At 45.4% G+C, this 57,671-nt stretch carries 37 protein-coding genes and 1 CRISPR repeat array (1 of these 38 running past the window's edge); of the genes, 23 read left to right on the top strand and 14 right to left on the bottom strand.

Features of this window, described 5'->3' with window-relative positions:
• Positions 1–507 carry the 3' portion of an ABC transporter ATP-binding protein gene (locus AAFP14_RS00185; protein ID WP_341730330.1) on the top strand. It extends 843 nt beyond the left edge of the window, so 507 of the gene's 1,350 nt are visible here — the last part of the coding sequence; the start codon falls outside the window, past its left edge; it ends in the stop codon at positions 505–507.
• Positions 508–613: 106 nt separating this feature from the next.
• A complete protein-coding gene (locus tag AAFP14_RS00180; RefSeq protein ID WP_340522409.1) occupies positions 614–766 on the top strand; it encodes a chlorophyll A-B binding protein in 153 nt (50 codons plus the stop codon).
• 306 nt (positions 767–1,072) lie between these two features.
• Here AAFP14_RS00180 and rpoD read toward each other — a convergent pair whose 3' ends face one another.
• The 6 genes from rpoD to AAFP14_RS00150 all read right to left on the bottom strand — a co-directional run bounded on the left by rpoD (position 1,073) and on the right by AAFP14_RS00150 (position 11,489).
• Positions 1,073–2,242, bottom strand: coding sequence for an RNA polymerase sigma factor RpoD (gene rpoD, locus AAFP14_RS00175; RefSeq protein ID WP_341730329.1), 1,170 nt, complete (start codon positions 2,240–2,242; stop codon positions 1,073–1,075).
• Positions 2,243–3,970: 1,728 nt separating this feature from the next.
• Positions 3,971–4,576, bottom strand: a complete 606-nt coding sequence (locus AAFP14_RS00170) for a DUF4276 family protein (RefSeq protein WP_341730328.1) — start codon at positions 4,574–4,576, stop codon at positions 3,971–3,973.
• A gap of 33 nt (positions 4,577–4,609) precedes the next feature.
• Complete coding sequence (locus AAFP14_RS00165) at positions 4,610–5,827, bottom strand: AAA family ATPase (protein WP_341730327.1); 1,218 nt, start codon at positions 5,825–5,827, stop codon at positions 4,610–4,612.
• 119 nt (positions 5,828–5,946) lie between these two features.
• A complete protein-coding gene (locus AAFP14_RS00160; RefSeq protein WP_341730326.1) occupies positions 5,947–6,828 on the bottom strand; it encodes an ABC transporter permease in 882 nt (293 codons plus the stop codon).
• Positions 6,829–7,347: 519 nt separating this feature from the next.
• Positions 7,348–8,027: direct repeats of the CRISPR family, unit length 36 nt; unit sequence GTGATTAAACCTTTGATGCCGTAAGGCGTTGAGCAC.
• 319 nt (positions 8,028–8,346) lie between these two features.
• Entirely contained in the window at positions 8,347–9,714 is a 1,368-nt protein-coding gene (gene trxB, locus AAFP14_RS00155; RefSeq protein WP_341730325.1) for a thioredoxin-disulfide reductase, read from the bottom strand.
• Between the two features lie 1,091 nt (positions 9,715–10,805).
• Positions 10,806–11,489 (bottom strand): peptidoglycan-binding domain-containing protein, encoded by a 684-nt coding sequence (locus tag AAFP14_RS00150; protein WP_341730324.1) that lies wholly within the window; start codon positions 11,487–11,489, stop codon positions 10,806–10,808.
• Positions 11,490–11,685: 196 nt separating this feature from the next.
• On the opposite strand from AAFP14_RS00150, the gene AAFP14_RS00145 reads away from it, so the two are divergent.
• The 4 genes from AAFP14_RS00145 to AAFP14_RS00130 all read left to right on the top strand — a co-directional run bounded on the left by AAFP14_RS00145 (position 11,686) and on the right by AAFP14_RS00130 (position 17,907).
• Positions 11,686–13,617: an SdrD B-like domain-containing protein gene (locus AAFP14_RS00145; protein WP_341730323.1), complete on the top strand. Its 1,932-nt coding sequence runs from the start codon at positions 11,686–11,688 to the stop codon at positions 13,615–13,617.
• Positions 13,618–14,295: 678 nt separating this feature from the next.
• The gene (locus tag AAFP14_RS00140; protein ID WP_341730322.1) at positions 14,296–16,827 is read left to right on the top strand and encodes an SdrD B-like domain-containing protein; all 2,532 of its coding nucleotides are present in this window, start codon (positions 14,296–14,298) and stop codon (positions 16,825–16,827) included.
• A 77-nt stretch (positions 16,828–16,904) separates the two neighbouring features.
• On the top strand, positions 16,905–17,069 hold the full coding sequence (locus tag AAFP14_RS00135) for a hypothetical protein (protein ID WP_341730321.1): 165 nt from the start codon (positions 16,905–16,907) through the stop codon (positions 17,067–17,069).
• The gene (locus tag AAFP14_RS00130; RefSeq protein WP_341730320.1) at positions 17,047–17,907 is read left to right on the top strand and encodes an SDR family oxidoreductase; all 861 of its coding nucleotides are present in this window, start codon (positions 17,047–17,049) and stop codon (positions 17,905–17,907) included. The genes AAFP14_RS00135 and AAFP14_RS00130 overlap by 23 nt, the downstream gene beginning before the upstream one ends.
• A gap of 291 nt (positions 17,908–18,198) precedes the next feature.
• Here AAFP14_RS00130 and AAFP14_RS00125 read toward each other — a convergent pair whose 3' ends face one another.
• Entirely contained in the window at positions 18,199–19,230 is a 1,032-nt protein-coding gene (locus tag AAFP14_RS00125) for a hemerythrin domain-containing protein (protein ID WP_341730319.1), read from the bottom strand.
• A gap of 241 nt (positions 19,231–19,471) precedes the next feature.
• On the opposite strand from AAFP14_RS00125, the gene AAFP14_RS00120 reads away from it, so the two are divergent.
• Together AAFP14_RS00120 and AAFP14_RS00115 are read left to right on the top strand one after the other, a co-directional pair.
• Positions 19,472–20,737, top strand: a complete 1,266-nt coding sequence (locus AAFP14_RS00120) for a M16 family metallopeptidase (protein WP_341730318.1) — start codon at positions 19,472–19,474, stop codon at positions 20,735–20,737.
• Positions 20,738–20,801: 64 nt separating this feature from the next.
• The gene (locus tag AAFP14_RS00115) at positions 20,802–22,070 is read left to right on the top strand and encodes a M16 family metallopeptidase (protein WP_341730317.1); all 1,269 of its coding nucleotides are present in this window, start codon (positions 20,802–20,804) and stop codon (positions 22,068–22,070) included.
• A 66-nt stretch (positions 22,071–22,136) separates the two neighbouring features.
• Here AAFP14_RS00115 and AAFP14_RS00110 read toward each other — a convergent pair whose 3' ends face one another.
• Complete coding sequence (locus tag AAFP14_RS00110; protein ID WP_341730316.1) at positions 22,137–23,003, bottom strand: alpha-1,2-fucosyltransferase; 867 nt, start codon at positions 23,001–23,003, stop codon at positions 22,137–22,139.
• A gap of 158 nt (positions 23,004–23,161) precedes the next feature.
• Positions 23,162–32,323: an FG-GAP-like repeat-containing protein gene (locus AAFP14_RS00105; RefSeq protein WP_341730315.1), complete on the bottom strand. Its 9,162-nt coding sequence runs from the start codon at positions 32,321–32,323 to the stop codon at positions 23,162–23,164.
• Positions 32,324–32,796: 473 nt separating this feature from the next.
• Between AAFP14_RS00105 and AAFP14_RS00100 the strand changes: the two genes are divergently transcribed.
• The 9 genes from AAFP14_RS00100 (at position 32,797) to AAFP14_RS00060 (ending at position 40,672) form a co-directional block, all read left to right on the top strand.
• Positions 32,797–34,617, top strand: coding sequence for an efflux RND transporter periplasmic adaptor subunit (locus AAFP14_RS00100; RefSeq protein ID WP_341730314.1), 1,821 nt, complete (start codon positions 32,797–32,799; stop codon positions 34,615–34,617).
• Positions 34,618–35,115: 498 nt separating this feature from the next.
• Positions 35,116–36,381, top strand: coding sequence for an ABC transporter permease (locus AAFP14_RS00095; RefSeq protein ID WP_341730313.1), 1,266 nt, complete (start codon positions 35,116–35,118; stop codon positions 36,379–36,381).
• Positions 36,382–36,570: 189 nt separating this feature from the next.
• Complete coding sequence (locus tag AAFP14_RS00090) at positions 36,571–36,906, top strand: cation:proton antiporter subunit C (protein WP_340521667.1); 336 nt, start codon at positions 36,571–36,573, stop codon at positions 36,904–36,906.
• A 52-nt stretch (positions 36,907–36,958) separates the two neighbouring features.
• Positions 36,959–38,389, top strand: coding sequence for a cation:proton antiporter (locus AAFP14_RS00085; protein ID WP_341730312.1), 1,431 nt, complete (start codon positions 36,959–36,961; stop codon positions 38,387–38,389).
• The gene (locus AAFP14_RS00080) at positions 38,386–38,769 is read left to right on the top strand and encodes a Na+/H+ antiporter subunit E (protein WP_341730311.1); all 384 of its coding nucleotides are present in this window, start codon (positions 38,386–38,388) and stop codon (positions 38,767–38,769) included. The genes AAFP14_RS00085 and AAFP14_RS00080 overlap by 4 nt, the downstream gene beginning before the upstream one ends.
• 140 nt (positions 38,770–38,909) lie before the next feature.
• Positions 38,910–39,140, top strand: coding sequence for a hypothetical protein (locus AAFP14_RS00075; RefSeq protein ID WP_341730740.1), 231 nt, complete (start codon positions 38,910–38,912; stop codon positions 39,138–39,140).
• Entirely contained in the window at positions 39,137–39,424 is a 288-nt protein-coding gene (locus tag AAFP14_RS00070) for a monovalent cation/H(+) antiporter subunit G (protein WP_340521664.1), read from the top strand. Before AAFP14_RS00075 ends, AAFP14_RS00070 begins: the two co-directional genes overlap by 4 nt.
• Positions 39,414–40,001, top strand: a complete 588-nt coding sequence (locus tag AAFP14_RS00065) for a DUF4040 domain-containing protein (protein ID WP_341730310.1) — start codon at positions 39,414–39,416, stop codon at positions 39,999–40,001. Before AAFP14_RS00070 ends, AAFP14_RS00065 begins: the two co-directional genes overlap by 11 nt.
• Positions 40,001–40,672 (top strand): Na(+)/H(+) antiporter subunit B, encoded by a 672-nt coding sequence (locus AAFP14_RS00060; RefSeq protein ID WP_341730309.1) that lies wholly within the window; start codon positions 40,001–40,003, stop codon positions 40,670–40,672. The genes AAFP14_RS00065 and AAFP14_RS00060 overlap by 1 nt, the downstream gene beginning before the upstream one ends.
• A gap of 108 nt (positions 40,673–40,780) precedes the next feature.
• Here AAFP14_RS00060 and AAFP14_RS00055 read toward each other — a convergent pair whose 3' ends face one another.
• Entirely contained in the window at positions 40,781–41,401 is a 621-nt protein-coding gene (locus tag AAFP14_RS00055) for a Uma2 family endonuclease (protein WP_341730308.1), read from the bottom strand.
• A 61-nt stretch (positions 41,402–41,462) separates the two neighbouring features.
• Positions 41,463–43,715 carry a transglycosylase domain-containing protein gene (locus AAFP14_RS00050; protein WP_341730307.1) on the bottom strand — a complete coding sequence of 751 codons (2,253 nt, stop codon included), beginning with the start codon at positions 43,713–43,715 and terminating at the stop codon, positions 41,463–41,465.
• Between the two features lie 258 nt (positions 43,716–43,973).
• Between AAFP14_RS00050 and AAFP14_RS00045 the strand changes: the two genes are divergently transcribed.
• A complete protein-coding gene (locus tag AAFP14_RS00045) occupies positions 43,974–44,825 on the top strand; it encodes an ATP-grasp domain-containing protein (RefSeq protein WP_341730306.1) in 852 nt (283 codons plus the stop codon).
• Positions 44,826–45,155: 330 nt separating this feature from the next.
• Here AAFP14_RS00045 and argS read toward each other — a convergent pair whose 3' ends face one another.
• Positions 45,156–46,913: an arginine--tRNA ligase gene (gene argS, locus AAFP14_RS00040; protein WP_341730305.1), complete on the bottom strand. Its 1,758-nt coding sequence runs from the start codon at positions 46,911–46,913 to the stop codon at positions 45,156–45,158.
• 243 nt (positions 46,914–47,156) lie between these two features.
• Here argS and AAFP14_RS00035 point away from each other — a divergent pair, with 243 nt between their 5' ends.
• The 3 genes from AAFP14_RS00035 to AAFP14_RS00025 all read left to right on the top strand — a co-directional run bounded on the left by AAFP14_RS00035 (position 47,157) and on the right by AAFP14_RS00025 (position 53,627).
• On the top strand, positions 47,157–47,552 hold the full coding sequence (locus AAFP14_RS00035) for a hypothetical protein (protein ID WP_341730304.1): 396 nt from the start codon (positions 47,157–47,159) through the stop codon (positions 47,550–47,552).
• A 482-nt stretch (positions 47,553–48,034) separates the two neighbouring features.
• Positions 48,035–49,429: a malic enzyme-like NAD(P)-binding protein gene (locus tag AAFP14_RS00030; RefSeq protein ID WP_341730303.1), complete on the top strand. Its 1,395-nt coding sequence runs from the start codon at positions 48,035–48,037 to the stop codon at positions 49,427–49,429.
• A 328-nt stretch (positions 49,430–49,757) separates the two neighbouring features.
• Positions 49,758–53,627 (top strand): PAS domain S-box protein, encoded by a 3,870-nt coding sequence (locus AAFP14_RS00025; RefSeq protein WP_341730302.1) that lies wholly within the window; start codon positions 49,758–49,760, stop codon positions 53,625–53,627.
• 87 nt (positions 53,628–53,714) lie between these two features.
• On the opposite strand, the gene AAFP14_RS00020 is transcribed toward AAFP14_RS00025, so the two are convergent.
• Positions 53,715–55,058, bottom strand: coding sequence for a methyl-accepting chemotaxis protein (locus AAFP14_RS00020; protein WP_341730301.1), 1,344 nt, complete (start codon positions 55,056–55,058; stop codon positions 53,715–53,717).
• A 199-nt stretch (positions 55,059–55,257) separates the two neighbouring features.
• Between AAFP14_RS00020 and AAFP14_RS00015 the strand changes: the two genes are divergently transcribed.
• A complete protein-coding gene (locus AAFP14_RS00015; protein WP_341730300.1) occupies positions 55,258–55,482 on the top strand; it encodes a hypothetical protein in 225 nt (74 codons plus the stop codon).
• Positions 55,483–55,840: 358 nt separating this feature from the next.
• On the opposite strand, the gene ilvC is transcribed toward AAFP14_RS00015, so the two are convergent.
• The gene (gene ilvC / locus AAFP14_RS00010; RefSeq protein ID WP_341730299.1) at positions 55,841–56,836 is read right to left on the bottom strand and encodes a ketol-acid reductoisomerase; all 996 of its coding nucleotides are present in this window, start codon (positions 56,834–56,836) and stop codon (positions 55,841–55,843) included.
• A gap of 224 nt (positions 56,837–57,060) precedes the next feature.
• Between ilvC and gloA2 the strand changes: the two genes are divergently transcribed.
• Complete coding sequence (gene gloA2 / locus AAFP14_RS00005) at positions 57,061–57,447, top strand: SMU1112c/YaeR family gloxylase I-like metalloprotein (protein ID WP_341730298.1); 387 nt, start codon at positions 57,061–57,063, stop codon at positions 57,445–57,447.
• Positions 57,448–57,671: the final 224 nt, after the last annotated feature.

The raw sequence follows: 57,671 nt of genomic DNA, 5'->3' as shown, positions 1-57,671 counted from the left end.
GAGGCGATGACTATGGGCGATCGTATTGCGATTATGAATCTCGGTCAACTTCAGCAAGTAGATGTACCTCTACAGCTTTATAATAAACCTGCTAACTTGTTTGTCGCTGAGTTTATTGGTTCTCCGCCGATGAATTTTTTACCGGTGCAATTTACTGCTCCGTTATTAATTTCTCACCCTCATTTTCGCTTTACTTTACCTGATATTTGGGCAAAAAGTTTACAAAAGTATGACGGTAAATCTCTCATTTTGGGAATTCGGCCAGAACATTTGACCATTCACCCTCCTGCTACTAAAAATCTTTCGGTTCAAGTCGATATTGTGGAAGCTTTGGGATACGAAACCTATTTGCGGGTTAGTCTCACCGATGCACCAGCCCTTTGCTTGCAAGTGCGCGTTCCTCCTGAGCGATCGATCCGTGTGGGCGAGGAGTTGTGGCTGGCGATCGCCCATGATAAAATTCACCTTTTTGACCCGGAGACGGAATTGGCGATATTTCCCCGTTAGCGATCGCCAAGTTTTACCTTTTTACTCATAAGCTTGCACTTTATGCAAGCGCCTGTTATATTTATTTACATAAGCATTACAAAACTTAATTAAGGAACTTTGTACCATGCAAGAACCAAAACGTAACGCTTGGAACTGGGGCTTTAGCGAAGGAGCAGAAAATTGGAACGGTCGTCTGGCGATGATTGGTTTCTCTGCTGCTGTAATCATCGAATTGGTTTCTGGTGAAGGATTGCTACACTTCTGGGGTTTAATGTAATTCATGTTAAATACCACGCGCCGAAATCCTGCGTGTTTTGCCATCAAGGTCGCTTCTTTTTTATTCAACTTGAGCGATCGCTTGACGCCAAACATGGAACTGACTCTGGGCAATCAACTGTAGATAAGTTTAGCAAACTATTTGCCACTTAAGTCTTGCTGTCAACATCATTCCGATACAACCGGGAATGATATCATACTCGCAGCAGAAAGTCAACGGCCAACCATCAATGGTCAACCGTCAACTATCGTCGCTGAGTGCAACTGGAATCCAAATCACTCTTTTGGGTGATGCGAGATAAATACTCTAGCGGATATATTCTTTTAAGATGCTGTTCCGGTTGGGATGGCGCAACTTCCGCAAGGCTTTCGCTTCGATTTGCCGAATCCGCTCGCGAGTGACGTTAAAGATTTGACCAATTTCCTCCAAGGTCTTCATCCGTCCGTCATCTAAGCCGTACCGCAGTCGCAACACATCTCGCTCGCGCGGGCTGAGGGTATCTAAAACGCTTTCTAAATCTTCCCGCAACAAATTTTTTGAGACTTGATCTTCGGGGGTTTCTCCGTCTGATTCAATAAAATCTCCCAAACGCGAATCTTCTTCTTTACCGATGGGAGTTTCTAAAGAAATCGGCAATTGTGCTGACTTAGCAATGAAGCGCAATTTCTCGATCGTCATTTCCATCTTAGTCGCAATTTCTTCTTCCGTAGGCTTGCGACCCATTTCTTGAGAAAGAAGTTTCGTAGTTTTTTTGATCCGCGAAATGGTTTCGTAAAGGTGAACCGGTAGGCGGATAGTGCGGGATTGGTCAGCAATAGCCCTAGTAATGGCTTGACGAATCCACCAAGTCGCGTAGGTTGAGAACTTGTAACCTTTTTCGTGGTCAAACTTTTCCGCAGCCCGGATTAAACCGAGAGAGCCTTCCTGAATCAAATCTTGGAAAGACAAACCACGATTCATGTATTTTTTGGCGATCGACACCACCAAACGCAGGTTTGACTGCACCATTTTTTCCTTGGCGCGCCGTCCCACATGGAGTCGATGACGAAATGCCGGTAGCGCCATCTCGACAGCAGTCGCCCATTCATTGTCTTTGGGTTCTCGGTCTAAATCCTCTAAGAGTTGTTCTCTGACTCGCTCCAATTCTAACAAATCGGCAATTTTACGGGCCAGTTCAATCTCTTCGTCGGCTCGTAACAGCCGAATCCGACCTATTTCTTGCAAGTAAAGACGAATAGAGTCTTCAGTATAGTGCTTTTTCTTTGCCTGAGCTCGACGGCGAGCTTTGGCACCTTTGCCAGACTTGGTGTCGTCTTCCTCAGATTGAGTATCTAGAAAATCTTCTCGATCGTCTTCGTCGTCGATAAATAGTTCCAACTCGCTCTCAGGTAGAACGCTTTCGGCGTTCCGAAGCAACTCGATAGTTTCCATTTGGGGTTTGATTTTGGTTTCGAGTACGGTGTTTGCCTGGATCATGCCGCCTTCCTCATGCTCCTGAATTGAAGAATAAATAACAGTCGAATAGTGTCTGTTTGTAGTTTAGACAACTTAGCCAGTATTGACATTCCCACAGCCAGAAAGAGTGGGATTTTTTGTCTGCCAGTTATTGTCTACAAGAAATATTTTGATCTGGTCAAGCCTCCGCATCATCGGAGGATTTTTGTTTGGGTAATGTTAAGAACGTTTCTCAAGCTACCAGCACTTCCTTTACTAAATCAAGATATTTAACTGGTAGTTACTGAGTAAGGATTCCCCCATGTACCCACAGGGTGTTGTTACCTTCTTAACCTAGTCTGTGGTTAGACCTAACCGAGATATCTCTGTACAGATTTGAACTGGTTATCCAGTGTTGTCGAGTATCTCGCCCATAGCAGACATGATTGTCGCGACCTCGAATTGAGTGCTTGGCTGTTTTCTTCGCAATCTGTTACCGCACTTTCTGCGATATTTTGCCTAGAAGCTCTAACCACAGAGCCGAGGGAAGGCACTTCGGGAAATACTAACTGTTCTAATTTGGACTTCTATTTTTTACCCGTACAAGTTTCCTGGGACGGAACCCTTTAACTTTTGTTTTCCAGGTGTCGAACTTTTAGTTCGCCTGGTGCTTTCACTCTGGTAGCCAGACATAGCAGTTGGACGGCTAGTTGCGGCCTCCTTGGATGCCCGTCTGCTGCACAAAACGCAAAAGTTTGGGATCGAAGCACCAAACAGTTCAGTATTGGATCTTGCAAAGACCTTTCCGATTGTAGCCTTTCTCACAAAAATTGGAAGATATTTTCCATTCTTTGTCAGAACTACCCAAGTTTTGTCAGCTTAGTTTAACAATACGCACTAAGCGCTGATTGGGTTAAATCCTCAGAATCGTCCACAAGAACTTTGAAACTTGAGATTGGCGTGTTTTTCTGCGAGTATGTGGGTGAACGACTGCGGCGTAGCCGTCCAGACACCGAGCAGACAGTTTTTGACTGACCGGAATTCCGGCTAATGTAATCCGTATAGATGCACCCATCTTTACCCTGTTTCCCTAAATTGAATCATTCTAAATCCGCGATCGAATAAAGCTTGTAGCTTTAGTTGTGACTCGGCAACTCTGGATTAGAGACCGAAAATTACCCCAAATGAAGCGTTGCGGGTTTAGTAGTGCAACAGGGGCTTTCTTTGTTAAGTTAGCTCAAATCTCAGAAATTGGGTCTAAATTTAACGTTAAATCACATTAAGTTATTAACGTCATATTCTCATTTAAGCAGTTGCACACAAGTTTGTCTCGTCAATAGTCAAAATTATGTCGATACATTTTACTGATACTTAGCTCCCCTTGCCACTCTCCGGTCTCAACTATTCCCTGATTTTTTGACTTTTGCCACATACTTACGCGATCGCCCTCTCTCAGAATCCACACAATTTTAAATTTTCCGTCAGTATAAATTCAGTGTTTATTTAAAAAATGTAAAGATTCGATTAAGAAGCTTCCTAAATTTTAGGTAAAATTGCGCAGTTATCTGGAATCAGAGCGATCGCCTGGTAAAGTAGACAGATCCCTCGCTACTGGATGAGGTTAAGGATGTTGAGAGATCGAGCGGTGGCGCGATCGAGGGAATTTTTGTTACATTTTTTACGACTTGTCCTCCGAAAGCATGACCTCTAAATCATCGATCGCGATCCTAGCTCAGCAACAGCGCGATCGGCAATTATCTGTAAAGTTGATTATACCTGGGAACTATCGATACTTTCTAATAAACCTTGACAAAAGACTTGGAAGCTTTTAGAGCGATTTGATTCAGGATTCATATATTTAGAGATTTCGCTAGAGGCTTTATATTTTTCTAATCCTCCCTGATGATATCCAGCTCTTCGTAAAACTCTTTCTAAAGCCTCCCATGTGCCTCCTTTGATAGCATCAGGATCTCGATAGGGTTGTTGATTAGCTAAATTGGCAGAGACTTTAGGATAAGCTTGGCAAATTGCTTCAACATCGCCGAAAAACCATGCTTCTAATTCTTCAACCACAATTCGATTTAATACTTGAAAAGATTTATTTTTTTGACATGAAGATTTAGTAATTAATCCGGCTAATATTGCTATATTTTCTAGTTGCTTTTTTAATTTTAGACAATCTTCTCGATCTTCATCTATTAAAATAACAATTTTCCAATCAAGTGGAAGCCATGCTTGATAACCTTTCAAACGGTTAGGCAATTTACAAATTAAATCATCTTTTCCTCTAAAAGCATGAATTTTAAATGTAACAGTCGATGGCAATATTTTAGGCAAAAGCTGGGTTAAAGCTGATTCTAGGGATGATTCTTCCACTAAAAACTCAAAATGCAAAATGCTCACCTCCTCTTAATTTTTAGGTTTAAATGATTGAGGAGCACCCGCATTTTTGAGGGGGTTTCCTACCTCAAAAAAATCTTCCATCCACAGCGAACCAAGTAATGCACCATGATCCATAAATTGTTTTACTCCCTGCATATCTGCGGTTCTTTTTGCTTGAGTAAAACCTTTTTCATCTCGATATAATACCCATAATTCTTCTGGCTTTAAACTATCCACAAAAAAAGGAGAATGGGTTGTTACCATTAATTGAGTATTAGCAGAAGCAGAACGACACTCTTCGGCAACTTGAGGTAATAAACGCGGATGTAAATGATTTTCTGGTTCTTCTATTCCAACTAATTGCGGGGGATTGGGGTCAAACAATACTGTTAGATAAGCTAAGAGTTTTAACGTACCGTCGGAGGCATATTTTGCCAAAATGGGATGAGAAAAAGGAGCATCTTTAATTTCCAACAAAAGTCTGCCATCTTGCATGACAAGAGCCTCGACTTTTTCCAGGCGTGGAATACGAGCAGAAAGGGTTTTTAGTATTTCTTCTAACCGTTGGGGATGTTGTTCTTTTAGATATTGAATAACATTTGGTAAATTGTCACCAGTGGGGGACAATCTTTCCTGTGCACCTGCTTCGGGAAGGCTGCGGGTATTATCGGCGGTTAAATAAGATAAATACCAACCTGTAATAAACCGCCTTAAAGCACTGACGCGGGGATGTTTGGCAAATTGTCCTAATGTATTTACTGCTAATAATTCAGAGGATGCTAGTTGTTCGGTTATCCTTTCATCTTCTTCATCAGGAGTTGCGCCACTAATAACTTGTCCTTCGCCTTTTTTGAAATCTAAAAAGCGAAAAGGTTTACCTTGACCTGCTCGTCTCCACTGTAGCCATTCTTCAGCGATAAAAGGACGATTGTTTTCTTCATCTATGGCGAGATGATAGGTGATTAACGGTGATTTTGATGTCTCTCGATAGTTTAATTCAATGATGATACAGCCTGTACTGTCTCTGGTACGTAATTCTCGGAATCTGCCTCGTCTATCCCATGCTTTTCTTAGGCTTTCGGTGAAACATTCAGACAGGAAAGCGAAAACATCAAAAATAGTTGATTTTCCGCTCCCATTTGGTCCTAAGAAGACGGTTAAGGGAGTAATTTTTTTAAGTTCTAGATTATGTAAAGCTCGGTAGTTTTGGACTTTGAGATATTCTATACGAGGAATATTTTTCATTTCACATCCTGAATTATAGTGTCTGTTTATTTAATAAGTAGTCTGTTAAATTCCCGACTTTTTTAAGAAGTCGGGAGTCTGGGTGTTGGTTTGTTTGAGGTTGTGCTAGAGGAAAATGATTATTGATTCCGCAGTTTAGGATTAACAAACTCATTCAATCCTTCTCCGACAAAAGACAATCCTACTACCATTAAAGTCATAGCCAAACCGGGAAACAAAGCTGTCCACCAAATTCCTGTAGGTAGTGCATCCAGGGCTAAACGCAAATCATGTCCCCATTCAGGAGTTTCTTCAGGAAGTCCCAAACCGAGAAATCCTAAACCTCCTAGGGTTAAAATGGCATCGGCTGCATTGAGCGCAAACAACACTGGTACGCTCTGAATCACGTTCAAAAACAGATAGCGGGAAAGGACTGTCCAAGTATCAGCCCCCATAGCTCTAGCGGCTTCAACAAATAATTCCGTTTTGATGCTGGTGGTGTGATTTCTGACAACACGGTAGTATTGAGGAATGTAGGAAATGCTAAGGGCGATCGCAGCATTCAAAACTCCTTTCCCCACTACAAAAGCTAGGGTTAAAGACAGTAGCAATCCCGGCAAAGTATAAATTGTATCCATTAAAAACAACAGGATGCGATCGAGTTTGCCACCTAAATAACCGCTAACCAATCCCAAGGGTACACCGATCGACAAACTCAAACCTGTAGCCAGAAGGACTACTTGCCAAGCAGCCCTAGAAGCAAAAAGCGTTCGAGAAAAAACATCATAGCCACTGCGGGTAGTCCCAAACCAATAGGTTGCTGAAGGCGGTTCGTGGATGGGATTGATTAAGGCATCTGTAGGATTTTGCAGCCATCCCCAACTCTGTAGGGTGGGGGTGAAGGTGGCAATCAATACAAACGCAGCGGTGATTGTCAAACCTACCCACATCATTTTCATGGACAGGTTTGAGGGTGCCGCAAGGTTGAGAAATCTCGGTAGTCGGAGTCTGCCTTGAGCCATAATTAAATAATTGGGAATTGGGAGTTGGGAAACCGTTCGATCTACTCAAATAGAATAGCGTCGATCGGCTTGTTTCCGGTGGCGCGATCGTGATTTAACCGGAGCTAGGACGCAGATAACAAAGAGAGATATCTGAGACAAGTTCATATTCCGATGAAGAAAGGAATTGAGATCGCTGGTGTGTTGAAGCCATTGTGGCTTAAAATAGTTTTGGTATTAGGTCTGTTGATGGAAGCTCTGAGGAGATTCCTGAAAATTTAAGCACCTCTGGTTGTGGAGAACTCAACTAGGCTTTTATGAGGCTCAAAACCTTTACCTGATTGGGTTTGAGGTCTCTCGAACAGGGGAGGAGGTGCTTGCATTTTGACAGAACCTAGGCTGTGTAAGCTTTTGAGGGTTGCTGTATGTCTGTGGTGATGACCTTTTTTGCCATAATTGCTATCTCCGGGTGCCTTGAGTGCTGGGGTGCTTGCAAAACTGGCCAGGAGGCATTGCTATATAAGGCTTTCAGGAACCGCTGTGATTAAACCTTTGATGCCGTAAGGCGTTGAGCACAATTTAGATTGGGCGCAATCAGACAAATCAATTCTTGTGATTAAACCTTTGATGCCGTAAGGCGTTGAGCACCGGAGTTAAAATCCGATAAAATCGGATTAAGATGTGATTAAACCTTTGATGCCGTAAGGCGTTGAGCACTGCCGATACGGCGCGCAAAATAATCCGTGCGTCTGGCATGTGATTAAACCTTTGATGCCGTAAGGCGTTGAGCACTTGTGGGACATCCCGGCGATATGACTAACTTGACAGTGATTAAACCTTTGATGCCGTAAGGCGTTGAGCAGATTCCCAGCTCTGTGACTGTAATTAAAGACTGTGCAAGTGATTAAACCTTTGATGCCGTAAGGCGTTGAGCACTTTTACCCGGCGAGAATACGGGGATAGTCGTAGATGTGATTAAACCTTTGATGCCGTAAGGCGTTGAGCACGACTGACATCACGGCAAATCCTATTCACATAGTGCGCGTGATTAAACCTTTGATGCCGTAAGGCGTTGAGCACAATAGGGCTATTGCTTTTTATCGTGGCTATAAGTGTGATTAAACCTTTGATGCCGTAAGGCGTTGAGCACGGGTAGGAAGCGATCGCCAAGCTCGAAGGCGATCGTGATTAAACCTTTGATGCCGTAAGGCGTTGAGCACCTTCCAAATCTGTTGACAGTAGCGGGTTGGCGGGTGTGATATAAAATCCTCTCTTCATCCTCCTGTATTAAACTCTCTCTTCTCTTCCTTTGCGTCCTTCGCGCCTTCGCGGTTAAATCATTTCGATACAACCGGAATTGATATGATTAAACCTTTGATGCCGTAATATCGTTTCCAGTTAGATCGGAATGATTTAACCGCAGAGAACACAGAGGACACAGAGTCCGAGAGTGCATCTGAATAATTCAGATGCTACCGGATTGGATATGAGGCGTTCAACACAGCCTTGAGAAAAGACCCAAAACAGAAGCAGCAAGACCTACAAATTACTGGCAATTAACTCACGGTACTGGCTTTTTGGCTTCACTCCTTTGAGCTCCGTCACCAGAGCCTTGTCCTTAAAATACTGAATCGTCGGTGTTCCCACCACACCAGCATTTTCCGCAATTTCTGGATCTTCTTCAATATCAATTTCCACGTAGTGAATTTTGCCATCAAACTCATCTACGACTTTGTTCAAAATCGGCTTGAGACTGTGACAAGGCCCACAACTAGGAGAAGCATATTTCACTACAATCAGTCGATCGCTATCATGGAACAACTTCCGCAAAGCATAAGCTCCTTCGTGTCGCGTCAGTTTGATATCAAAATTCTCGCTAGTTTCCCGCACTCTGGGAGTTTCCGCTACAGGTGCAGGAGTCTCCAATGACGACTCAGTTTGATGAAATTCCTGAGTTAAACCATTGGCCGAAAGCCACCTTTCTGCCAACATCGCACCCATACAACCACTACCGGCGGCGGTGATAGCTTGCCGAAACTCATGGTCTTGGACATCCCCAACGGCGTAAACTCCCTCAACGCTGGTTTCTACCGAGCCATGTTTCGGCCTAATGTAGCCGATTTTGTCCAGTTCTAGTTGACCTTGGAATAAACCAGTATTGGGAGTGTGACCGATCGCATAAAACAACCCATTCACGGGCAAATTGCTTTCTGTCCCTGTTTCGGTATTTCGGACTCTAATCCCTTCGAGCTTGCCGTTACCGTAAACATCCACAGGCTCAGTGTTCCAGTGCACGGTAATTCTCGGATTGTTCAAAACCCGGTCTTGCATGGCTTTGCTGGCTCGCATGGAGGACGAACGCACCAACATATGAACGTGAGAACCATACTTGGTGAGATAAACTCCTTCTTCTGCTGCTGTGTCGCCACCACCAACTACTGCTAATTCTACGTTTTTGAATATCGGTGTAGCTCCGTCGCAAATCGCACAGGCAGATATGCCTAAATTCCAGTATTTTTCTTCGCTTGGTAGGTGCAGCCTTTTGGCTGTCGCGCCTGTAGCTATTACTATAGTGTGGGTTTTGATTTCTCGATCTTCCGATCGCACTGTAAACGGCCGCTGGCTCAAATCTACAAAAGTTACATCTTCTGTGTATAATTCTGCACCCCAACGCACTGCTTGAGCTTTCATCCGATCCATTAGTTCCGGCCCGGTGATTCCTTCGGGGAAGCCGGGAAAGTTTTCCACTTCTGTGGTGGTCATCAGTTGCCCGCCGGGGACTCCTCCGCTTTGATACCCTTCAAAGACTACGGGCTTGAGATTGGCTCTCCCAGCGTAGATGGCTGCTGTGTAGCCCGCAGGGCCTGAGCCGATAATGACTAGATTTTCTACGGTTTGTGTGGTCATAGCTGTTTATTCAAACTCATAACGACTTCGTTTAATCTTGATTATAACAAATAGGGGAAAAGTTGGATCGACCGTAGTTAATATTGTTGAGTAGTTGAGGGCGATCGGGCCAACTTAAGTTAATTAGATAAGCAAAAGCAATCTAACAGCGGATTTAGTTTTAAATGTTCGATCTAATTTTTCACCCCAAATCTTAAGAAAATCTAAAGACAGCCAAAATTATTGACATCATTCTCAATTATTTTACCTATTTACTTGTTTTGAGGCTTGTGGTACGATTTTCACAATCCAGGGGCATTATGACTAATTTGGATTTTTAACCCTGAAACTTTCTAAATTCGTAACATTAACCAACTCTTCCAATGTCAACAGTCATTTTTATAGATAAAAAATGCCCGATCAATGTTTAAGAATTGTAAAGCAAAATTGACCTAATTTGACAAATAAGCATTATTGTGATAAGCAAAAGGCGATCGCGTGGCCAGGGAACAATAAACAAAACGCCTTGTTAATCTAAAATCCACTCTTCATCATCCTGTATTAAACACTCTCTTCTCGAACTTCGCGTCCTTAGCGCCTTCGCGGTTAAATCATTCCAATACAACCCGAATTGATAGGAAAACTAAGCATCAACTAACAATTAAAATGTTGAGGGCCTAGCACGTCGGATGCCAGACCCTCAAAGGTTTGTACTTTCAATTGATTCAAGTTATTTTGAGCTTGCTCAAACTAAAGGTGGGCTTTTTTGGCAACTACTCTGCTCTGAGCTAGCTATTAGCGGAGTCTATTCAGACTTCTGTGTTTGACTGTCCGATCGCAACTTGTGCTTAAGAACTTTCGATTCTTAAAATCGCCTTAAGCTGACTAACTAATCCGATCGCCACATCAACCTTTCTTTGCTAATCAGCTACAGGGTTCAGGGGCTGCCTGAGAACTAGAGACGATGAGGACAAATACTCTAATTCCAAATCTTTAATCCAAGTTATTTGTGCTGCTTGGCTTTGTCCTTCATGTTTTTAAACTAACACAGACTTTCGGCAAAACATCAATTTCTTTATTAAAGTTAACAATGAGCTACTGTTGACTGTTGTTTAGGGCGATCGCCCTAAAACGGCCCAAGTCGCAGAGCCAACAATGCCATCGGCGGCTAGTTGATATTGTCGCTGAGCAGCCTTGACCGCAGCTTGGGTTTCGCGGCCGAACACGCCGTCAGCTCTCGATCGCAAAAATCCTTTAGCCCGCAGTCGTTCTTGCAAATCTCTGACTGCCGAGCCCCGCATTCCTCTTTTCAAAACCGGAAAACTAGCTGGTGTCGGCTCAGGGTTAGTCTGAGGATTTTCGGCTACCGGATTGTTGCTGTCGATCGGACCTGCGATCGCCCCGGTGGTGGGAGGAAACAATCGATTCCAAGTATCTTGACCAACTATACCGTCGGGAGCAACCCCCGCGGTTTCCTGAAACTTGGACACGGCGGTGGCGGTGCTTTGGGAGAAAACCCCGTCTACATTGTCATCGTAAAATCCCAATAATTTCAGAGCAGCTTGGATTTCTCGGACTTCCGATCCCCGACTACCTAAGCTGAGTGTGGGGCGAACCATTACACCTGTTTGAGCGATGATGTCGCTGCTGCGATCGCGATGGGAAGTTGCTGGGAGTGCCACAGCGGGAGTAGGGGCGATCGAACTAATTGCCACAAAACCGCACAAGCTCCAGATTCGGAGCCAACTCCCGATCTCGTGGGGGTGAATCCTGTTGGTTGTTAGGTTTGGGGACATTACAAATTCGACCTTTGCAAAACTGGTAGCGATCGTACCTCAAATCTGGAAAAAATGGGAAATTGGGAATTGGGCATCAGGCATCGGGTAAGTCTTGTTGAGATTACTCGCTACTAAATGCGTGACAGCTTGACCCAAAACTGTTAGATTTCCCTACAACAGACATTGAACCGCGTTCATTGGGTCCAACAACACCATGTCCGAATCGACCAATATCACCAGAAACGCCAGCCAAATAGACATCACCAACGTCAATATCGGCAACTTCCAAGTCGGCACCATCAGTGGCAACAAATACAACGACCTTAATGCTAACGGCCGTCCCGATCCTGGGGAATTCCCACTGCCTAACTGGCAAATCTACCTTGACCTGAACAATAACCAGAGGTTGGATGTTAACGAACCTTCCACCTTCACCAACAGCCAAGGCAACTACATCTTTGCCAACTTACCAGCGGGCGTCTACCAAGTTAGAGAAGTTCAGCAACCTAATTTTCGCCAAACTACACCTAACCCACCACCGATCGGCATCACCAGCGGGACAAACGTCACCAGCATCAATTTTGGTAACAACTTCAACGCCGGGACGATCGCGGGTACAAAATTCAACGACATTAACAGAAATGGCAACATCGACCCCGGAGAACAGCCCCTAGCTAACTGGCAAATTTACCTCGACCTCAACCGCAACAACAGGCTCGATGGTGGCGAACCTGTCACACTGACCAACCTGCAAGGTAATTACGCCTTTGTCAATATTCCCGCAGATACATATTTTGTCCGAGAAGTCCAGCAGCCCGGTTTTCGGCAAACCACGCCCAACCCAGGCCCGATTACTGTGACTTCCAACGCCACAATTAACAATGTCAATTTTGGGAATATTTTTTTTGTAGGTAACATCAGTGGCATCAAATACAATGACCTAAATTTCAACGCCATCCGAGATGCGACGGACCCGCCCTTAGCCAACTGGCAAATTTATATTGACCTCAACAGAAACAGTAGGCTGGACGCTGGCGAACCGAATACTTTCACAAAACCTGATGGCAGCTATAATTTTATAAATGTTGACCCCGGCAACTATTTGGTGAGGGAAGTCCAACAACCGGGGTGGGTACAGACTACCCCAAATCCGAGCGCGATCGAGATTACGGGAGGTACTAACGCAGCCGGCATCAATTTCGGCAACAATTTTCCCACTGGTAGCATCAGTGGGTTCAAATTCAACGACCTCAACGCCAACGGTATCTACGAACCAACGGAGCCCAAAGTTGCCAACTGGCCGATTTACATCGACCTCAACGACAATAACAGACTAGAACCCAATGAGCCTTCCACTATCACTAATCCCCAGGGCAATTTTTCTTTCATCAATTTGCCCCCTGGCCGTTATTTAGTGAAGGAAGTTCCGCAGCCCGGTTTTCGGCAAACTACCCCCAATCCTACTCCGATATTTGTCACTAACGGTACTAACGCCACTAACCTCAGTTTTGGGAATGTGTTTGCTACTGGTACAATTAGCGGTTTCAAATTCAATGATTTTAATGCTAACGGTCGTATCGATCCGGGGGAACCGCCGATTCCCAATACCCAAATTTACATCGACCTGAATAACAACAACAGTTTAGAGCCAGGGGAAGCAAGTACCTTTACTGACTCCCAAGGTGGCTACACTTTCCGTAATGTTCCCGTGGGTACTTATGTTCTCAGGGAAGTAACGCCACCTGGTTTTATTCAAACTACTCCCTTGGCTGTGGTGACAGTTTCTACGGATGTCCGGGCTAGCAGCATTGATTTGTTAACCGGAGATGCTGTCGAAAGGTTAGCAATGTCTTTCCCAGGTGACTCGCTCACGGGGACTGACGGCTATGAAGGCGATGTGTCTACAAGTGGGGAAAGGTTGGCAGAAAGTTGGCTTTTGAGTCAGGAAAATGGTACTTATCAAAGCAGTTATTTGGCGATCGATCGCTCTGTTGCCAGTTTAGGCGAGCAAGCTTGGTTTGACCCACAGAATGTCAGTCGGGAACCCTATTCAGAAATTAACCAAATTGTCAATACCAATGACAAAATTAATTGGGCGATGGGTGACTTATCTCTGACAATGGGGGCGATCGGTAAGTCAACTTAATCAGTAAAATCCGATGTTACAGCCCCAAAGTACCGAAAAAATCGGGGTTATGAGTAATTTTTGGGAGGTGCACATACTGAAAAATACCGCAATTTGAGAGAGAAAGGGCTGCACGAGTTAGCAGTCGCAAACCACACCAAAAACTTAGGAACACATTAAACCCCGATCGCGTGATACTCTATTGTTGGCAACTTCCAACACTCAAGCCAGAGTTCCGGGAACCCCGAAGCTTGGTTGTAGATTGGGAGCAAGATTCTGAGAGAGTCTGAGCCATTTTAAAGATAGAAAAATTAGTGACCTAGGGGCAGAGGAACTGGACGCGCAAGTCTTAAAGATCGGCGCTCAAATTACCAGATTTCTTCAAAACCTGATATAATTGCCAGCGACAAAGCTTAAGGCTTTGTTGTGTGAAAAGCCTCGTTGGAAAAAGTAAGGCAAGTTCTGCCTGATTTTAAGCCTGTGGACTGGTAGGAGCCGACTCCCCAGAGTGAAGCAGGAAGTGAATTTCAGCTTACAATCAGTAGGTTTGAGTAAGTTTCACAGAACGGAACATTGCCTCAAGCGCAGACATATGTAAAATCGAATAGCGGTTGTCAGCTATCAGCAAAAGCTGTTGGTCATTGACAAACCCATACAATAGTCTGTAATTTACGTGGATTTAGGTGTGAAGGAGAAATCATGGAATTAGAATTAGAAAATGAGCTACGCAGTGCCCTTCAATTACAACCAGTTGTGGTTGGGAATGCTGGCCCGGCAATTTTAGGGATCAAGTTCAATGACTTGAACGCCGACGGTATCCGGCAGTCCAATGAACCAGGCCTAGCAAACATCCCCATCCTCCTCGAACCAGCCATCGGCAGCAACGGCCAATTCAATGCAGCTAACGGAGATATCTCTGTCCTGACAGACGCTAACGGTGGGTTCTCATTCATAAATCTTGTTCCTGGGAATTATGTAATTACCGAAACAGTACCTGCTGGTTCCCGCCCTACTACTCCCAACCCCCTCGCTGTTAACGTTGGAAACGCCAATGTCAACGTTTTCTTTGGTAACACCACAGTTACAGGTAGCCGGATCGTTGGATGCAAATATCTAGACTTAGATGGCGACGGCTTTCGAGATGGTGATGAACCGGGCATTAAAAATGTCAGAATATATCTCGATGGCAGCAACGGTAGCGTCCCCAACGGGCAATTGGATGCAGGGGAACTTAACACCCTCACCGACAAAAACGGTGCATGGTCCTTCAACGTCACACCCGGAACCTACAAAGTTAGGGAAGAACGGATCAGACCAGCAGTTCCTCCCAATGCCAACGGAGTAGAAGTGAATGCGACCAACGCAGAACCCTTAGAAACAAGGGATTTTCTCCAAAGCACCCCGCCTAATAACATTCCGCTACTAGATGTAACAGTAGCTGCGGGTCAAACTTTTGCCTGCGCTCAAGTTGGTGACACCCCGCTTTATCAAATTGAAATTAACAAGTTTCGAGACATAGACCGCAACGGTTCCCGAAATGTGGTTAATGGAGTTTTCGAACCCCCCATTGCTCGCGTACCCTTCATTTTAGATTTAAATAACAACGGTCGCTGGGATTCAACCACTGAACCCATTGCACTCACCGATGTCAACGGAGTCGCTACCTTCAAGGATTTGCGAGCTGGCAATTACCCAGTATTGGAAATTTTTCCAGCCACATTGCCAGATGGCAGTGCCCCTGGCAACCTGAATGCTCCCGTCTCAACTACTCCTAACCCCGTTGTGATTTCGGCACCAGGCCCCCAAGCACGATTCCAGGGTACGATCAGCAAAGAACAACCGCTGATTGTAGCAGACTCCACCTATACACTGAAGCCAAACGATCCTAAGTTCGTAGATACTAACCGCGACGGCACCCAACAGGCAGGGGAAAGATCCATTGCGACAACTGGTGAGCGGCCGATTTTTGCAGCGCCAACAAACACTTTACCAGCGCGTAACCCTTCACCGTCACTGACGTTTTCTCCTGTGGGGGTTAATCCTGGCAATGACACCAATAGTCCTGTGGGCAACACTCGACCCAACATCAATGTATTCAAATACAATGACCTGAATGCGAACGGTCGCTACGAACCAACTCAGGGTGAAGCACCTATAAGCGGTGTTACAGTCTTCCTCGACACCAACAATGATGGGGTTGCTAACGCCGGAGAAGCACAACTACAGACTAATGCCCAAGGGAGAGCAGCATTTACCAACTTGGCTCCTGGCAATTACACAGTGCGGGAAGTAGTACCTGCAAACTTCTCGGCTTCTACACCTGTTAGCATTCCGGTGACGGTGGCCACTCAGGATGCCAACGTTACTTTTGCCAACACACCCAACAGCAACATCACTGGTTGCAAATTCGAGGACTTCAATCTCAACGGCTATCGAGATGGAAATGAACCGGCTATTGCTGGTGTCACCATTTTTATCGATACCAATGGCGACGGTCAATTGCAGTCAACAGAACCGACTACTACGACCAATCAGTTTGGTACCTTTGCATTCAACAATTTGGCGCCTGGTAATTACAAGATTCGAGAAGTAACTCCTCCTGGTTATTTCCAAACCACTCAACCTGTGGATGTTGTTCTCGGTGCCAATCAAACCTTTACCTGTGCTTTGGTGGGTAACTCTCGTCGCTATGATTTGTTAGTTCCTAAATTCCGGGACGATAACCGTAACGGTGTACGGGATGCCAACGAACTTCCTCTAGAAGGTGTTCCATTTACTTTGGATTTGAACCGGAACGGTCGTTATGATGCAGCCACCGAACCGCTAGTCAGAACTGATGCCCAAGGTATTGCTCGCTTTACCGATTTGTCTCCGGCTAATTACTCGGTTTTGGAAGTCTTCAACGTGGCTTCTGTTCCCAACCCGTTCCCTATCCCAACAGGTCCGAACCCAGTTAACTTTAATGTGCCTGGTCCGAACACAGTGCCTTCGCCAGTTCGTACAGCAAGGAGTGTTTCTGGCCTCGATCCTCTGACTGAAGGTGGACTTGATGCTACGGTTATGGCCAGCAGCATTGATACCGACTCGATGATCGCAGGTGAAAATGCAGGTATCAGCTTTGTTGATGACATGAGCTTGAGCCGCGCAGCGAGTGCACTAACTGTAGTGTTGCCTGAAGATAAGAAGGATTTACTCTTAGGCGCTCCTGCTACTTCTCCGATTGGTTTCTAATGTTAAGTTGAATCTCTAGTTGGAGATTCAACTATTAGCTAGTAGCTGGTTTCAAAAGCACGTCAACATATGTTGACGTGCTTTTTGCTGGGGCGATCGCCGTCAGCGGTTTCTGCCGGCTAAAACAGTCTTTAGTAGTAGGACACGATCTGCAAAAAGAGCGATTCCCACTATATAAAAAACCTTTATTTATAGATGTAGAACTTAAAGGATTTTTTTATGCCAACCAAACAGAAGACTAATCCGGCTCAACATCAACCACAGCAGCCCGGTGTGGAATCCCAAATGACCCCGCCACCTCAATCCTTCGCTACCGAATATCGTGGTAGTGACAAATTGCGGGATAAAGTAGCGCTAATTACAGGCGGAGACAGCGGTATCGGGCGGGCGGTGGCCCTGGCTTTTGCCAAAGAAGGCGCAGACGTAGCCATTGCTTATCTCAGCGAAGATGAAGATGCCAAAAAAACCAAAGAGGCGATCGAAAAACAAGGCCGCCGCTGCATTTCCCTCTCCGGCGACATCGGCGACGAAAACATCTGCCAAAACCTGGTCGAACAAACAGTCAAAACCTTCGGTCGCCTCGATATCCTCGTCAATAATGCCGCGGAACAGCATCCCCAAGAAAGCATCGAAGATATCACCGCCGAACAATTAGAGCGCACCTTCCGCACCAACATTTTTTCAATGTTTTACCTCACCAAAGCCGCTCTCAAATACCTTAAAGAGGGAAGTGCTATCATCAACACTACCTCTGTCACCGCTTACAAAGGCAATCAACAATTGCTAGATTATTCCTCAACAAAAGGAGCAATTGTTGCCTTTACTCGTTCTTTGTCCCAGAGTTTGGCAGAAAAAGGAATTCGGGTCAACGGAGTAGCCCCCGGTCCGATTTGGACTCCTCTAATTCCTTCCACTTTCCCCGAAGAAAAGGTGGAGAAATTTGGTGCTGATACGCCCTTGGGACGCGCTGGTCAACCCGATGAAGTTGCTCCTAGTTACGTGTTTTTAGCTTCTAAAGACTCGTCTTATATGACTGGTCAAATTTTGCATCCCAATGGTGGGTCTGTAATTAATGGCTAGAAAGGACTAGAGTCTTGACTACAAGCTTTTTTTTAAGTAGGACTAAAGTCCTGATTACCAACCTGATTTTTAAGTTGGTAATCAGGACTTTATATCAATTCTGGTTGTATCGGAATGATTTAACCGCGAAGGCACCAAGGACGCGAAGGAAGAGAGAAGAGAGAAATAATAATTCTGATGTTAACGGATTTGATATAAAACATTAATCCCGCCACGTTGGTGACGGGATTGATAGGTGGGAGGTTAGCTATTTTTCAGAGCGGCTGGATTTGAAATTAGCTGACTGCTCAATTAGCTCATGCTAGCCATTTCTTGCTGCAATGTGCTTTTAGCTGCTTTAAATTGAGTGGCCATTTGCTCCATTTGGGCTTCGCTAAAGTGGTCGCGAATTTTAGAGAACATATCGCTTTCTTCTTGTTTTACGTGAGCCTTAACCCCTGCTTTTAGCTGGGCGATTTGAGCTTTGAATTCAGAAGTAGCATGGGGGTTGAGAGCCTTGATTTGTGAGAGCATTTGCTTCATTTCGGCTTGCTCATTATACAGTTCTTGAGTGTCGCTGTAATAGCTGCGAACTGCTGGGTACACAATTTGTTCTTCTGCTTCGGCGTGCACGCTTAAATCTTTGTACAACTGACCAAAGAATTCTTGCAGTTTTTGGGGATCTTCGGTTTTTTCGATTTCCATAAATATGGTATCGACTTTGCGGTGATCCATGGAGATGAGTTCGATGATATTCATTTCATCTTTGGTGCGGGTGACAGCACTACCGATGATGCCACTCATGGCAGCCATTCCATCTTGGACGCGAGCCCAAACGCCTTGATCGGGGTCTTTTCCAGTTAGTTCGCGCACGCCCAAAACTTCTAGCATTCCTTTGAGTTGTTCTTGGTGAGCGCGGTTTTCAAAGTTGACTGTGTTGAGGGGGGTAATCGCAGCTTCGATATCGGCACCAACTACTTGGGCGGCTTTGTGAACTAAGAGGCCGGCCATTGTTTGTTTGTGTTTGAGGAGTTCGTGCTGACTTACTTTTTCAAACATGGTTAGTTCAGAACCTTTCATGAGTTTCTGAACTGCTTCAATCATTTCTGTGGTGGTTTCTTGTGGCTCAGATTGAATTCCATATTGAACGATCGTGGTTTCTAATACGCCCATGTTTTTGCGATCGTCCTCAAGCATATCCCGGAAGCGATCGCACAGTTCGGCATCGTTGCAGGATTTGATAAACATTTCTTCGTTAGCGATGAGCAACTTTTGCAGTGCTTTCATGTCTGCTAATTTCATGCCGATCGCTTGACGTTTGGTGTCTTCAAGAGTAGCTACCATTGCTCTGTTCTCCTCTGAATGTCTGTCGTGTTCTTATCTTTAAAGGTATTGAAATATTTCGAGCAATTCCTCTTTCTCCCGACTGATTGATCTATCTCCCGCTAAATCTATTGACTTTTAAACCTAAAAATGGTAAAAAGGTGATTCTATAGATGAGGCAAGAGAAAATTTGTATCAATGCACCCCGATCGCCCATCTGTAAAGCGCTACTATAGTTAACTAAAGTTTAAGAATAACTAGCTTGTCTCAAATCCTGACTACTTTAGATTTCCCAGCAAACGTCTGGAAGCTGAATAACGGGTTAACGGTCATTCACCAGCACCTGAAGGCTACACCTGTGGTCGCACTAGACGTGTGGGTAAAGGCGGGTGCAACGCAAGAGCCGGATTCGTGGTCGGGAATGGCTCACTTTCTAGAACATATGATATTTAAGGGGACTGACTCGATCGCCCCGGTCGAATTTGACCAAATAATCGAAAATCGTGGCGGTGTGACTAATGCAGCGACAAGTCACGACTACGCCCATTTTTATGTCACGGCGGCGGCAAGTTATTTAGCAGAAACTACTCAGCCACTAGCAGAATTGCTGCTGCGGGCTTCGATTCCCGATGCCGAATTCGATCGCGAGCGAGATGTGGTGTTAGAAGAAATCCGCCAAGCTCAAGACGACCCCGATTGGCTGGGTTTCCAAGCAATGATGGAAACAGTTTATCAGTGCCATCCCTACAGGCGATCGGTATTGGGCACAGAAGAGTTGCTGATGTCGCTAACACCCCACGAAATGCGCTGTTTCCATCGATCGCACTATCAACCAGAAAATATGACTGTGGTGATAGTTGGGGGAGTTGAGGAAGCACAGGCGATGGATTTGACTAGCCAAGCTTTCGGGGAGTTTTCTGACAGGTGGGAGTGTCCCAAGTTGGTAGCAGTAGCTGAACCGCCACTGGTAGAGATGCGTCGTCAGGAACTTTATCTTCCTAGATTGGAACAAGCACGGCTGATGATGGCTTGGACTGGGCCGGGAGTAGCACAATTGGAAAGTGCTTGTGGCTTGGATTTGCTGTCGGTGTTGCTGGCTGACGGGCGATCGTCTCGTTTAGTCAGGGAACTGCGGGAAGAACTACAATTGGTACAGGCGATCGAGAGCTCTTTTTCCTTACAACGGGAATCGAGTTTATTTACGATAAGTGCTGTGTTGGCGGCGGAAGATGTCGAAAGGGTGGAAAGTGTGATTTGCGATCGACTTGGCCAATTGCAGTCTGAGCTGGTTTCTGAGGTAGAATTACTTCGCTGTAAGCGTTTGCTGTGCAATGATTTTGCTTTCTCCATCGAAACCCCAGCCCAACTGGCTGGTCTTTATGGGTATTACAATACGATCGCCAAAGCTGAATTAGCGATGAGCTATCCCACCAAGATTCAGGCATTCGAGCCACTAGACATCCAGCGTTTAGCTAGACAATATCTTTCTCCCAAACACTATGCGGCCGTGGTGCTAAAACCAATTTAGTCATTAGTCAGTAGTCAGTAGTCATTAGCCATTAGTCAGTTTCCCAATTCCCACTAAATTAAAAATGAAAAATGAAATCCACCGCACAGTTTTAGACAATGGTATTGTTGTCTTGGCCGCAGAAAACCCAGCCGCAGATATTATTGCAGCTAGGATATTCCTACGGGCGGGTAGTCGCTGGGTACAGCCGGAACAAGCTGGATTGTGTCACTTACTGTCGGCGGTAATGACTAAAGGAACCGATCGCCTTTCTTCCCTAGAAATTGCCGAACGTGTAGAATCGGTGGGAGCGAGGTTGGGTACGGATTCAACTTCCGACTATTTTTTGGTGAGTTTGAAGACTGTTTCAGCCGACTTTACGGATATTTTGGAGTTGGCGAGTGAATTGATGCGATCGCCCAATTTTCCTGAAGCAGAAGTGGAACTAGAACGTCGCATTGCTATATCAGCAATTCGATCGCAAAAAGAACAACCATTTTCCATCGCGTTTGAGCAACTGCGGCAGACGATGTATCAGGACCATCCCTATGCTTTCTCTACCTTGGGCACGGAAGATACCATGTCCAACCTGACTCGAACCGATCTCCAACAGTTTCACAAAACCTATTTCCGCCCGGATAATGTAGTCATTTCGATCGCCGGCAGAATATCCACAGCAGATGCGATCGCCCTAGTCGATCGCATTTTTGGCGACTGGAAAGCGCCAGCAACACCGCTACCCACTTTAAGCTTACCCACCATCATCCCCCACCCGAAATCGGCGTTGAAGCCCCAAGAAACCCAGCAATCAGTGGTGATGTTGGGCTACCTTGCCCCAGCAGTAAAAGATACTGGCTACGCAGCGCTGAAGTTGCTCAATAGTTATTTGGGAAATGGTTTGTCGAGTCGGTTGTTTGTGGAATTGAGGGAAAAGCGAGGTTTGGCTTACGATGTTTCCTCCATGTATGCGACGCGGTTAGATGCGGCACAGTTTGTGGTGTATATGGGTACGGCCCCGGAAAATACACAGACTGCTTTTGATGGATTGCGTACAGAAGTCGATCGACTAGCAAATAGCCAACTTGATGACGAGGAATTGCAAGCTTGTAAGAACAAAATCCTCGGTCAATATGCTTTAGGAAAACAGACTAATTCCCAAATTGCTCAAGTTGTAGGCTGGTACGAAACCTTGGGATTGGGAATTAAATTTGACGAAGAATTCCAAGCAGAAATTGCCCAGGTGACAGCTTCAGAAGCGCGGGATGCTGCTAGGAAATTTTTCGTAGAACCCTATGTTTCTTTGGTGGGGCCGGAGGCTGCGATTACAGAATTTGGGCTGGCGGCGGTTTGTTGAGGAGGAAAAGTGCGATCGAACTTGTGAAAAGTTCGATCGATTCCATCCTGGGATAGACATTAGTATTTATTGTTGGAAACGAGTCAATAGCCTTTTGACAGTCGCGATGGGGTGTCTGATCCTCCAGACTTGAAAGTTATCTAAGATCGGATCAGTGCCTGGTAGCTTGACCCAATCATCGCAGAGAATACCTTCAACCGGGTTGGGCACCCCTGGGCGGCACCAAGCTGTCGGAACTACTACTATTTTCTGTGGGTGCGGGTTCAACCAAGCACCCCACCACGAAAAAGTAGAATTAGTAATCACATTAGCTCGACACAGGGTCATTAAATAAAGTTGCTGAGGAGCATTCAGGTTATCTACAAAGATCAATTCATGCTCTTTAATGTCACGCAAAAATTCTCTGGCTAAATCTGGACGATCGGAAAACACAAGAATTGAACCTTTGGGTTCGATCGCACTTAAGGAATTCTTGTAAAAAGAAAGCGGGTAAAGCGGGAAATATTCTCTGGTATTGCCGTAATCGGTATCGAGGCGGAGCGAAAAGCTAACACAATCCTTTTGCAAAATGTCGCCATAGAGCTTTTTTACCTCAGTGACAATCTCGTTCTTGAAAGTGTACCACTCACGTACAAGTTGCTTATCTGAGTAATATTTTTCAGATTGAAAGAAACCTTGGATTTCAGTGTGGTCTCCGATGGAAAGCGCTGCCGGTGTAAAGCCAGCTTCAGGATGGGGGTCGAAATAATGAACAATCCCGGCCGGTGCGCTAGCACGCTCACCTTCATCCTTCAGGTTGAAGATATCATCACCATCCCACTTAGGGCAAAAAAATTGAGTTCCCAGACGTCGTGCTGTTGTTCTCAGGAATGCGTATTGAAATAATTGATTGCCCAGCCTTCCGTAGTTTCCTAACTTAGAGAAAGAAATCATGAGAGTTTACCTATGGTTTAAGACAGCTTCCAGCAGGCGTACACTTGAATATTGTATAGCAAATCGCCTGCATAGTCTGAGCGATTACTATACAATATTACCTAAAAATTTAGCGCAGGTTTGTATTAGTAGTAACTAATTTATGGCTAAATTCAATCTCAAATTAACCCGAAATTAACTGCACTGATACTGCTAGCAGAAACTCCACTAAGAGCCGCTAAAGTTTCGCCCGTTTGCGCAATGCGGATGAAAGTTGCACCGCTATTTTGGACAATAGCCAATTGCGAAAAACTCAGCCCGCTACCCAATACTAACAAGTCTTTACTAACTTCAAAATCATCGATGGTATCAGTACCGGAATTGGTCGATAGCAAGAATTTATCTAATCCCAATCCTCCCGTCAAAGTATCATTTCCCAAATCGCCATTCAGCAAATCATCACCCTTACCTCCAAGTAGACTATCATTACCATCGCCGCCAGTCAAAATATCAGCACCGCGGCCGGCAAACAAGGCATCATCACCGCTACCGCCGAGCAAAGTATCGCTACCTTTGCCGCCGAAAAGAGTGTCATTCCCAGTACCACCATCGAGGGAATCATTGCCCCTCATGCCCATCAACACATTATTCGCGCTGTCGCCATTCAGGATATCATCGCCATTTGTACCCAGAATTGCATTCTGGGAATTGCTGCCCAAATCCGCATCGCCAGTGATAATAGGAGTGGCAATTCCCACAGGCAATATCACTGCTTGAAGTCGGCTATCTAAAGCAGCACCAGTATTGTCAGTAACTACCTGGGCGATTGTCTTAGTTCCCGCACCAATCGCTTTGAAATCTTGAGTTGTGGGACCCAAGGCTACTTGTTGGATGCGGGCTACTGATTCAGGAATTGATGTGGCTGTTGGGTTAGAAACAGCGGTATCAATTCGTTGATTAGCCGTCGCCATTACTGTCGCTGCTTGGGAGGTAATTGGGGTGATTTTTTGACTGTTGAAACTGGGGTCAATCTGCTGGATTTTCGCGGCTGCTTGCTGAACGATCGGTTCTAAGGCTGCTGCGTTGCTGAGGTTTAAGACTGTACTGGATTGAATTTGGTTCGTAATTGAACTGACAACAGCTTTGACAATATTAGTATTGGCTGCACTGGAAGCACCGTCAATCAAAGCAGTAGTTTGGGTGATGAAGTTTTGGACTTTCACCATTGCTGCTAAGACTTGGACTCCGCCGGGTAAATTTTGGTTGGTGGCGGAGATAGGGTCTAAGTTAGTGAGGTCATATTCAGCAGGGAGGGAAAGGGCGGCTGTGACTAAAGATTGGGCTGCTTCTGGTGCAATTCCTTTGTCGATTAAGTCGGCGATTAAGCTGGTTAGGAGGGTGACAACTGTGGAATCTGGCGGTGCGGTGACTGGTGTTTCTAGGGGTAAGCCGGTGGCGGTGTCAGTGCCTCCAGTGGCAACTAAATTGCCTTCTGATGGGTCGATTTCTCCGTTTTTGTTGGTATCGAAAATCTCGAAGGGGATGTTGAGATTAAAGCTACCGTTGCTGTTAGTAATTGTGGATGGTTCGTTGGTGTCTTTGATGCCGTTTTTGTTGGCATCGAGGAAGAGGGTTGCACCGTTTATGTAGCCGTCTATGACTACGCCGGTGCTGCTAAATGTCAGTAACATACCCTTAAATCGACCTGTATCGTCGCTGGCGCTAGCCCCAGCCCTGTCCGTTGCTGTTAACTTAATTGTCAACTGTTGCGGTTTAGGACTTGTGCCACTGAGTGTACGGGTATCTGGATTGAAGGTGAGCCAACTTGGTAAGGGACTACCGTCCATCAGAGTTGCTGTGTAGGTGAGCTTGTCGCCCGGATCTGGGTCTGTGAAAGTGTTCGACGGGAAGGTATACTTGAATGTCGATGAACTGCTTGACTTGATGTACTGGTAATGCCACGGGGTTGTATTAGGGCCGTAGTTGAGAACAGGTGGGCGGTTGGGGAGTGTGGTAAAAGTGCCTTCAGTGGCAAAAGGGGAACCTGCCCAAGCAGTGTCGATCGCCTGTACACTCCAGTAATAGGTCCCCGGAGACAAGTCTTTGAGTTGCCACTGGGTGTTTTGGTTGGCATTACCCAGGGCTACAACTTGCCGAGTGCCGTCATTGAGAGACATCGGGGCGAGAATATCACTGCCACCAGGTGTTGTGCCAACTCGTAGGTTGTAACTTAAACCATTAGCAGGAGTTTGAGCATCCGTTGCTTTGTTCCAGTTAAAAGTCACATTTTTACCAAAAGGTAAAGCTGATAGCCCTGTGGGTGCTGTGGGAGGAGTGTTCGCGATCGCAGTATTGCTGCGGTAAACTTGATTTCCCAGCAAAATATCCAATTTGCCGTCACTGTTATAGTCTCCCCAAGCTCCAAAACTCGCACCAGTCAGTCCAGCGTTGGGATCTTCGCTAAAACCACTGCCAGTGTTGCGGTAAATTTGGCTGTAAAACTTGTTGTCCAATTCGCTGTTGAGCAAGATATCGAATTTGCCATCGTTGTCGTAGTCTCCCCAAGCTGCAAAACTGCCACCGGGCAATACGGCATTTGTGTCTTCGCTAAAGCGGTTGTTAGTGTTGCGGTAAACTTTGGCTATTTGCCCTGAAACGCTATCGCCGGCAAGCAAGATATCCAAATCGCCATCATTGTCATAGTCTCCCCAAGCAGCCGAACCATCAGAAACACCGGGCAAGACAGCAGTCGTATCTTCCGTAAACCCAGTGCCAGTATTGCGAAACAGCTTGGTTATTTTGCCTGAGACACTATTGCCCGTTAGCAGGAGATCGAGTTTGCCGTCTTTGTCATAGTCTCCCCATGCAGCCGAACTATTAGAAACGCGGGGGAGTTGGGCTGTAGTATCTGGCGTAAAACTGCTGCTGGTGTTGCGGTAAAGTATGCTGAAGTTTTGCTGGGTAGCATTAAGCAGATCGAGTTTGCCGTCATTGTTGTAGTCTGCCCATGCTTGGGAACTATCAGCGGAACTTGTCTGTTCGGAGTTGAATCCATCGCCGCCGTAGATTTTGAGAGGAGGTGGCTGCTGAATTCTGCCATTTCCTACTGTTTGTAACGCAAAATTTAGCTTGCCGTCATTATCGTAGTCTCCCCAAGATGCGGCAGAAGCTAAATCGAAACCTATACCACTGTCATCAGTAAATGTACTGCCTGTGTTCCGGTACAGGGAAGTGCGCGTGAAGTTATCGGCGCTACCGAAGTTGGTAAGTGACTTAAGACCCCCCGCAGCGATAAAATCCAGTTTCCCATCAGCGTTGTAGTCTCCCCAAGGGCTAATCGCTCCGCCGTTGAAATTACTGGAGATTTCTGTATTGATTTTGCTGAAAGTGTAATTGCGTTCGAGATTGATGGCGCTGATATCTTGAGGAGCGACAAGTGAGTATCTGGGAGTTCCAGGGCTGCCGATGGCAAAATCGTCGTTGCTGATAGCGCGATCGAGGATAATTTTGTAGGGGCGATCGCCATCAAGTACATTATCGTTAACACCCTGGACTGTAACCGTCTGAGCTATATCCCAATTATCAGGAGTGAACTTCAGCGTCGATACAGAAACTGTTCCTTCTGCTGTGTTGTCACTCCTGATGGGGATGAAAACATCAGCAATAGGTTTGCGAGTGAGGACAACGCTGAAATTATCAGTTCCACCAGCTTCTGTGGTAGTCAATTGCTGTGTCGGCCCAACAATAATCCGAGGAAAATTTCGTTCGGGATTTGTCTCTAAATAAACAAACATATTGGTAAGACTGACATCAGAGGCATCAAGGCCTGAGTATTTGCTGTCAGTGCTGATCGCAGGGGCGGTAACGATTGTATAAGATCGGTTCGCGTTAGCAGTGATAACACCACCCTCTCCTCTTACCGTTACCTCCTGGGGTATATTCCAGTTTTCAGGTGTAAAGATAACTTCTGAAATGGACAGACTACCTTCTGCTTGAGTTGGAGGAGAAACCTTCAAACCGATAGTTACAGGAGCGATCGGCGGGGTATCGAGTTTGATGGTAAATTTGGCTTTGCCACCTGTTTTAGTGGTGATTAATCCGCTGGTAGGGGAGACGGTGATGCCAGCAGAGCCAGAGGTAGGTGTCGGTGTCGGTGTTCCCGTCGGTGTCGGTGTCGGCGTTGGTATTCCCGTCGGTGTCGGTGTCGGTGTCGGTGTCGGTGTTCCCGTCGGTGTCGGTGTTCCCGTCGGAGTTGGTGTTCCCGTCGGAGTTGGTGTTCCCGTCGGAGTTGGTGTTCCCGTCGGAGTTGGTGTTCCCGTCGGAGTTGGTGTCGGTATTTCCGTCGGTGTCGGTGTTCCCGTCGGAGTTGGTGTCGGTATTTCCGTCGGTGTCGGTGTTCCCGTCGGAGTTGGTGTCGGTATTTCCGTCGGTGTAGGTGTAGGTGTTCCCGTCGGTATTTCCGTCGGTGTCGGTGTTCCCGTCGGAGTTGGTGTCGGTATTTCCGTCGGTGTAGGTGTAGGTGTTCCCGTCGGTGTCGGTGTTTCCGTTGGTGTTGGAGTTGGAGTCGGCGCTACATCGTTATCAGCGATCGCCACTGTCACCGCAGGAACCACCACCACATTATACTTAGTATCAGTGCTACTTACACTGTGAGTAATAGTGCCACTGTGCGGTCCATCCACGCCCGTATTATCAAAAGCTTTCACCGTAACAGTTTGAGATACATTCCAATTATTCGGAGTGAAAGTGATAGGGGCGATCGCCTGAAGCTGATTATCTGTTGTGAGATTGATGGTAACAGGGGCGATCGGCTGCGACGTTAACTCGATCGCATAACTGCCATTCGCCCCGCCTTCGGTAGCAGTTGTTTCGGTAACACTAACAGAAACACCAGCCCTATCATTGTCCTGATTTGTAATACCAACATCCGCTACATCTTTGTTATTGTAATTCGGGTCTGTACTAACAGTAGCCCCCGTAATAACTTTGTAGTCAATATCCCCGTCAGCGATACTATCATTAACCCCAGTTACTGTCACTGCTTGTGCTGTATCCCAGTTAGCCGGAGTGAAAGTTAAACTATTAGTCGAAACAGTTCCTTCCGCCACATTAGAACTATTCAAACCGATAGTCACATTAGCCGTTGGTTTAGTATTCAAAACCACAGCAAAATTTGCCTTAGTACCATCTTCACCAGTAGTCAACCCCGCCGTCGGATTGACTGTAATTCCCGGAGTTTCATTGTCGCTATTGGTGACGGTGACATCCAAGGGATTCAGATTATTGTAATTAGTGTCGGTGCTGACAGCAGCAGCCGTGACGATTTTGTAAACTACATTGCCATCAACCAGCAAATCGTCAACACCAGTCACCGTGATGGTTTGTAGTTGATTCCAGTTAGCTGGAGTGAAAGTTAAGCTATTAGTCGAAACCGTTCCTTCAGCTACATTGTCACTACTCAAACCGATGGTGACGTTAGCAGTTGGTTGAGAGTTGAGTTTGACTGTGAAATTAGCTTTACCAGCGACTTCACTGGTAGTCAATGCTGTTGGGTTAATCGTAATTCCCGGAGTATCATTGTCAGTATTGGTGACGGTGAGAACCAAAGGATTTAGATTCTTGTAATTAGCGTCGGTGGTGACAGCAGCCGCTGTCACAATTTTGTAAACTATATTGCCATCAGCTACAAAATCGTCCACACCAGTCACCGTTACTGTTTGCTCTTGCTTCCAGTTAGTCGGAGTGAAAGTTAAGCTTGTCGGCGCAACAGTTCCTTCGGCAACATTGGAACTACTCAAACCGATGGTAACGTTAGCAGTTGGTTGAGAATTTAGTTTGACTGTGAAATTAGCTTTACCGCCAATTTCACTGGTAGTTAACCCAGTCGTACTCTGGGTAATACTAATAATTCCCGGATTGTCATTGTCAGTGTTGGTGACTGTAACATCATCAGGATTCAGGCTATTGTAATTAGCATCAGCACTAGCAGCAGCCGCCGTGACAATTTTGTAAACTGCATTTCCATCAGCTACAAAATCATCCACCCCAGTCACCGTTACTGTTTTCTCTAGGTTCCAGTTAGCGGGAGTGAAAGTTAAGCTATTAGTTGCAACAGTTCCTTCAGCTACATTGTCACTACTCAAACCGATGGTAACGTCAGCAGTTGGTTGAGTGTTAAGTTTGACTGTGAAATCTGCCTTGCTGCCGGCTTCCGTAGTTGATAATGTTTTGGGATTGACAGTGATGCCGGCAGTGTCATCATTAGTTACGGTTGTTGTCGCCACAGCCGTAGTAATTGTGGGTGTAGAATCTAATCCAGAGGGATTTGACAGCGTAACATTAACGGTTTCATTGGGTTCGACCGCCACATCGCCCAAAACATCGAGAGTAATGGTTTTCGATGTCTCGCCGGCTGCAAAATTAATCGTACCTGTCGCGCCAGTTGCACCGGATGTGCCGCCGATGTTGTTGTAATCGCTGACGTTTGTAGCAGTACCTGCGATCGCATAATCTATTTTGCTCGCAAACTCAGTGGAACCGCTGCGATTAACAGTAAATGTGACTCCTGTTTTGCCGGAATTCCCTTCAGTAACGATTGCAACACCAGCACTAACTGCGTAGTCGATCGGATTGAGTAGAATTGTTACCTTGCTAGCACCAGATCCGATGCGATCAAAAGGCCCAGAAATCACCCTGTTAAATCCGGCGTAAATCTCCGAATTGACAGGCCCACCAGCATCAGCTTGACCGTTTAGGGCGTAAAGATACGGCGAATTCAAGCTATTTTTTAGTCCGCTTTTGTTATCCCAAGCCAGTTGTTCGTTGCTGACTTCTAACTCGATGCGGGAACCATTACTCACAAAATTAGGCACATTTCCTTGGGGAAGTTCTGCACCAGCGGGTGTATTGTAGTCATTGCCAAAAACTGCCATACTCCCGTTAACAATCTGCACCTCGGCATCACGACTTTGATCGCCTCCATCCCCTCCATAGCCGTCGTTTGACGCAGAGTCGCCGAGATTTACCGTCCATCCTGACGGGGCTTTGTCGTATTCAACGATAAATTTCGCTTTCTTGATGTTGCCGTCAAAATTGATTTTGGCAACCGCTTCTAACCAACTGTCTGCGTTGGAGTCTGCCGGGGTATTTACTAGAGAAATAAACGGGTTGGGCTGACCAGTAATTGCGCCTGTTTTGAGGTCAATTTTGTAAGGACTCAGGGTTGAAGGTTGATCGTTGGCGGCAATAGTTAGTGTGGTTTGTTTGGTTGTACCCCCAACGCCTCCAGTAATTGTGCCAAAGTTGAGAATTGCGGTTTCGGCATTTTCAGGTAGATTGTCGGGCTTGATAGTAACTGCAACATTCTTGGTGAGTGTCGCACCTGTTGCACCTGCGGGGAATGTAACAGTTGTAGGTGAAAAGGTGTAGTCTGAATTTTGGGTGGCACTGCTACTGGGATTGATAACAATTGGTACAACTACATCTGTCAAGGGAGTGCCGCCGCTGAGGGTGACGGGAATATTAACTGCGGTGTCTGTTGTTCCTTCCACGCCGCTGTAAGTAGCCGCACCGAAATTGACTGTGTTGGGTGTATTCAGCACCACCGAAACATTGTTAGTCCAATAGTTCGACGTGGCTAGGTCAAGAACCCCATCCGCATTCAAATCGGCCGCGGTGACAGTCCAAGGATTTGACCCCAAGCTATAGTTGGTGGCAGGGCTAAAAGTACCAGTGCCTGTCCCCAGCAGAACCGAGAGGTTATTAGCAATAGGGGTCGAGTTGCTAACACCGTTGGCCGTAGCTAAGTCAATTTTACCGTCTGCGTTAAAGTCACCCACAGTAACGGAACGAGGCCCTGTCCCCACAAGAAAGTTAGTGGTAGCCCCAAAGCCACCTGTGCCATTCCCCAAGAGTACGGATACATCATTAGAACCTTCGTTGGCCGTGGCTATGTCAGGCTTGGCATCCGCGTTAAAATCTCCCACAGCAACAGAATAGGGGTTTGTCCCCACATTAAAATTAGTGGCAGTGCCAAAGCTACCCGTCCCTGTCCCCAATAGAATCGAGACATTGTTTGAGTTAAAGTTTGCCGTCGTTAGGTCAAGTTTGCCGTCTTTGTTAAAGTCGCCTACAGATACAGACTGGGGTTTTGTCCCGACGATAAAGTTGGTGGCAGTGCCAAAGCTGCCAGTACCTGTCCCTAATAGAATCGAGACATTGTTTGAGTCAATGTTGGCTGTGGCTAGGTCAATTTTGCCATCTCCATTGAAGTCGCCGGACGTAACTGACCAGGGACTCGACCCGACGTTAAAGTTGGTAGCTGTACCAAAACTGCCTGTCCCTGTTCCTAACAAAATTGATACGTTATTAGTTCCCCAGTTGGCAACGGCTAGGTCAAGCTTCGTGTCTCCATTAAAGTCTGCCACCGTGACAGCAAAGGCATATTGTCCCACAGGAAAATTAGTGGGAGCACTAAAGCTTCCTGTACCTGTCCCTATTAGGATAGAAACGTTGTTACCTGCACGATTCGCCACGGCTAAGTCAGGCTTGGTGTCGCCGTTGAAATCTCCGATACCAACGAATTGCGGTTGATTCCCTGCGCCAAAATTAGTTTCAGCACCGAAACTTGATAGAACATGGCTGTATGCTGCGATCGCATCTTCCCGAAATACTAGCGGTGTTTTAATCGATCCAGTGCTGGTTTCTAGTTCCCAGTCGCCACCTTTTGTCGCGCTTCCGGTGAGGTTTTTGGAGGCGGCAACGTTGGTATTTGTGAGTTGGGCAATTCGTTGGATGAAGGTGAAACCATCTATTTCAAAATCTACATCTAAATTTCTCGCTTGTTCCCCGGTTCCGCCGGGGGTTGAAACCCCCGTCTCATAGCACAAGTCATCTAAAGATGACTGAATAAATGAATTATTCCCTGTCGGTTGAAACCGACTTCCGCTATGAGACGGGGAATTAATTCCCCGGCGGACTCTCGGATAAACGCGAGGCCCAGATGCCACATTGCAACCGTAAATCAGAATATCCGCATTGTCTGTAAAAGCACTCCGCCATTGCTGCAATTGTTCGGAATATGTTTCTAAATTAGCTTCGGAAAATCTGGTTTTTCCCAGTTGCAAGCTACCGGGAGCACCGTGAGAAATTATATGAATGCTGTCAATATTGGTACGACAAGCTAAGATTTGAGTAATTTGGGCGATCGCATCTTTCTGCCCATCCAAAACGACTACTTCCGTACCCGGTTTCACCCCAGCAATCAAACTTTGATAATCTTTAACTTTACTGTCTATAAAGGCGATCGCACTTAGGGAAACTTTACTATTTAAATTTGGCATAATACACCTGACTGGGGGTAAAAAAAAGACAACAATTCCCGGATTTCGTGACTTGCATCCGAAACTATTTTTGAAACTTGTAGCAACTCTAACAGTATTTTCAGAGCATATCTGTAAAGTTTTGCTGAAAAATACCTTTTTAAATAAATTTTTGATGAAGACGGGGAGATTTATTAAGTAATATTGCGGAAAATCTACTGCGAAGTCGATCGCTCAACCAAAAAAATTAATCGCCAGAGCACTTATACTGAGAGATTGAGAGCGTATTTTTGATATACAGCATATTCTATGTATCGATGGTACGCGCCATCTTGTGAAGCGATTAAAGTGCGTGGCGATAGGTCAATCAGCAAATTCTATCCGATATCTCCGAGGGACTCAGACCTATGTATCAAAAAAATCATCAATTAAATTGAACGTTTTGTGTTCCCGATCGGTCTAAAGTAAACAGACGCCCGATCGGTCTAATTTATATGTACTTCGTAAAGCACTTTCAAATTAAAAAAGGGCTGACTCCGTGGTTAATCGGGTTCCTCGCCACCGGATTGCTTGCAGGAGTTGGCTACACAGCTTACAGCCAACTCACAGTCAAATCGAGCCGAGAAAGCAGGCGCAAGGAAAAAACCGTTGCTGTAGAAAGAGTGAATTTACCCATCGCCATTTCAGCAAACGGCACAATAGTACCCGAACGCAGCGTTAATGTCAGCCCCAAAACATCAGGAGTGCTCAAAAGTTTGCTCGTCAAAGAAGGAGACAGCGTTGAAAAAGGGCAAATTCTGGCGCAAATGGATGATTCCAACCTCCAAGGGCAACTTACCCAAAATCGCGGACAACTAGCCTCAGCCGAAGCCAACTTGCAAAAATTACTCAATGGTAATCGAGCCGAAGATATTGCCGTCGCCAAGGCGCAATTAGCCGAACAACAAGCTAGTCTTGAAAAATTACTCAACGGTAGTCGCAGTCAGGATATTGCCGTCGCCCAAGCCCAACTAACTGAACAACAAGCAACTCTCCAAAAATTGCTCAACGGTAATCGCACCCAGGATATTGCCGTCGCCCAAGCCCAACTAGCCGAGCAACAAGCAACTCTCCAAAAATTGCTCAAGGGTAATCGCCCCGAAGATATCGCCCAAGCTGAAGCTAAACTCAGGGATGCAGAATATGCCAAAAACCAGGCAGAAGAAGACTTTCAGAGAAATCAAGCACTCTATACATCAGGAGCGATTGCTCTGCAAATTGTGAATACTTCTCGCACCGCGCGCGATCGAGCTCAAACTCAAGTCAGACAAGCTCAACAAGCTGTAGCCTTGCTGCGAGCTGGTTCGCGCCCGGAAGAGATTGCCCAAGCGCGGGCTGCCGTCGAGCAAAAACAGCAAGCTTTGGCGCTGATTCAAGCCGGTGCTCGCCCGGAAGAGATTGGTGCGGCGCGGGCGGCAGTGGAGCAAAAACGGCAAGCTTTGGCTGGAGTGCGAGTGGGGGCGCGCCCGGAAGATATCGCCGCTGCTGAAGCCGCCGTGGAGCAAAAACAGCAAGCTTTAGCCCTAATTCAAGCCGGTCCTCGCCCGGAAGAAATCGCCCAAGCGCGGGCCCAAGTTCTCTCCGCCCAAGGCAGTCTCCAAACCGTGCAAGCGCTGATTAACGATACGAAAATTCGCGCTCCTTTCAGCGGTATTGTGACTCGGAAATATGCCGATCCGGGGGCTTTTGTCACCCCGACAACGGCAGGTAGTGCGGTGTCTTCGGCGACTTCTTCTTCGATTTTGTCCTTAGCTTCAAAAAATCAGGTTGTGGCGAATGTGGCAGAAAGCAACATTGCTCAAATCCGTATTGGCCAAAGTGCGTCTATTCAAGCCGATGCTTATCCCGGAAAGAATTTTACAGGTAAAGTTAGCCAAATTTCACCTCAGTCGATCGTCCAGCAAAATGTTACCAGTTTTGAGGTGAAAGCTTCGATTATTGATGATGAAAATAAAATTTTGCGATCGGGAATGAATGTGAATGTTGAGTTTAAAGCTGGTGAATTGAAAGATGTTTTGGTGGTCCCGACTGCCGCCATTGTCCGCCAACAAAAGGAAACGGGGGTGTTTGTGGCTGGTGGTGAAGTTGGAAAGCCTAAGTTTGTGCCGATTAAGACGGGGATGACGGTTGATGATAAGACGGAAGTGCGATCGGGTTTGCAGGGAAATGAAAAGGTTTTTATTAGTTTACCCCCAGGCTTGCGGCAGAAATCTCAAAGTCCATCGTCGGGGGGGATTCCGGGTTTGCAACCGGGGGGTGGAACTCGCTTGCGTTAGTTGTCAGTCCGCGCAGTCGGGGCTAGTTGGTTCGTCGCAGAGTCCGACAGGGATTGAAATCCCTGTCGAGAGAGCGAAAGTCCTCTGAAAGAGGACTGAAGAGTTGGTTGATCTACATCGGTTTCAGACGAATTTTCAGTCGGTTTCAACCGACTTTAGCTATGAGACGGGGGTTTCAACCCCAGGCGGATCGTGTCACAAATCATATCGTTTCCGGCTGCATCATTAGACGAATTTTCAGTCGGTTTCAACCGACTTTAGCTATGAGACGGGGGTTTCAACCCCCGGCGGATCGTGTCACAAATCATATCGTTTCCGGCTGCATCATTAGACGAATTTTCAGTCGGTTTCAACCGACTTTAGCTATGAGACGGGGGTTTTAACCCCAGGCGGACTGTGCCACAAATCCTATCGTTTCCGGCTGCATCGTCAGGTGATAAATTAGGGGGCAATTGTTAGAAGTTGCCACCAAATAACAAATAACCAATTCCCAATAACATGAAATTAAAGACTCCCCCAGTTATCAACAAAATCTCCAATGTTCAAATTGTATTCATGGCGACTGAGGCGCTGTGGAATAATAAATTGCGTACCAGTTTGACGATGCTTGGGGTAATTATTGGCATATCTTCTGTGATTGCGATTACTTCCGTTGGCCAGGGAGTACAAAAGTCTACTGAGGAACAGTTGAAGGCTTTGGGTACTAATGTTTTATTGGTTTTATCTGGTGCTTCGCGATCGGGTGGTGTTAGTCAGGGTAGCGGTTCTGCTTCTACTGTAACTTGGGATGACGCTAAGGCGATCGGCCTCCAAGCACCGGCAGTTAAGGCGATTTCCGCTTTTTTGCAGCGAAGCGTGCAAGTTGTTTATGGCGGTCAAAATTCGTTTACTGCTATTTTGGGAACTGATTTGAATTATCCTGATGTTAAGAATATTCAACCTCAAGCTGGACGGTTTTTTAATGAGGATGAATTGAATGCTGCTGAGCCAGTAGTTGTCCTCGGTTCTAAGGTGCGAGATGACCTTTTTGGAGTTGGGGCTAATGCGCTATCTGCTGATGTTCGGATTCAGGGAAACCGCTACAAGGTGATTGGAGTGATGGAACCCAAGGGGTCGGTAGGGGGTACGGATCAGGACGATCGCGTTTATGTTCCCCTGAAAAATATGTCGGCTCGGATTGTGGGTAGAAATTCTTTATCGGGAATTGCTATTTCTGGTTTTTGGTTGCAAACTAACGGGGAATCGGATTTAGCTGATGCTCAATTTCAAGTTGAGAATATCTTGCGTTTACGTCACAATATTTATCCGCCACAACCGGATGATTTTCGAGTGATTAATCAAGTTGATATTGTTAATACTTTTAGCAATGTGGTAGGTTTGTTTACGGTGATGGTGGTGGCGATCGCCGGCATTTCTCTGGTAGTTGGCGGCATTGGTATTGCTAATATTATGTTGGTGTCTGTGGTGGAGCGCACTAAGGAAATTGGGATTCGGAAAGCTGTAGGTGCGACTAATGCAGCGATTCTCATTCAATTCATGGCTGAATCGGTTTTGGTTTCGACGGTGGGGGGTACGGCGGGTATTGGGTTGGGAATTGCGATCGCCTTTGGGGCGGCGACAGTGTTTAAGTTCCCGTTTGTCATTTCAGTATGGTCGATCGCGGCGGGTTTTGGGCTATCTTTTACTGTGGGCTTATTGGCTGGGGTGCTTCCAGCGAGGAATGCGGCGCGCTTAGATCCGATCGCAGCTTTGCGAAATGACTGAATTTATTGAATTTGGGTCTGCTTAATCCCTGTTGCGAGCGCGATCGCTCCGCCGATGCAGAGTTGAACTGAGAAAATCTCTTGCTTTAGGTACATGATACCAATTATGATAAATCCTGGACGCAATTAGAAATAATCTACTTTAGTTCCAAAATAACCCGAAAAACTCTTTATCCAACAGGCAATTTCCATGTTAGAAGCATTGGTATTGGCAACAGTATTTTGCGGCTTTTTTGGTATAATTTTGAAAAAAAACCTGATCATGAAAATCGTGTGCATGGATGTCATGAGCACAGGGGTTATCGCCTATTATGTGGTAGTAGCAGCGCGAGATGGCTGGCTGACACCAATTATTGCAAAAGGCAAAGATGTCCCCTACGCCGATCCGGTTCCCCAGGCGGTGATCTTAACGGCGATCGTGATCGGCTTTTCGATTCAAGCTTTAATGCTGGTAGGGGTGATGAAGCTGGCGCGGGATAATCCCACATTGGAATCTCACGAAATCGAGATGAATAACACTAATTAATACTCCCCGCTCTTGCAAAGATGGAGTTTCCCAAACTACCGAAGTTTTTTAGATGAATACTCTGACGATCGCCTGGATTGGATTTCCATTTTTTATCGGGTTTATCATTTATTTGATGCCCAAGCTTGACAAGTATCTCGCCATATTAGGAGCGATTGTATCTGCTGCTTTTGCATTCCAGCTTTTTGCAATGCCGTCAGCAGTGACGCTGGAGTTACTAAATAATTTCAGCGTGACTTTGTTAGTCGATCGCTTGAGCGGCTATTTTATCTTAACCAATGCTCTAGTCACGGCGGCGGTTGTTCTCTACTGTTGGCCCACAGATAAGTCGGCATTTTTTTATGCACAGATTCTGATGGTGCACGGCAGTCTAAATGCCGCCTTTGCCTCTACGGATTTTATCAGTTTATATGTCGGATTAGAAGTCAGCGGGATTGCTGCTTTTCTGTTGATTTCCTATCCTCGCAGCGATCGATCGATTTGGGTAGCGTTGCGCTATCTATTTATTAGCAACACGGCAATGCTATTTTATCTAATCGGTGCCGTGCTGGTTTATAAAGCAAGTTATTCCTTTAGTTTTGCCGGATTGGCAAAGGCACCCCCAGAGGCGATCGCTCTGATTTTTATGGGACTTTTGGTGAAAGGAGGCGTGTTTGTATCCGGGCTATGGCTACCGTTAACTCACTCGGAAGCTGAAACGCCAGTGTCGGCTTTGCTATCAGGAATTGTGGTGAAAGCGGGGGTATATCCCCTCGTGCGCTGCGCCCTCATGGTGGAGGAGGTGGCTCCCATAGTTCAGATTTTTGGAGTTGGAGCAGCACTGATGGGCGTGTTTTATGCCATCTTTGAAAAGGATACTAAACGGATGCTGGCGTTTAGCACAATTTCGCAACTAGGCTGGATTGTTGCTGTACCAGAAGTGGGCGGCTTTTATGCGCTGGCTCACGGTTTGGTCAAATCGGCACTATTCCTAATTGCTGGTGCTTTACCAAGCCGCAATTTTCAGGAGCTCAAGCAAAAGCCGATCGATACCAGAATCTGGATTGCTTTAGTTATTGCTAGTTTATCAATCTCTGGCTTCCCCTTTTTGGTTGGCTTTGGCGCGAAGATGTTGACGATGAAAAGTTTATTGCCTTGGCAAGCGATCGCCATGAATGCCGCCGCAGTGGGAACCGCAATTGTGTTTGCTAAATTTATCTTTCTACCTCGCGGCGGCAAAGCAGAAACCAAACCCGGTTTTTGGACGGCAGTGTTGCTGTTGCTGGCTGGATTGATTGCAGCTAATGCTTTTTATGTTGAGGCTTATACGCTGGAAAATATGCTGAAGGCGATCGCCACTATCGCTGTTGGTTGGTTAGCCTATTTCTTGATTTTTCAACGCACGGCTATCAAACTGCCACGTATCCTAGAAGAATTCGATCATTTGGTCGGTTTTATGAGTCTAATTCCACTTATACTATTCTGGATGGCATTATCAAAATGATTGGACATCTCATATTAAGATTGAGCATCTGGTTTTTACTGACTGCGGATTTTAGTTTGGCAAATATTGCGATCGGTATTGTCATAGCTTTCCTATTACCTCGCAGCTACGCACCTCCAGAACCTTTAAAGGAGTGGTTTGATGTATTTGGTAAAATCTTGATGGCGATTCCCATAGCTTATATAGAAGCTGTTGAGCTGATCTTCCGTCCCCACAGACATGAAGATGTGATTATGGAGAAAGTACCAAATCATCGATCGCCCTTGTTAATCTTCCTTGATGTGTTTTTGATTACTTTTACGCCGAAAACAATTGTTGTGAATTACCACGAAGAGGGTTTTTACGAAGTGCACCGGGTGCGACGGACTTCTAGTAATTAGCTGATGTTTTTTGAGGATTTTTTTTACCGCAGAGGGCGCAGAGGGCGCAGAGGAAGAGAAGAGGGAAATTTCTAGTTTTTATGGGGCTAAGTTAGGAGGGTAGATAATTGCAGAACTTGAACAACTTGATTTTGATTTTGATGATTTTGGCTCTGCTCATGCCCATGTATGAGGTATGGAAAGATGATGATATCTGGCAGACAATGTTGGCTTTTGCTAGTATTTCAACTAAGGCGGCAATCATTGCTCTGGTTATATCTGTCTGGCGCGATGATTGGATGATCGGTGTGGTAGCGGCGATTATCCTCAGTGTTGGTAATGCTGGATTGATGTTGTTGGCACAAATAATTAAACGTATTAGTGACGCATGATTGTAATAGATGTTTTGAGTTATACCTGCATCGGTATAGGAATTTTCTTCTGGTTTTGGGGTACTTCTTATCTGCTGGGGAAGCGATCGGTTTTATATAAACTTCACAGTCTTTCGGTAGCAGATACCCTGGGCTCGATGTTGATTGTTGTTGGATTGTTACTGAAAATACCCAGTAAATGGCCTCTGTTAATTCTTGCCCTCATTTGCTTAGCCATATGGAATACAATGCTGGGATATGTATTAGCCTATTGTTCCAATGCAGGGAGTAACTATGAACGATAACAGCTATATTTATGTCCTCGTCGCTCTGCTCCCGTTAGCTGCTGGTATGCTGGTGTTTCAGGTCAATCCATACCACGCATTGCTGCTGCGAGGTGTATTGGGGGCGATCGCAGCTTTGGTATATACAATCTTGGGCGCGGGGGATGTGGGCTTAACCGAAGCGTTGATGGGTACCCTACTGGCGATTACACTTTATGCAGTGACGGTGCGTTCATCCCTGGTGCTGCGTCTGGGTGTCATCGAAGGTGGGATAGAGAATGATGCTGTCTCAGATGAGAAAAGTGCAGGTCATTTTAAGCAAGTAATAGATGACATTCGTGCAGTTTTTAAGAAACGCCATATGCGTCTGGAAGTGGTTCCCTATGCGACTCCACAAGCATTAGAGCGGGCGCTGATGGAAAAAGAAGTTCATGCTGTTTGTTCCCCACAAGAACAACTAGAACAAAGTGGCGAAGTGCAACCTTATAACACCGTAATTAGAGTTCGCCGCGTGTATGACATCATGCAAACGGAACTTGCATCACCGGGGACAACCCTAACCTATGTAAATACACCAGACGTAGAGGAGAAGCATTGATGAAATGGGTTTACATTGTAGCTGGAATAGCGCTGTTTGTGAAAATGCTGCTTATTGCTAATCCAACAGCAGACTTATTATCATCGCAGCAAAGTTCTATCGTCGAATTGGTTGTCCAAGATAGTGGAGTATCCAATGCGGTTTCTGGTATCATTTTGCGAAACCGATTATACGATACCATTTTTGAAGTCGTAGTATTTACGATCGCCATTTTGGGCGCAAGTTATCTACTGGCCAATGAAAAGCCATCCTGCGCGATTTATCAATTTACCGATCGACCATCGATTATTTTGGCACGATTGGGAGCAACAATTGCGGCATTGGTGGGTGTCGAATTAGCAATTCGCGGGCACTTAAGTCCTGGCGGTGGTTTTGCAGCCGGTGTAGCGGGCGGAACCGCGATCGGACTCATCGCCATTACCTCATCACCCCAGGCGATGCAAGACATATACAAAAAGTGGCACGCCGCGACTTGGGAGAAAGTTTCCGTACTGGTTTTTATTGTACTCTCAGTAATCACTCTGTCTGGATATGAGCTCCCCCACGGAGAATTAGGCACGCTTTTAAGCGGCGGAATTCTCCCCTTACTCAATATCATAGTTGCACTCAAAGTCGCCTTGGGTTCCTGGGCAGTAATGTTAGTATTTATCCGTTATCGCGGATTGTTGTGATCCATATATCAATATTCCGATCTCAAATTGACAGAGATCGGATTGAGTCATCCCTCTCTTATCTTACTCTGCGCCCTCTGCGCCCTCTGCGGTAAAAAAAATCCCAATTTACACTAAACCAGCTCCAAAAATCTGATTTGCAGTCAAGTTCAAATCGGGAAAAGCTTCCGACACAATCCGGTCATTATCTCGAAACTTAAGGACTTGATATTCACCATCAACCAAGTTACACACAGAAATTGTCGGTAGTTTCGGATTGCCAATAAAACTACGTCCACCCAACGCAGCATAATCCACAATCCAATATTCAGGAATACCCATCTCCTCATAATCAGCGTATTTCAAATAGTAATCATCCCGCCAATTGGTTGACACAACCTCGATCGCCAAAGGTATCGATGCACCCAAACTCAGGATAGACTGTTTTTGCCATAAAGTTTCGTTCACCAGATTTGCACGATTCAGCACCAACAAATCAGGGAAATAACCCGAATCTTTTTCAGGAGGTCTAACTATCACTTGGCGAGGGATACCATAAGGCAATCCCAAACGTTTGATTTCATAAGGAATTTCGATGCCAAGAAAGCTGATAACTTCCTCGTGTTCGCCTACTGGTTGTGCCATCTCAACAATATCTCCGTTATGCAATTCGTAGCGTACCGTCGAATTTTCAGGTAGCCACTCCACAAATTCCTCGAAGTTTACGAGCTTGGGTGAAACTTGGATCATAAGTTTTGACAATTACCGATAATAGAAATTATAGCAAATCTGTTTCATATCTCCCGATCGATTAACGCGCCACCTGTCGCATATAATCCCCCCACAATTGAGCCGCATCTCGACTACCTCCCTGAGTTGGAGAATTATCATCATTTCCCAGCCAAACTCCAGTTACCAATTGCTGACTCGGAATATAACCGACAAACCACAAATCTTTGTTATCATTAGTCGTGCCAGTTTTGCCCGCTTCTCCCAAGCCCAAAGCCGCACTGCTACCGGTACCTCCCCGCACCACTCCTTGCAGCATATCTGTCATGGTATCTGCTACGACTTCCGAAACTAATTGCTGATTAGCTACTCCATCTTTTTGATAGTCATAAACCACGCGACAATTCTTAAAGTTTTTTCTATCTTCGCAATCGCTGCTATCAATAATTCGCTTGATTACATGGGGGCGATTGCCCAAGCCCCGATTGGCTAAAACCCCAAATGCCCCGGTTAGTTGCAATACGTTAACTTCACTTTCACCTAATACTAATCCAGGGGTTGAGCGCAAGGGAGAAGTGATTCCTAAACGCTTCGCCATTCGCACTACATTGTCTAAACCAACATCTTGGGCTACTCGCAAAGCAATGGCGTTTTCTGACTGTGCTAAACCCCGATACATATCTGCACTACCGCTAGTTCTTTCGCAGCCACTGTAACTTTGTCCGCCCCAAGAAAGGGGTTCGCAGGAGTAACCTTTATTTGGGGAAATTCCCCGTTCTAGGGCGGCTGCATAGCTGAAAATCTTAAAGGTAGAACCTGGTTGTCTCAAGGCTTGGGTAGCTCGGTTAAACTGACTTTGTAGATAACTGACACCGCCAACTAAAGCTAATACTTCGCCAGTGGCTGTGTTGAGAGTTACCACGGCTCCTTGGGAAAAACCATCCCTTGCTCCTGTAGTTTCTACAGCATTTCTGAGGGAACTTTCTGCTACTTTTTGGAGTGTGGGATTTAAGCCTGTTTCTACAATAAAATTACCTTCTCTGGCTAACTGTTCCCCCAGTAAAAATTCTAATTCGTCAAATACATAACTGTAGAAATAAGGAGCGATCGTACTTTGCAAAAATTCCCGCGCTTTTGGGTTGATCTCAATTCGCGATCGCCTCGCGCGATCGGCTTCTTCCTGAGAAATTGTACCCATCGCTCGCATCCGTTCGATTACGCGATCGCGATACTGCACCGCCAACTGATAATTTTGAATCGGGTTAAAACTATTGGGAGCGGGCAAAATTCCTGCCAAAGTTGCCGCTTCTGATAAATTCAAATCCTTGGCAGATTTGCCAAAATAAAACCGAGCTGCATCCTCAAAACCATACAGGTCAATACCCAAAAATACGCGATTCAAATAAGTCAGCAATAGCTCGTCTTTGCTGTAATAGCTTTCTAATTTTAATGCAACTACTGCTTCCCGCAATTTGCGTCCCGCCGAATCTTGAGTTCCTACATAATCTCGAAACAAACTCCTTGCTAATTGCTGTGTCAGAGTGCTACCTCCTTCGCGAATTCCTCCTCCACGAAAATTGGTTAAAAGTGCACGCAAAACGCCGATGGGATCTACTCCTAAATGCCAGTAGTAGCGACTGTCTTCTGAAGCCATGACTGCCTTGGCTAAATAAGGAGAAAAATCTGGTAATTTCTTTAATTCTAAGTGAGCGTTATTTTGAGGAGGACGCAGGGGAGTTTGACCATCACGGGCGTAGACAATCACTGGCCCGTTGACACTTCTCGGCAGAGGGCGTACTTGAAATTTGGTCGATTCAATGCCGATCGCCATCCCGATTAAAGCCGTGACACCGCTGATTCCATAAAAGCTGTAGCGCAAAATTTCTGAATACAAAGGTGGCGGATCTATGTACTGAATTCTGACAGCAGCGGCGAGTTCTGGTGGTCCTAAAGTAAATACATCGCCGTGACGCAGAGACATACTTTGAATTCGCCTTTTGCCCTGGTAAATTCCGTTAGTAGAACCTTCGTCTTTGATGATAAAAGGAGTGCGGCGCGTCGTATCCCGTGATAGGGATAAATGTAGGTGGCTGACTACGGGATTGCGAATAACAATATCAGAGGATTTGGACGATCGACCTAAAAGATATCGATCGCCCAATAGCGGATAAACCTCGGCCTTGGTAGCACCGGCATCCTGCACCCATAGTTCGGGGACTTTGGCATTCGGTTTCAGCACTAGCTGGTTAAAATTAACCTTGGCGATAGTCTGGACTGCTTGAGTAATAGCACCCAAGACGGTTCGAGGTTTGTGGGGCGGCTGCGGTGGGGTCATATTTCGCTGTAGACTACGATCGAGCGATCGGCTCTTGGACTATTCTACTCTTAACTTTTGGCTATTTTCGGAATCCTGCGCATACTCAGGGCGATTTTCTCCCCAGGGTGCGATCGATTTTCGGGTTAGCAGGGATCGGATTTGGGCGATCGAGCTAATCTAACTGTAGGATATTGGGCATTGAGCATTGGGCATCGGGCATTGGGAATAGTTTTTTCCTTCCTTCTTCCATCTTCCATCTTCCTTCCACTTAACATTATGCTAACTAATATCAGTCTGGTGCTTGAAGCTTGTCAACAGTTAAATATCAATTATGAAATTCTTGCCCCCAACCAAAACTTAATCAGAATTCAACATTCTGGTCAATCCTATTACTTTGTAAATTATATTACACCGTTTAATAGCGCACCCATAGTCCAAATATTTAAAGATAAAGAATATACCTATCAACTGTTGAATAGTAAAATTAAAACCCCAAAAACAATAGGTTTTTTATCTCCTTTTTGCGAGTCAAAATATCGAGAATATTTGAAAATTCAAAAATGTCAAGAAATTGCCACAGAGGTGAGGAAAGTATTTTCATTGCCCCTGATTATCAAAAGAAATCGAGGTTCCGCTGGAAATAATGTGTTCCTGTGTGAAACCTTGGAGCAAATTCAAGCAGCTATTGAAACAGTATTTAATGTCAATAGCAAAGATTATGACTATGTTTGCCTAGCTCAAGATTACATTGATATTCGCCATGAATATCGGGCGGTTTTTAGCAATCAAAAGCTAGTTCTGCTCTATGAAAAAGATAAATTAGGCGCTAAATTTACAGGTAATTTAAGCCCGCTGCATTGGGAGGGAGCCACAGCTAAGCATATCATTGATTCTAAAATTATCTCGGAGATTGAAAGCTTTGTGCAGCCAGTGTTTGCGGAAATCAATGTTACCTATGGTGGGTTTGATATTGCGATCGACCAAAAGGGCGACTACTGGTTAATTGAAATTAATTCCAGTCCCAATTACGATATATTTGTGAGGGATAACGATCGCCAAATTGTCGTAACCATGTTTAAAGATATTCTAGAGACTTTGATTGTTAACAAAACACCTTATTTGAAATGAAGAGTTGAGCACCGGAATGATAGAGGAGACGGCAATGCTCATTGGTGTCAACTTAAGCCTGAAAGCCCGCCAAGTCTCTTAGTCATTCCGCGAGTCCGACAGGGGTTCAAACCCCTGTCTCATAGCTAAAGTCGGTTAAAAACCGACGGTCGATTTGCCTGAAACAAATACACATCAACTAACTCTTCAGTCCTCTTTGAGAGGACTTTCGCTATGAGACAGTAATCAGGCCGGGGCGGGTTTTCGAGATGGTTGGTTTCAGGCAATTATTGTTAGCGAACCCGCCCCTACATCGCCTGGAATCTTGCCTGTTTCACAAGAGTTAAAAACTTACATCCTTTCTAACACTTGAATCCCCAACAATCCTAAGCCTAACTGCAAAGTCCGCGCCGTCAAATCGCACAAAACTAACCGCGAACTCCTCAATGGTTCCTCAGCCTTCAACACGGGACATTGCTCAAAGAATTGATTGAATTTTTGACTCAATTCAAACAAATACTGACAAATCCGATTCGGCAATAAATCGCCGCCAACAGCATTTACAACTTCATTCAACTGCAATAAATGCTTGGCTAATACCAACTCTGCATCCGACTCTAAAATTACTTTCGCACCAGCATCTAAGTTATCAAAATCAATCCCACCTTTGCGACGAATTCCCTGCACGCGCACGTAAGCATACAGCATATAAGGTGCTGTATTTCCTTGCAAAGCGAGCATTTTGTCGTAACTAAAGACATAGTTACTTGCCCGGTTTTGACTTAAGTCGGCGTACTTAACTGCACTCAAGCCAACTACTTGAGAGACGTGAGTAATAAACTCTTCTGTTTCTTGTCTTTTCTCATCTTCCAATCTTGTTTCTAAATCTGCACGGGTGCGCACGATCGCCTCATCGAGCAAATCCTGCAACCGCACTGCATCCCCAGAACGAGTTTTGAGTCTTTTGCCATCCTCTCCGCATACCAAACCAAAGGGAACATGGACAATCTCGACATCTTCGGGAATCCAATTGGCTTTTCTGGCTACTGCAAATACTTGAGCAAAATGGTTGGCTTGTCCTGAATCGGTGACATAAATTATGCGTTTTGCACCGTCTTCTTGGATGCGGTAGCGGATTGCTGCTAAATCGGTGGTGGCGTAGTTGTAGCCGCCGTCGCTTTTTTGGACAATTAGCGGCAGTGGTTCTCCTTCTTTATTGGTGAAACCGTCTACAAACACGCATTTTGCACCGTCACTTTCTACTAGCAAACCGAGACTGGTTAAATCCTCGACTACTGCGGGTAATAACGGGTTGTAAAACGATTCGCCACGTTCGGTTAATTTGATATCGAGTAAGTTGTAGATTACTTGGAATTCGCGGCGGGATTGATCGCATAGCAATTTCCAAGCGCGACGGGTATCTTCGGCACCGGATTGCAGTTTTACTACTTCTTGTCTGGCGGTTTCTTTGAAGGTTTCATCGGCATCAAATCGCTGTTTTGCTTGGCGGTAAAATGCCACTAAATCTCCTAAATCTAGGGAGTCAGCAGTTGTTAATGCTTCGGGGTGAACTTCGCGCAAATAGGCGATGAGCATTCCGAATTGGGTGCCCCAGTCGCCGATGTGGTTGATTCTGATGACGTCATGGCCGAGAAATTCGAGGATGCGGGCGATCGCATCGCCGATAATAGTCGATCGCAGGTGCCCGACGTGCATTTCTTTGGCGATGTTGGGGCTCGAAAAGTCGATCGCCACTTTTTGAGGTGTTTCTGTGGGTGCGATTCCCAAACGGGAGTCGATCGCCATCGCCCTAACTTGCGCTTCCAAATAAGCCGGTTTGAGTTTTAAATTGATAAAACCAGGGCCAGCAATTTCTGGGGTTTCGCAGATGTCGGCGATGTCGAGGTTTTCGATGATGGTTTGGGCGATCGCCCGTGGTGGCTTTCCTAACTTTTTCCCCAAACTCATCGCCGCATTGCACTGAAAATCCCCAAAGTTGGGATTGCTTGCTGCTGTCAGCATCGGATCGGTACCTGCTAGATTTTCCCCGAATGCTGTGGTGAATGCTTTGTCAAATCTTGCTTTTAACTGGGATGTGGTTGAGAACATACTGTATAAGTAGAGCCAAAATTAGGAATATTTTTACTTTTCTGGGGCGTTAGTCTGGGGATGTCAATTATTCGCCGTGATAACACATAACTGATTTTATCACAGTTGCGAACGCTACACAAATCCTCAAAAATCACATTTAGTTGATGATCTCGATCGCGATCGAATTTAATTAAATCTATTAAATTAAGGTATGTTAAAATTTTTTCAATCCTCCTAAAGATCCTACCAAAGGAAGTTGCCATGTTATCTCAACCTATTTTTGGCGATCGTTCTCTGACTCAAGCCTTTTATCAAGCTGTAATCGATCGCTTCGATGACCCTTTGAGTCTCTCGACTCAAGCACTATTACGCGAGTGTACCCTCGGCTTCGCACCCAGTCCCGAAGGAGTCAAAACTTTTTTCGTGATCGCGCCTAACCTGGAAGCAGCCGAGCAACTGATTAACAAAATGGAAAGTATTTTAGAGCGAGTTGCCGAACTTATGGCTGGAGTCGGACAAGTTGCTCTCTGTGTCAAGCCCGCCGACAGCGCAGCCCTAGAAACTGTGGATCGACAAAACTTAGAAAAAGTTCCCACTGATTGTCTAGCTTGTAAATTCTTTTCTATTTTGTGTGACTGTGAAACAGCCGATCGCTAAAATCTACAATTAGCAACCAGCACTTAAGCTGTATTGCATTTCTCTTCAAAGCCCAAACGTGCAGGTAATTCGATCGTTATCAAAAGTTGTGTTCGGCGGCGCAGGAACTGTTATCAATAAAATGCCAGCTTGTCAGTCGATCTGAATATTACCTGCCGGCTCAAATAGCGGTGCATCTATAGCAAGCTTCTCGACAGTTAGGAAATTTTGGCATCGCTCTAGTCATTGATTTTATTCGTTCTTCACATCTTTGTGTTTCCTGGTTCGCTACTTTGGCCATCAAAAAGCGGCATACATTCCCCAAGCGTCTCGCATCAAAAGACAGCAACAGGAATTCATAGCTACTTAGGGAAAACCCGATCGCCACCAGCAAACAGAGATTAAAAATTTATGTTTGAAGTTTAAATTATTAAATTTTTGAGATAAAGTTAGTAATTCCATCTAAAATCGAAATTCTGAAATCTCAAATCTTTAATTCAGCCATGAGCGTAAAACTGACACCGAATCCTAGCTTTAGTTTGACAATTCGCGTTTCTCTGCCAAACCAGCCGGGAATGCTAGCCGGCGTCACCAGCGCGATCGGCTCTGTTGGCGGCAACTTTGGCCAAATTGACTTAATCGAGCAAACCCGCGCCACTACAACTCGCGATATCACTGTCGATGCTTCGAGCACCGAACACAGCGAAGAAATAGTCCAAGCCGTGAAAGCACTGCCCAATATCAAAGTGCTCGATGTATACGATCGCACCTTCAACTTGCACCGCGGTGGCAAAATCCGAGTAGAAAGCAAAATTTCCCTCAAACGCCAGTCCGATTTGGCAATGGCATATACCCCTGGAGTTGGCCGCATCTGTACGGCGATCGCCAATGACCCCCAGCAAGTTTACAACCTGACAATCAAACAAAATACTGTGGCGATTGTTACCGATGGTAGCGCAGTTTTGGGACTGGGAAACCTCGGCCCGATGGCTGCACTGCCAGTCATGGAAGGCAAAGCCATGCTATTTAAAGAATTTGCAGGAATTGATGCCTTTCCTATCTGCTTGAATACCCAAGATACTGAAGAAATTATTCGGACAGTTCAGAATATCGCCCCTGTGTTTGGCGGCGTTAACCTCGAAGATATTTCCTCACCTCGCTGTTTTGAAATCGAAGCAAGATTGCGGGAAACTCTAGATATCCCGATTTTTCATGACGACCAACATGGCACTGCTATTGTGAGTTTGGCCGCCTTAATTAATAGCCTAAAATTAGTACAAAAATCGATGTCCGAAGTGTGCATTGTGATTAACGGAGCCGGTGCCGCTGGAGTGGCGATCGCCCGCTTGTTACGCAAAGCAGGTGCCGAAAACATCATCATGTGCGACTCCAAAGGTGTCCTCTCCAAAGACCGTACAGACATGAACCCAGAAAAACTAGAGTTTGCCGTGGCTTCGGGCGGGACCTTGGAAGATGCGATCGCCGGTGCCGATGTGTTTTTAGGAGTCAGCGCCCCCGGAGTTTTGACCCGCTCCATGGTGCGTTCCATGGCCGAGAATCCGATTGTGTTTGCCATGGCAAATCCGATTCCCGAAATTCAACCAGAACTAATCATGGATGATGTGGCGATCGTGGCAACTGGGCGTAGCGATTACCCGAATCAAATTAACAATGTTTTGGCATTTCCGGGCATATTCCGAGGTGCTTTGGACTGCAAAGCGGCCACGATTACCACCAATATGTATTTGGAAGCAGCTTATGCGATCGCCTCTTTAGTCAGCCCTTCCAAGCTGAACAAAGAATACATTATACCCTCTGTATTTGACGATCGAGTTGCCACTGCTGTCGCTAGTGCAGTGCAGTTGGCAGCACGAGCCGAAGGCATAGCCCGCGATTAATTACACCTAGTGATTGGTTATTAGTTATTGGCTAAGTCGAAGGGCATGGCATCGCCAATAACTAACAACCAAAAACCAAAAACAAACAACCAATAATATAAAATCCTCTCTTCATCGTCCTGTATTAAACTCTCTCTTCTCTTGCTTCGCGTACTTCGCGCCTTCGCGGTTAAATCATTCCGATACAACCGGAATTGATATAACCAATAACAAACAACCAATAACCAATAACCAATAACTACTGACTGCTGAAATGGTGATAAAAATCACAAGATAAAAAAAATATAAAAGTAGATTATAATTAGTTAGCCCCTCCCCCACAGGTCAGATGCCAAGCCAGCTAGGAGAAGACCGGAGCGATCCCTGCCACCGTAAATTATTAGAAATCAGTCCCATGGGGCTTGCCTTGTGTCGGATGAACGGGACTTTTTTGGACGTAAATCCAGCCTTTGCAGCAATTATTGGCCACACAGTTGAAACAACTCTCACCCTCAACTACTGGGCAGTTTTGCACACAGAATGTAGAACCCAAGACAAAAAAGAGCCAGAAAATCAGCTCCACCATAACTGCACAGACCACTGTGCAGCAGCATACCAGCACAAAGACGGTCATCTCGTACCTGTGCGCGTTTCCCAGTGGACAGTAGAAATAGAGGGAGAGTCTGGGCTATGGCTGACTGCTGAAAAAATTGGCAACGAGGGGGTTCAAAACAGTATCTTACTCTCGGCATCCCTGTCGCAGCCAAGCAATTTCAATCTAGAAAACTTACTAGCTCAGCGAACTACGGAACTGGTAAAAACTCAGGAACAACTTCAACAAACAATCGCGGAACTTGAACAAACTCAAGCTAACTTGCGTCTCCACAGTCAAATTATCGACCAAATTCGAGAAGCGGTGATTTGTACAGATATGGAGGGTTTCATCACCAGTTGGAATCAAGCATCCCAAAGGTTATACGGCTATCAAGAAAGTGAAGTATTAGGAAAGCATATTTCTCTCATTTACCCACCAGAACAACAGCAGATTTTGTTGAAAAAAGTAATCGACCTGCTCCAAAAAAAAGGTGAGTATCAAACAGAAGTTATAACACGTCGTAAATCAGGAGAAGTTTTTTATTCTCACCTGGTGCTTTCGCTATTGAAAGACCACAGGGGAGAAGTTATAGGAATGATTGGCTATTTAACAGATATTAGCGATCGCAAAGCTTTAGAACAAGAATTAGCCGTGCGACAAGCACGATTTGATGCTTTTTTCAAGGATGCGCCCGCAGGACTTTGCATTTTGGACGATGGACTGCGATTCGTACAAATCAATAAAATGTTAGCAGAAATGAACGATGCCAGCCCAGCCGACCACATCGGCAAGACTGTGCATGAAATCATACCAGATATCGCTCCCATCGTCGAGCCTTTATACCAGCAAATTTTGAGGACAAAAGAACCCGTACTCAATGTCGAACTCAGCGCGGAAACAGTGAGACAGCCCGGAGTAATGGCACACATCGTCGCCTCTTACTTTCCCCTACTAGATGCAGGTGACGAGGCGATCGGCATTGGCGCAGTAGTTATTGAAATTACCGCTCGCAAACAAGCCGAAGAAGCCTTACGACAAAGCGAACAACTCTACCGCACTATGGCAAGCAATTTTCCTAACGGTGCGGTGATGCTATTTGATACAGAATTGCGTTATACCCTTGTAGAAGGGAAAGAATTAGCAGCAGTTGGTCTTTCTAAAGAGTTGATGGAAGGCAAGACAATTTGGGAAATATTTCCTCCAGAATTCTGCGCTGGTGTGGAGCCAAATTATCGGGCTGCACTAGCGGGAGAAACAGTTGTTACAGAATTTAGTTACAGCGATCGCACTTACCTAGCCTATACTTTGCCAGTCAGAAACGAACGGCAAGAAATCACCGGCGGATTGCTGATGACTCAAAACATTACTGACAGTCAATTAGCCGAGGAAGCACTCCGGCAAAGCGAGGAAAAATATAGGTGCATTGTAGAGACAGCCGACGAAGGAATTTGGATGATTGATGCCGAGAGTAAAACTACTTTTGTCAACCAAAAAATGGCTGATATGCTTGGCTGCACCACCGAGGAAATGATGCAACAGCCGTTATTTACTTTCATGGATGAAGAAGGTATTGCCATCTCTCAAGCAAATCTAGAACGCCGTCGTCAAGGCATCCGCGAACAACATGATTTCAAGTTCCGTCGCCGAGATGGCAGTGATTTGTGGGCGATAGTTTCTAGTAATCCCATGCTAGATCAACAGGGAAACTATCTCGGCGCTTTGGGAATGATTGCCGACATTACCGATCGCAAAAAAGCAGAAGCAGCATTGCAGCAGTCAGAAGCTAAATTTCGCTCGCTTTACGAATTAACCAGCTTGGCTGTTTTAATGTTAGATGAAAATGGGATTCGTGATGTCAATAATGCCACCCTAGAACTATTTGGAGCCACGGGAAAAGAGCAGTTTGTAGGTAAGAATTATGGTCAATTTTCGCCACCTTTCCAACCGAACGGTAGAGACTCTTTGAGTATGGCTAATGAAATGATAGCCATCGCCTTTGAACGTCGCCATAACCGTTTTGATTGGCTCCACCAGCGTTTAGACGGTAAGGATTTTCCGGCAGAAGTCGTGCTGACAATCATCCAAGTTGGCAAAAAAACAATGATCCAAGCAGTAGTCCAAGATTTGAGCGATCGCAAATTTGCCGAAGAAGTGTTACTGCGATCGGAACAAACACTCCGACAGCAAGCTCGACGCGAACAACTGCTAAACCAAATTGCTAGCCAAATTCGCAATTCTTTAGAATTAGAGACTATTTTAGAAACTTCCGTAGCAGAAATTCGCCATCTCATGCAGCTAGATTGGTGCATTTTTGCTTGGTATCGCTCCCAGGAAAATTCGGCAGTGTGGGAAGTAACTTGTGAAGCCAAAAATCCGGCATTATTGAGCTTTTTGGGTGCGTGTTTTGTGGACGAAAACTCTAGTATTTTAGCCCAGCATATTGGGCAGATGAAAACTTTGCAAATTAATAATATTAGCAGTTTGCCCAATAGAGAAATAGGCGAAATTCATCAAACATTTGGAGTCATTTCCATGCTAGTGCTGCCAATTCAAACTACTGCCGGCGATATTGGGGCCATTGGCTGCTATCAAGCTGGGGAAATGCGAAATTGGAACGATTCTGAGGTGGAACTGATGCAAGGAGTGGCTGCTCAAATTGCGATCGCGATCGATCATGCCGAACTTTACACCCAAACCCGCACTGCCGCCAAATTAGCTCAAGCTCAAGCTGTACAGTTAGAAGAAACTTTGCACCAACTCCAGCGCACCCAATCTCAGTTAATTCAGAGTGAAAAAATGTCGAGTTTGGGACAGTTGGTAGCAGGTGTCGCCCACGAAATTAACAACCCCGTAAATTTCATCTACGGTAATCTTACTTACGCCAGCGAATACACTCAAAACTTGCTGAAACTAATCGAAATTTATCAACAGGAATACCCGGACCCTACCACAGCAATTTTAGATGAAATAGAAACCATCGAACTTGATTATATTCTTGAAGACTTCCCTAAAATCATCTCATCCATGAAACTAGGAGCCGATCGCATTCGGGATATAGTTTTAAGTTTGCGTACTTTCTCCCGACTTGACGAAGCCGAAATGAAAAAAGTGGACATTCACGAAGGGATAGAAAGCACGTTGATGATTTTGCAAAACCGCATCAAAAATAAACCCGATCGCCCTCCTATTAATGTGATTAAACAATACGGAGATTTACCCAAAGTAGAGTGCTATCCTGGTCAGTTAAATCAAGTATTTATGAATTTGTTGAGTAATGCCATCGATGCCATAGAAATGGAGGTGGAAAAATCCGCTACGGAGGGCAGAAGTCGGGCAAATACAGCCAAAAATCTCGAAATTACGATTCGCACAGAAGTAACCGAAAATAACTGCGTGGCGATTCGGATTAGGGATAGTGGCCCTGGTATCAGCGAAGATGTGAAGAAGCACTTATTCGATCCATTTTTTACCACTAAACCAGTGGGTAAGGGAACTGGTTTAGGTTTAGCAATTTCCATGTCAATTATCGCCGAAAAACACGGTGGCGAGCTTTTTTGCAATTCTGTATTGGGAGAAGGTTGCGAATTTGCGATCGAGATTCCTCTGCGACAAAAAAGAGATTAAGCAGCGATACAAATTGTGTCGGTAATTAAATTGCGATCGCACTTTTTGACCTGCTTAGTCTAAACCCGAATAACCAACAACCAATAACTAAAAATACTGTTTGAGATTTTGGGCCGCTTGGTTAAGATTTTGAGTGGTAAATTTGGTGTGAGCAACACCACTGGATGTTTGTGTGGAACCTTGATTAATTTGTCTCATTGCTTCCACTACTTGCTCCACTGCTAATGCTTGTTGCTGTGCAGTCAAAGAAATTTGTTGAGTGCTAACTGCAATGTTGTTGATGGCATTTGCTACATCGCTGAAGGCTTTTGCTGTACCTTGAGCTAGCTGCATTCCTTCATCTACGGTTTGCGTGCCTTCTGATGTTACTTTCGCTGTACTATTGATCGCTTTTTGAATATCCGTGACGAGGTTGTTGATGTTTTCCGCTGATTCTTTGCTGCGATCGGCTAACAATCTAATTTCTCCCGCAATCACTGCAAAACCTCTACCGTTTTCGCCGGCGCGGACGGCCTCTACTGCTGCATTTAGGGCTAGCATATTCGTTTGGCTGGCAAATTCACTGACTAAATATGCAATATTTGCAATTTGTTTAGTTTGGGCGTTTAATTGGAGAATTTGGGCTGCGATCGCTTCTACTTTTTCTTTTAATAGAGTCATTCCTTCTAAAGTACGGATTACTGCTTCAGTTCCTCCTTCAGCTAAATTTAATGCTTTAAGTGCTCCGGTTACTGCTGATTCTGCTTGCTCCGCCGTAGTTTTGGAGGATGCCCCCAACTCTTCCATTGTCACACTGGTTTGATTGACTGCGGCTGACTGCTGAGTGGCAATGGCTTCTTGCTGTTCGACTGTAGCAACAATTTCCACGGCAGAATCGGCGATCGCCACGGCTGTTAGATCGATAATTTTGACAATTTTAGAGGCGATCACAAAACCCAGCCTCAAAGAAGTCAATGCAGACAAAGCAGTACCGATGACAATGATAGTAAACAGCCACGTAGTCTCTTCTTGTTCTGCTTTGTAGGCTGCGTCTAACAAGGCTTGTTGTTCTGCCAGCAGCCGTTCTTGTGCTGATTCAATTTCTTTTGATCTCAGGGAACTTGTGAGATTTTTAGCTGATAAATTATCCCCTTTTTTTAACAAATCAAACACTTTTCTTGAATTAAAATCCAGGTTTTGTATTTGCGATTTGACCAGTTTAAATTCCTCTTTTTCATGAGGAGTAGTCAGCAAGTTTTCTAATTCTGATGAGGAAATTAAATAAGTATTCCATCCTGCTTCATAGCTGGTTATGTAGCTTGGATCTTCGGGAAACAGCACGGCTCCCCTGACATTTCTGAGCATTCTAGAGAAACCACTGTTTAAACGTTCGGCGCTGATAATGGTATTTTGAGAACGCCTGACAGTTGCTGACAAGTTTTCTCTCCGCATTGCCATCTTATATGTAAATAAGCTTAATACTATCAAAGAAATAATTGGTACAAGGTATCCAATCAGGATCGAGTTTCTCAGTTTTAACTTAGAAAACATAATTTTTAACTGGGTAGGCACACCCTAGTGATATTTTCTGGCTGTTAAAGGGCAAAATATAGATATCAAGCACTTTGAAAAAGTCTACTCCAAAATTGCTATGGCTAAAAGAAACTTCATCCCGCTGTTACTATTGGTAACAGCACTGTTTATCATCTACGGTGACAGTTGGACTTTTCTCCCCAAACCTGCAAGGGATGCCAGCGTGACCAGTCGAAAATTCGTAGTTGGGTTATGGCCATCATGGCTGAAACCCAAGGATTTCAACCAGCAAAGACAACGGGATATTGAGCAAATACAAAAAAGTCCTAGTCCCAACCGTTGATGACAAAACAGGATTTATTTTCAGCCGCATTCAGGGAAAAATCCTTACGAAGGAAGGGAGCAGAGGGATTGGGGCTAGGTTATTGGTTATTCGTTAGTTGTTAGTTGTTAGTTGTTATTATAATAACTAACCAATCACAAATCATCGATCGCAAATAACCCCTAATAACTAACTAATAACCCCTAACCTATAGCCTTTGGAGTGAAAGATGAGGTAGGAGCGAGAATTGGTAATAGGTAATTGGTAATTGGTAATTCCCTATACCCTTCCCCCCTGGGGGGGGTTCCCCATTACCCATTACCCATTACCCATTACCCACCTAACTGAGAAAAGCTATATACCCCTAATCTTTCACATTTTAGTGCTTTTTCAACCAGCTAAACATGGCGCGCAAATCTTTGCCTACTTCTTCAATAGGATGTTCTGCTTCCTGACGGCGCATAGAAGTAAATCCTGGTTTGCCGGCTTGGTTTTCCAGAACAAATTCGCGGGCAAATTGACCAGATTGAATTTCACTGAGAATTTTCCGCATTTCAGCGCGGGTTTGATCGGTGACGATGCGGGGACCACGAGTCAAGTCGCCGTATTCTGCTGTGTTGGAGATGCTATCGCGCATTTTGGCAAGTCCTCCTTCCACTACTAAGTCAACAATCAGTTTGACTTCATGCAAGCATTCAAAATAAGCTAATTCTGGTTGGTATCCGGCGTCAACTAAGGTTTCAAATCCAGCTTTGATCAGGGCGCTTAAACCACCGCACAAAACTACTTGTTCGCCAAAAAGATCGGTTTCGGTTTCTTCGCGGAAGCTGGTTTCGAGGATGCCTGCTCTGGTGCCGCCGATACCTTTAGCATAGGCCATTGCCCGATCGCGCGCTTGACCAGAAGCATCTTGATAGATAGCAAACAAGCTAGGAACACCTTCTCCCTGTTCGTAAGTCCGTCGCACCAAGTGTCCGGGGCCTTTGGGAGCAACCATCACTACGTCTACATCGGCTGGGGGCACAACTTGACCGAAGTGAATGTTAAAACCGTGGGCAAAGGCGAGAACTTTTCCGGCGGAAAGATGGGGTTCAATGTGTTCTTTGTAAACGGTTTTTTGTACTTCATCTGGCAACAAAATCATGATGAAGTCAGCGGCGGCTGCTGCTTTGTCTACGGGGTGAACCGTTAAACCCGCTGCTGTGGCTTTGGCTGCCGATTTGCTACCGGGATACAAGCCGACAATCACGTTCATGCCACTGTCTTTGAGGTTGAGGGCGTGGGCGTGTCCTTGGGAGCCGTAACCGACAATCGCAATGGTTTTGTTGGCTAATAGGTCTAGGTTAGCGTCGGTGTCGTAATACATACGGGCCATAGTAGTTGTCTCCTGCGGTAAAAATATTGTTATTGACTGCAAACCTTTAATCTTATCAAAATTCGTACCTATTTATATAAAAATTTATGGATTAAAATTTATAGTATAGAAAATAAAAGGCGATCGCTCTTAATTTGCCAGCGGTTACGTCGCAGGTTGTTAAGGTCAAATATAATGGTAAATGCTGGGGTATCTTAAACAGGCGATCGGCTAATTTTTTAACTATGAAAATCACGGGAATACATCATGTGGCGATTATTTGCTCTGATTACCAAGCCTCCAAGAAATTTTATGTAGAAGTATTGGGATGTTCCATCATCCAAGAAACCTTCCGAGCCGAGAGGAATTCCTACAAGCTAGATTTGCAATTGGGCAACGGCGGGGCGATCGAGCTTTTTTCCTTTTCTCATCCTCCGGCAAGGGTGAACAATCCTGAAGCTTGCGGTTTAAGGCATTTAGCTTTCGCAGTTGAGGATATCAAACAATCAATTGCTGATTTAAAATCTCACAATATCGATGTGGAAGAAATTCGCATCGACGAGATTACAGGAAAGCGGTTTACCTTTTTTCGGGACCCCGATAATTTACCATTAGAAATCTATGAAATTTAGAGCGATGGGGGCGATCGCCAGGAGCATCCCGATTTGGTAAGGGCTATAGCCCATGCTAATATATTTGCAAAACACAGATGCACCCCCGATCGCTCTTGTTACCAAAAAATTGGGTCTAAAGCCCCGTCCTTCTAGGACGGCTTTAATTTCCACTTATTGCAAATAATTGTTAAATATACGTATTTTGTAACTAAAAGCTTTCGCAAAAGTGATAAGATTTTGTC

Origin of the sequence: Microcoleus sp. EPA2, from assembly GCA_020882975.1 — a bacterium.
Lineage (GTDB): Bacteria > Cyanobacteriota > Cyanobacteriia > Cyanobacteriales > Microcoleaceae > Microcoleus.
The sequence above is the reverse complement of the archived record's forward strand: the minus strand, read 5'-3'. Positions and strand labels throughout refer to the sequence as shown.

Coding starts and splice junctions, on each gene's coding strand:
- AAFP14_RS00180 (WP_340522409.1), top strand. CDS start 614: ATGCAAGAACCAAAACGTAACGCTTGGAACTGGGGCTTTAGCGAAGGA.
- rpoD (WP_341730329.1), bottom strand. CDS start 2,242: ATGATCCAGGCAAACACCGTACTCGAAACCAAAATCAAACCCCAAATG.
- AAFP14_RS00165 (WP_341730327.1), bottom strand. CDS start 5,827: ATGAAAAATATTCCTCGTATAGAATATCTCAAAGTCCAAAACTACCGA.
- AAFP14_RS00160 (WP_341730326.1), bottom strand. CDS start 6,828: ATGGCTCAAGGCAGACTCCGACTACCGAGATTTCTCAACCTTGCGGCA.
- trxB (WP_341730325.1), bottom strand. CDS start 9,714: ATGACCACACAAACCGTAGAAAATCTAGTCATTATCGGCTCAGGCCCT.
- AAFP14_RS00150 (WP_341730324.1), bottom strand. CDS start 11,489: ATGTCCCCAAACCTAACAACCAACAGGATTCACCCCCACGAGATCGGG.
- AAFP14_RS00145 (WP_341730323.1), top strand. CDS start 11,686: ATGTCCGAATCGACCAATATCACCAGAAACGCCAGCCAAATAGACATC.
- AAFP14_RS00140 (WP_341730322.1), top strand. CDS start 14,296: ATGGAATTAGAATTAGAAAATGAGCTACGCAGTGCCCTTCAATTACAA.
- AAFP14_RS00130 (WP_341730320.1), top strand. CDS start 17,047: ATGCCAACCAAACAGAAGACTAATCCGGCTCAACATCAACCACAGCAG.
- AAFP14_RS00125 (WP_341730319.1), bottom strand. CDS start 19,230: ATGGTAGCTACTCTTGAAGACACCAAACGTCAAGCGATCGGCATGAAA.
- AAFP14_RS00115 (WP_341730317.1), top strand. CDS start 20,802: ATGAAAAATGAAATCCACCGCACAGTTTTAGACAATGGTATTGTTGTC.
- AAFP14_RS00110 (WP_341730316.1), bottom strand. CDS start 23,003: ATGATTTCTTTCTCTAAGTTAGGAAACTACGGAAGGCTGGGCAATCAA.
- AAFP14_RS00105 (WP_341730315.1), bottom strand. CDS start 32,323: ATGCCAAATTTAAATAGTAAAGTTTCCCTAAGTGCGATCGCCTTTATA.
- AAFP14_RS00100 (WP_341730314.1), top strand. CDS start 32,797: ATGTACTTCGTAAAGCACTTTCAAATTAAAAAAGGGCTGACTCCGTGG.
- AAFP14_RS00095 (WP_341730313.1), top strand. CDS start 35,116: ATGAAATTAAAGACTCCCCCAGTTATCAACAAAATCTCCAATGTTCAA.
- AAFP14_RS00090 (WP_340521667.1), top strand. CDS start 36,571: ATGTTAGAAGCATTGGTATTGGCAACAGTATTTTGCGGCTTTTTTGGT.
- AAFP14_RS00085 (WP_341730312.1), top strand. CDS start 36,959: ATGAATACTCTGACGATCGCCTGGATTGGATTTCCATTTTTTATCGGG.
- AAFP14_RS00080 (WP_341730311.1), top strand. CDS start 38,386: ATGATTGGACATCTCATATTAAGATTGAGCATCTGGTTTTTACTGACT.
- AAFP14_RS00075 (WP_341730740.1), top strand. CDS start 38,910: ATGATTTTGGCTCTGCTCATGCCCATGTATGAGGTATGGAAAGATGAT.
- AAFP14_RS00070 (WP_340521664.1), top strand. CDS start 39,137: ATGATTGTAATAGATGTTTTGAGTTATACCTGCATCGGTATAGGAATT.
- AAFP14_RS00065 (WP_341730310.1), top strand. CDS start 39,414: ATGAACGATAACAGCTATATTTATGTCCTCGTCGCTCTGCTCCCGTTA.
- AAFP14_RS00060 (WP_341730309.1), top strand. CDS start 40,001: ATGAAATGGGTTTACATTGTAGCTGGAATAGCGCTGTTTGTGAAAATG.
- AAFP14_RS00055 (WP_341730308.1), bottom strand. CDS start 41,401: ATGATCCAAGTTTCACCCAAGCTCGTAAACTTCGAGGAATTTGTGGAG.
- AAFP14_RS00050 (WP_341730307.1), bottom strand. CDS start 43,715: ATGACCCCACCGCAGCCGCCCCACAAACCTCGAACCGTCTTGGGTGCT.
- AAFP14_RS00045 (WP_341730306.1), top strand. CDS start 43,974: ATGCTAACTAATATCAGTCTGGTGCTTGAAGCTTGTCAACAGTTAAAT.
- argS (WP_341730305.1), bottom strand. CDS start 46,913: ATGTTCTCAACCACATCCCAGTTAAAAGCAAGATTTGACAAAGCATTC.
- AAFP14_RS00035 (WP_341730304.1), top strand. CDS start 47,157: ATGTTATCTCAACCTATTTTTGGCGATCGTTCTCTGACTCAAGCCTTT.
- AAFP14_RS00030 (WP_341730303.1), top strand. CDS start 48,035: ATGAGCGTAAAACTGACACCGAATCCTAGCTTTAGTTTGACAATTCGC.
- AAFP14_RS00025 (WP_341730302.1), top strand. CDS start 49,758: ATGCCAAGCCAGCTAGGAGAAGACCGGAGCGATCCCTGCCACCGTAAA.
- AAFP14_RS00020 (WP_341730301.1), bottom strand. CDS start 55,058: ATGCGGAGAGAAAACTTGTCAGCAACTGTCAGGCGTTCTCAAAATACC.
- AAFP14_RS00015 (WP_341730300.1), top strand. CDS start 55,258: ATGGCTAAAAGAAACTTCATCCCGCTGTTACTATTGGTAACAGCACTG.
- ilvC (WP_341730299.1), bottom strand. CDS start 56,836: ATGGCCCGTATGTATTACGACACCGACGCTAACCTAGACCTATTAGCC.
- gloA2 (WP_341730298.1), top strand. CDS start 57,061: ATGAAAATCACGGGAATACATCATGTGGCGATTATTTGCTCTGATTAC.